The organism is Bradyrhizobium sp. P3_C3 (assembly GCF_056402655.1).
This window is the reverse complement of record NZ_JBFUGY010000049.1, coordinates 1-54,663: the sequence shown is the minus strand read 5'-3', so window position 1 is coordinate 54,663 and position 54,663 is coordinate 1. Positions and strand designations below refer to the sequence as shown.

Here is a 54,663-nt window from a genome sequence, read left to right as displayed (position 1 = left end):
GTGTTCTTCGACGTCTGACGATCCGGCGGTCGTCCCGCAGGATCATTCCACCTGGTCGCCTCGATTGATCGATCCGCGCGTGGTGGCTTGCGGTGGTTGCGGGCGCATCTCGCGCGATCCCGGCCGCTCGGCCGGGGCGCGCCCCACTCTTGGCTTCAGCTCCGTCAAATCGATGAAGACGTCGGCCTGCCGGCGCAGTTCGTCGGCCACCATGGGAGGCTGGCTCGCAAGCGTGGAGACGACCGTCACGCGGACGCCGCGGCGTTGCACGGCTTCCACCAGTGAACGAAAATCCCCATCGCCCGAGAACAGCACGATCTGATTGACGTGCTCGGCGAGTTCCATGGCGTTCACGGCGAGTTCCACATCCATGCTGCCCCTCATCTTGCGGCGGCCGGTCGTGGCGTCAACGAACTCCTTGGCGAGCTTGGTGACGACGGTGTACCCGTTATAGTCGAGCCAATCGATCAATGGGCGGATTGACGAGTATTCCTGATCCTCGCTCACGGTCGTGTAGTAGAAGGCTCGCAGCAGCGTACCTCGGCCGTGAAATTCGCCGAGCAGGCGCCTGTAGTCGATATCGAAACCGAGCGCCTTGGTGGCGGCATAGAGATTGGGGCCATCGATGAAGACCGCAATCTTCTCAAGCGAAGACATTATGCACTAATCCCCAGTTCCGCATTGAAGCCGGCAGGTTCAGCCGCCAGGGCTGTGTGCCGGCCGGAAAACACCGAAGTCGCCGATGGCCCGCGGAAAAAGGCGGCGCAGACGGCCGGAGGGGGGGCCGTCCCGCGCCAGTTAAGGGAGGTTGCTGCTATCAGCGCCAGGATTCCGAATGCAGTCACGTTAAGGCGTGCGCATGCCACGCTCAACTGTACGGAGGTAAACGGCGCGTATCCAAAGGGTTGGATGCTCTATACGAAGGTAAGTGGCGCGCTGGTTCGGATCTCGACAGCCCGGCGCGATCACGAATGGCCTCAAGCTTCGCCGCCATGGAGCTGGGCGCGAAAGGCGCGCGGCGACAGGCCCGTGGCTGCGGCATAGACGCGGCTGAAATAGGCGGGATCCTCGAAGCCGAGCGCGTAGGCGATCGTCGAGACCGGCAAATTGGTGTAGACGAGGTTGCGACGCGCCTCGCGGATCAGCCGGTTGAGGATCAGGTGCGAGGCGGTGTCGCCGGTCGCCGCCCGCGTCAGCCGGTTGAGATGGGTCGGCGTGATCGACAGCGCGCCTGCATAGTCCGCAACGCTCCAGCGTTCCAGATGATGCTGTTCCAACAGCGCCTCGAAGCGGCGGAACAGCCCGCTTTCCGCCGCGCCGTTGCCGCCGCTCTCGCTGGTGAGCGCGCGGGCCACCAGCCCGATCATGGCCGCCGACAGTGCACGCAGCACGTGCGCGCGGCCGAAATCGCGCGCGGCGTGCTCGGCGAAGATCTGCTTCATGGTGGTGCGGATCTGCGGCGTGCCGCGCACCACGGCCGATCGGGACAGGGCGCCGCGCAGTCCTTCCGAGGCAAGCAGTGCCTCGTCCAGAATTTCCGCGGCGATGGTCAGCACCCAGCCCTGGGTATCGGGCTCGAAGCGGAAGCCGTGGACATGGCCGACCGGCACGTTGACGACCTGCATCGGCCGGAGCGGCATCACGCGCCCGTCGAGTGTCGCCTCGCCGCCGCCGCGCTCGATCAGCAGCACCTGGTGCAGCCGGGCATGGCGGTGCACGGCCAGCGTCCAGTCGTGCAGCACCGAGCGCGACGCGATCGTCTCGCAATGCACGACGTCGGGCAGATCGCCGGACTCGCCGAAGAGGTTGTAGACCCGGATTGCCGGGGCTGAGGCTGCGGTTCTCATGTTCGAATAGTACAAGACAAAGACGAAACCCTCCATCGGTTTGCGGCGCCGCATCTGCAAAAAACGCAGCGACGGGAGGACGTAAAAATGAAAGTTCAGGTCTGCATCATCGGCGGTGGGCCGTCCGGGCTGCTGTTGTCCCAGCTTCTGCACCTGAAGGGCATCGATACGGTCGTGCTGGAGAAATACAGCCGCGACCACGTGCTCGCCCGCATCCGTGCCGGCGTGCTCGAGCACGGCTTCGCCAGGTTGATGCGCGAGGCGCAGTGCGGCGAGCGGATGGACCGCGAGGGCGAGATCCACAACGGTTTCGAGATCGCCCATGACGGCGTGCTCTCCCATATCGACCTGCACAAGCATTCCGGCGGCAACTCGGTGCTGGTCTACGGCCAGACCGAACTGACGCGCGACCTCTACGAGGCGCGCGATCGCCTCGGCGGCAAGGTCGTGCACAACGCCGAGGACGTGACGCCACACGATCTGACGTCGGACCGGCCCTACGTGACCTATCGATCAAACGACGAGATTGTCCGCATCGATTGCGATTACGTCGTTGGCGCCGACGGCTTTCACGGCGTCAGCCGCAGGTCCATCCCGAAGGACGTGCTGCGCGAATACGAGAAGGTCTATCCATTCGGCTGGCTCGGCGTGCTGTCGCGCACGAAACCGGTGTCGCCCGAGCTGATCTATGTGAAGCATGAACGCGGCTTTGCGCTCTGCTCGCTGCGCTCACAAGTGCTGAGCCGCTACTACGTCCAGGTGCCGTTGACCGACAAGGTGGAGGACTGGAGCGACGATGCATTCTGGACGGAGCTGAAGCGCCGTCTGCCGGACGAGGTCGCCGGCCGCCTGATCACCGGGCCCTCGATCGAGAAGAGCATCGCGCCCCTGCGCAGCTTCGTCGCCGAGCCGATGAGCTACGGCCGCCTGTTCCTCGCCGGCGATGCCGCCCACATCGTGCCGCCGACCGGCGCGCGCGGGCTCAACAGCGCGGCGTCCGACATCTACTATCTCTACCACGCCATGCTTGCGCATTATCAGCACGGCGACGATTCCGGCCTTGCGGGCTATTCCGCCAAGGCGCTTGCGCGGATATGGAAAGCGCAGCGTTTTTCGTGGTGGATGACGATGCTGCTGCATCGTTTTCCCGACCGTTCCGAATATGAGGACCGGCTTCAGCAGACGGAGCTCGAGTACCTGCTCTCGTCCGAGACGGCGCAACGGTTGCTCGCGGAGAACTACGTGGGGCTGCCGTTTTAGCGACGGTTTGTGACCGCTCAGCTGACGTTGCCGCTCCAAAGGGGACCTCTCCTCGCGGCACGAGGCGGGTTCGCCCGTCAGGCCGGTTCCCTTTCAATAAGTGGTGACGGACGCCGAAATGCTCTGTTGCCTTGTGCGATCGTTCCTACCTCCTCAAACGAACAGGAGGGCGCAGATGACGAACACAGCGCTTGTGGTCGGCGCCAGCGGTATTGTCGGCAGCAATCTCGCCCGCCATCTCAGCGATCGCGGCTGGCAGGTGCTCGGGCTCGCAAGGCGCCCACCAAGCGGCCTCGATGGTGTTCGTCCCATCGCGGCCGATCTGCAGGATCCGGCCTCGCTTCGCGACATCCTGGCGAGCCTTCGTCCCACTCACGTGTTTCTCGCCACATGGCTACGTCAGCCGACCGAGGCGGAAAATATCCGCGTTAACGCTGCGATGGTGCGCAACGTGCTGGGGGCACTTTCCGGCGCAGATACGCTTTCTCATGTCGCGCTGGTCACCGGGCTAAAGCATTACCTGGGACCGTTCGAGTCCTACGGTAAAGGCAGGCTGCCCGCGACGCCATTCCGAGAGGAGCAACCGCGGCTCGATGTCGAAAACTTCTACTACGCTCAGGAGGACGAACTATTCGATGCGGCCAGGCGCGGTGGTTTCAGCTGGAGCATTCACCGCCCGCACACGATCATCGGTTATGCGATAGGCAACGTCATGAACATGGGAACGACGCTTGCCGTCTACGCGACGATCTGTCGAGAAACGGGGCGGCCATTTCTCTTTCCAGGCTCGGCGATGCAATGGACCGGCTTGACGGATATGACGGATGCCAGATTGCTGGCGCGGCACCTGGAATGGGCCGCGACGACGACGGTCGCGCGAGACCAGGCATTCAACGTCGTAAATGGCGATGTCTTCCGATGGAGCTGGATGTGGGCGCGACTGGCCGGCCGGTTCGGGTTGCAGCCTGCGCCCTTTCCAGAGGAAATTTCGCCGCTTGAGCGTCAGCTTGCCGATTCAGGTCGTATATGGGCTGATATCGCGCTCAAGTATGATCTCGTCGAAAGAGACCTCTCCGTCCTTTCGTCGGCATGGCACACTGATGCCGACTTGGGCCGACCTATCGAAGTCGTCACCGATATGAGCAAGAGCCGTAAGCTCGGTTTCCTTGAATATCAGGCGACGGACGACAGTTTTTTCGATCTCTTCAGCAGGTTGCGTGCCGCGAACGTCATTCCTTGAGCCTTCTGACGAAGAGTAAACAACCGCTACTTTCCTTCCAGCGTATTGACTGGCGTCCACTCTGGCGATGGTGGATTTGCGGCGAGGGCTTTTGCGCGCTTGGCGAACAGCGCCGACGCCGGGTCGATCTTCGCGACGCCATCGAACGCCTCGGCCGCCTTCGCAAACTCCCTCGCCCGCCAGGAGGCGAGCCCCTCCGCATACGCCGCGGCCATCTTTGTTTGCGCCGCGCTCTCTGCGCCCTTGTCCGCCAGCGGCTCGAACACCTGGATCGCCTCGCCGCGGCCGAGCACCCTGATCGCATCGAGCTCACGCCAGGCGAAAGTGTCGCCGGTCTGCGCCATCGTCGTTTCCGAGGCCATGATGGCGGTGCCGTAATATTTGTTGGCGCCCTCGAGGCGCGAGGCGACGTTCACGGTGTCGCTCATCACGGTGTAGTTGAAGCGGCGGCGCGAGCCGATATTGCCGACCACGGCCTCGCCGCTGTTGAGCCCGATGCGGTGCGACAGGCCGTGGCTTGCGAAGGCGGGATTGCTGGCGTTCAATTCCGCGAGCTTCTCGTGGCACTTCAGCGCGGCGTGAACCGCGTTGCGCGCGTGGGCGGGATCGTCGGCCGGCGCGCCGAACATCGCGACGATGGAATCGCCGATATATTTGTCGACATAGCCGCCATGGCTCTCGATGATGTCGGTCATGGCCGAGAGATATTCGTTCATCAGGGTCACCAGCTCGCCCGGCGTCATCGTCTCGGCGATCGAGGAGAAGCCGCTGAGGTCGGAGAAGAACATGGTGACGTTGCGCATCTCGCCGCCGAGCGCCGGCATCTTGCCGGAGGCAACCATGGTGTTGATCACTTCGGGCGCGAGATAGAAGGCAAAGCTCTGGCGCAGGAAGCGCTCGTCGCGATCGGCCAGCACGAAGCGGTAGCCGATCATCATCGCGAGCGCGGCGAGACTTGCGAGCGCGGGCTCGGTCAGCGGCAGCGCCACGGCTTGGACGAATGCCCCAACAGTCACGGCAGTGTAAGCGGCGGTAAGGACGAACCAGACAATCAGTGCGCCGCTCGGTGCGAGCATGCAGGCTGCGCAGGCGATGACCGCTGCAAATATAGCGGTGAGAACGGTTCGCAGCGGAAAGCCGAGTTCAGTCACGGCATCGCGCTCGATCAGGTTTCGCACCACGGTGGCGTGCACGAAGACGCCGGCGATGTCGCTGCGGGCCTTCTGTGCGGTGCTTGCCGGGGCGGGCAGGGCACAGCGCGCGGCCGGCGCCCCGTCATATCCGCCCGCAAGGCGCATCGAGGTGAGCTTGCGATCCTCGAAGTTCAGGGCGGTGCCGAGCAGCACGACCTTACCGTCGAAGGCGTGGCGGAAGAAATCGCGGTCGCCTTTTTCGACGCAGGCGCGCAGATCGGCGAAGGAATAGGTCGGAACGTCGCGGCCCATTCCGCGGAAGTTGAGCGTCAGCGTGTTCGGCACCGCGCTCGGGACCGAATAGCCGGACAGCTCGGTCGCACCGGACGGCGCAATCGCGGGCTTTCCGCCGAGCGCGCGCGCGGCGAGCTCGACTGCCATCGCGGGGGCCGGCTTGCCGTCGATGGAGAAGCTGAGTGGCATGCGCCGGATGACATCGTCCGCGTCGGTATGGACATTGAGCGCGCGGATGTTGGTACGCACCGCCAATTGTTGCGCACGATACGGCCTCTCCGGATGGTCGTTGCTGAGGATCTCGCCGAGCACGAGCTTGTCGCCGTCGGAGAGTTGCCGCAACGCTATCAGGTAGTCCCGGTCAAACCCTCTCATGCGCGCGCCGAGCGGCGCCTCGCCGAAGGGGATTTCCGACTGCTCGATCGAGCTTGGAAAGATGACGTCGAAGCCGATCACCTTGGCGCCGCCGTCGGTGATGCCAGTGAGCACGCGGCCGATCTCGCGTGTCCAGGTCTGCGTCGGCGATCCCTTGAAGGGTGGGGTGTCGTAGGTCTCGCCGTCGATGGCCACGACGACGACCGGCGAATCGGCGGGATCGCGGCGATCGCCGACAAGCTCCCAGCGCAGCGCCGTGAGGATATCGAGCGAGAGACCTTGCAGCGTCTGAAGCGGCGGGGACGTGAAGACCGCGCCCGCAACCAGCGCAATCAGGATCGCCGCAACGATGTCCCGTCCCCCGAGCCGCCGCATCGCCCCGTCGCAGACCGCCTATTCGAGCCGCAGCAGGCGACCGACGATCGGCGTCGGCGATGACGTGGCGCTGGCATCGACCTGGAAGGCGTAGCGCTTGGCGCCGAGGATGGCGAGATAGCTGCCGCCCGGGGTCAGCGTCTTTCCGGCCTTGGCAAAGTCGTAGAACTTGCCGCCGACCATGATCTCGCTCTTGAGCGGCACGCTGATCGTGGGCTCCTTGCCGTCGGTGCGTTCGATGACCAGCGTGCTGCCGCTCTTGGCCTGTATCAGCGGGGCGACGCCATAGAGCGTCGGCAGCTTGGCCGGCGGCGCTCCCTTCGCGTCCGATCGCATGGTACGGAAGGTCGTTGCGGCGCTCTGGTTCGCCTCGCGCTCGGACAGTTTTGCTGCATTGGTATCGCAGGGCACTTTCTCGCGCTTAACCTCGCCGAGCTGCACGGTGCTCTGCTCGGCGCCGACCAGGACGACGCCTTCGCTGATGGTCTCGCGCTGGCAGGATTTGAGGTAGCTGAGCGTGATGCTGGCCTTGGGCCCGAGCTTGATGATCTTGCCGGGCGCGACATAGTCCATGAACGCGATGCCATCGACCTTGCCTTGGACGTCCTCGACGATCGCGGCAGGGGTCTCCGCCAAAGCGGGGGCCGCAAGACAGAACGCGCCGACACCAGCGCTGATCAGGCTTCTCATGGGAATTCTCATCCAATTCGACCGATAAATCGCCGGTCCCCGTTCTGGTCCGATGCTTAGCAGCGGCGCGTCCAGACAAATGTGACCGGAATCACTCTTGGTTGTTGGTGCACTCTAGCAGGAACAGGTTCAAACCTGCGACCGGAGAAAAGCGAAGCCGCGGCAAGCTATTTGCCGGATGGATCATGTCAGGCGGCCGGGACGGGCTCAGGCAACCGGTCCTCGACCGCAGGGCTCTCTGCCGCACACTCTATAATGGGCGCGAGAGGGGCTTCGGTCTTCTGATACGGCGTCGCCTGCTGACCGGCGGCGATTTACACGACCTCGTCCCAGCGCGACAGGAAGGCCTCGACGCAGGCCGGGTCGAACTGCCGGCCCTGGTTCTCGACCAGATAGTCGCGCGCCACGTCGAGCGGCATCGGCTCTTTATATGGCCGGCGCGTCGTCAGGGCGTCGAAGACGTCGGCGACCGCGACGACACGCGCGGCGACCGGGATCTCGTCTGCCTGAAGGCCGTTCGGATAGCCCGCGCCGTCCCAGCGCTCGTGATGGCCTGCGGCAATTTGCGCACCGAGCTGGATCAGCTCGCAGCTGGAGTCCGCCAGGATCTTTTCGCCGATCGTCGCATGGGTGCGGATCACCGCCATCTCATCGTCGGTGAGCCTGCCGGGCTTGAGGAGGATATGGTCGGGGATGGCGACCTTGCCGACGTCGTGCAGGGGCGCGGCCAGATAGATGTCGCGGCAGAGCCGGGGCGGCAGCCCGAGCTGCTCGGCGATGATGCGGCTGTAGCGGGCGACCCGCAACGTGTGCTCGCCGGTGTCGTTGTCGCGGTATTCGACCGCGAGCGCGAGCCGCAGGATGATCTCCTCCTCGCGCTCGCCGAGCTTCTGGGTCGCGGCCGCGACCGCGCTCGCCAGATCGGCGGCACGGTCGTTCTGCTTGCGCACGGCTGCACCAAGGCGCACCAAATTGCGCAGCCGCACCGTCATCTCGACGCTCTGTGGCTGTTTCGGTAAGAAATCGGTTGCACCAACCTGCAGCGCTTCCATCTTGACGTCATCGGTCTGTCGCGACGTGATCATCGCGATCGGGATGTCGGCGCAGCCGGGCAGGGCGCGGAAGGCGCGGATGAAGCTGATGCCGTCCATATGCGGCATCTCGTAGTCGACCAGCACGAGGTCGAAGACGCGCTCGCGTGCGCAAGCCAGCGCCTCGACGGGATCGAGGAAAGTCGTGGCCTCGACCAGGCCTTCGGCTTCGATATGACGTTTCAGGAAATTGAGGACAGAGCGGCTGTCATCAACGAGAAGCGCTTGGGTCAGCATCGGCGGCCGGTCTCGTTCGGATGCGAGGCGTGACCTCCACGAATAGTCTTTGCGATTTAACGCGGAGCAAACGCCCGGGCTGCGGCGAACTGACTCAAGACTGCGCACAGCGCATGCGAATTGAGCGAGCCATGCACGCCTGCATGCATGCGCGAAGTTCTTCGGTTTGTGACCCGTAGTTGTACGGTGATGCCCATTAGGGGTTTGCACACTCTCCCAAGCGAATAGTCGTCGCGCGAGATTCGCGTCATGCGTGCAGCGAATCCCGAGGAAATCTGGGGGACGAATGCCGTCTGATGTCACTGAGCCGAAGTGGTCCCTACGGCTGCCTGCAGATTGCAGCATCGCTGCGATCCGCAGCGTATATGACCTGATCCGCGAAGCTTTCGGCCGGCAGGACCGGCTCGAGATCGATTGTTCGAGCGTCGACAAGGCCGACGTAACCTCGATCCAGCTTCTGCTGTCGACCGCCAAGACGGGCGAGGCCCAAGGCCGCCCGGTGGTGCTCACATCATTCTCCCAGTCTCTGCGCAACACCCTTCGCCGCGCCGGCTTCGCCAGCGATGCGATGATCGAACAGCACTTCCCGCAAAAGAAAGATGGCACCTGATGGCCACGATTCTCACGGTCGACGATTCCCCCAGCATCCGTCAGATGATCAAGGTCGTGCTCGAGCCGGCCGGTCACAACGTGATCGAGGCCGGCGACGGCGCACAAGGGCTCGCCAAGGCGCAGGCCGGCAAGCTCGACCTCGTCATCACCGACCTCAATATGCCCGTCATGAACGGGCTGGAGCTGATCCGGGCGCTGCGCAAGCTGCCGAGCGCGGTCGGTATGCCCATCGTGTTCCTGACCACCGAATCCAACGATACGGTGAAGCAGGAAGCCAAGAGCGCCGGCGCCACCGGCTGGATTACCAAGCCGTTCAAGCCGGAGCAGCTGCTCGCCGTGGTCGGCAAGCTGGTGCGTGCATGAACGCGATGGACCCGACAGAGGTCTTTCGCCAGGAAGCCAGCGAGCTGTTCGAGGTCCTGGAAGGGGCTCTGCTCGATCTCGGCCTGCGTCCCGACGCCCGCGAGCTGGTCGATTCCGCCTTCCGCGCCCTGCATACCATCAAGGGCTCGGGCGCCATGTTCGGCTTCGACAAGGTCGCCTCCTTTACCCACGAATTCGAGACCGCGTTCGACCGCGTCCGCAAGGGCGAGATCAAGCCGACGCAGGAGCTGATCTCGGTCGCGCTTGCGGCCAAGGACTATATCCGCGCGCTGATCGAGGATCCGCAGTCGACCGACGACATCATCGGCGAGGCCATCCTCGACGACCTCAAGCGCTTCGTGTTTCCCGACCAGTCTGCCGCTCTCGTCGCCGAAATCGCCGAAGCGCCGCCGCTGGCCCCCGGTGAGAGCAAGCAGGCCGGCTGGCACCTGTATCTGGAATTCGAATCCCACGTCCTGCGCAACGGCTCGAACCCGCTCGATCTGCTGGAAGACCTTTGCAAGCTCGGCCCGTGCTTCGTCGTGCCTGTGACCGACGGCATCCCGTTCCTCGACGAGATGGAGCCGGAAGACTGCTATCTGAAGTGGGACGTCAAGCTGCACGCCGCCTGCGACAAGGACGCGATCGACGACGTCTTCATGTTCGTCCAGGACGAGATGAAGCTGACGCTCTCGCCGCTTGAGCAGGTCGAAGCGCCCGCGCCGCTGCCGTTGTTCCAGCTTCTCGACGAGGAGCCGGCTCCGGCTCCTGTGGCCGAAATGGCCGTGCCGGCGGTCGAGGTCGCTGCCGCGCCCGTCGCCGCACAGCCCGCCGCCAAGGCAGAGCCGAAGCCGGAAGCCAAGCTTGAATCGAAGTCTGAACCGAAACCCGAGGCCAAGCGTGACGATCGCGGCATCGCCACCGTCCGCGTCCAGGCCGAGCGTCTCGACGAGTTGATGGACCGGGTCGGCGAACTCGTCATCGCCCAGGCGCGGCTGACGCAGCTCGCCTCGTCCGGCTCGGATCTCTCGATCAAGATGATCGCCGAGGAAATCGAGCGCCTCGCCTCCTCCTTGCGCGACACCACGATGGGCGCGCGCATGGTACCGATCGGCTCGCTGTTCGGCCGCTTCCGCCGCCTGGTGCATGATTTGTCGCGCGACCTGTCGAAGCCGGTCGAATTCGTCACCACGGGCGAGGACACCGAGCTCGACAAGACCATGATCGAGTGCCTGGCCGATCCGCTGGTTCACCTGATTCGCAACGCCATCGACCATGGCATCGAAGACACCGCGACCCGCTCCGCCAACGGCAAGACGGAGCAAGGCCGGATCGAGCTCGCGGCCGTTCATTCCGGTGCGCAGGTGCTCGTCACCGTGAAGGACAATGGCGGCGGCCTCAACACCGCGCGCATCCGCGCGAAAGCGGAAGAGCAGGGGCTGATCGCCTCCGGCGCCGTGCTGACCGATCACGAGATCCACCAGTTCCTGTTCCACCCGGGCTTCTCGACCGCGCAGACCATCTCGGCGCTGTCGGGCCGCGGCGTCGGCATGGACGTGGTCAAGCGCACCATCGAGAACATGCGCGGCACGATCGACCTGTCGACCCGGCCGGGCCAGGGCACCACGGTGACGCTGCGTCTGCCGCTGACGCTTGCAATCATCGAGGGTCTTTTGATCCGCGTCGGCGAGGGCCGCTACATCATTCCGTTGTCGGCGGTGGAGGAATGCGTCGAGCTGACGGCCGAGGACGAACGCTCCCGCGGTCGCAATTTCCTCAACGTGCGCGGCAACCTCGTGCCGTTCCTGCGCTTGCGCGAGATCATGACCGCATCGGGCGCGCCCGACCGGCATCAGAAGACGATCATCATCTCGACCGGCGAGACCCGCGTCGGCCTGGTCGCCGACCAGATCATCGGCAACCACCAGACCGTGATCAAATCGTTGTCCAAGCTGCACTCCGACGTCACGATCTTCTCCGGCGCGACCATTCTGGGCGACGGTACGGCAGCGCTGATCCTCGATGTCGCACAGCTCGTGGCGATGGCGCAGTCGAAGGTCGAGAAGCAGCACATCAGCGAGGCGGCGTGATGAACGAGGCGGGCGAACATCAGGTCGACGCGATGCAGGTCGTGATGATCGGCCTCAGCGAGGAGAAGTTTGCGCTCGATGCCGGCCTCGTGCGCGAGATCATCGATCCCGTGCCGGTGACCAAGGTGGCGGGCGCGCGGGCCTTCGTTCCGAGCGTCATCAACGTGCGCGGCAACGTCATTCCGCTCGCCGACCTGCGCATTCGCTTCGGCATGCCGCAGCTCGACGACTCCGCCGACACCCGCATCGTCGTCATCGAGATCGAGCTCGACGGCGAGCCGGTGCTGGTCGGCGTCACCGCCGACAAGGTCTATGAGGTCACGGAGATATCGCAGACCGACGTGCAGCAGACGCCGCGCGTCGGCATGCACTGGAAGCCGGAATTCATCCGTTTCATCGCCAAGTGGCGAGAAGAGTTTGTCATCGTTCCCAACATGGAACGCATCCTGAATTGAAATGAGGTCTCGGGGCGAGACTGGGGTAGGGGCTGGAAATGAGATTCACGGTCAAGGCAAAGCTTGCCATCGCGTTCGGTGTGGTCCTGTTGCTGTCGATGGCGGCGGGCGGCCTCGCTTATGTGAAACTGAGCGAGATGATCGACACCGCCGACAGTCTGGTGTCGCGTGCCAACCGGATGGACCGTGCGGCGGAGATCGAGAAGGGTATCCTGCTTCAGGTTCGCGCCGAGAAGAACCTCATTCTCGCGCCTGAAGGCGAGGCGGATCGTTTTATCGCCGAAATCGCCAAGCAGCGCGAGACGCTCTCGAAGTTGAAGGAAGAGATCCAGGCCGCGGCTTCCCCCGAAGGCAAGAAACTCATGGAGAATTTCGGCGTCGCGTATGCGCGGATGAACGCCGTTCAGGACGACGCCCTCAAGACCGCCCGGACCGACAAGGCGAAAGCCGCCGAGCGCTCCATGACCGAGGTCCGCAAGGCGGTCGCCGAGGCCATGGAAGCCGCCAACGTCTACGTCACCAACGTCAAGAAGAACATGGCCGCTCAGGCGGCCCAGGCTCACGAGGACGGCAACCGGGCCCAGCTCCTGCTGATCTCGGCCGTGCTGGCTTCGCTTGTCATCGGCCTGATCGCCGCGATCTGGATTTCCTTGAGCATCTCCCGCGGTCTCGGCCGCGCCGTCGGGCTCGCCGGCGCGGTTGCCGATGGCGATCTCAGCCAGTCGATCAAGGTCACAAGCAACGACGAAATCGGCGATCTCGTTACCTCGCTGAACTCCATGGTCGAGAAGCTCAAGCAGATCGTCGCCGAAGCACTCACCGCGGCGCAGAACGTCTCGGCCGGCAGCCAGGAGCTTTCGGCCAGTGCCGAGCAGCTGTCGCAGGGCGCGACCGAACAGGCTTCGTCGGCCGAAGAAGCCTCGTCCTCGATGGAAGAGATGGCCTCGAACGTGAAGCAGAATGCCGACAACGCCAACCAGACCGAGAAGATCGCCGCGCAGTCGGCCAAGGACGCGGAAGCCAGCGGCGTCGCCGTCGGGCGCGCCGTCAACGCGATGCAGACCATCGCCGAGAAGATCACGATCGTGCAGGAGATCGCGCGCCAGACCGACCTGCTTGCCCTCAACGCCGCGGTCGAGGCCGCGCGCGCCGGTGAGCATGGCAAGGGCTTTGCCGTGGTCGCGTCCGAAGTGCGCAAGCTCGCCGAACGAAGCCAGGCGGCCGCGGCCGACATCGGCACGCTGTCGACGGAAACCGTGAAGGTCGCGCGGGAAGCCGGCGACATGCTGTCCAAGCTCGTGCCCGACATCAAGAAGACCGCCGAGCTGGTCCAGGAGATCACGGCGGCCTGCCGCGAGCAGGACGTTGGCTCGGCCCAGATCAACCAGGCGATCCAGCAGCTCGACAAGGTCGGCCAGCAGAACGCCAGCGCCTCCGAGCAGGTGTCCTCGACCTCAGAGGAGCTCGCCTCGCAGGCCGAGCAGCTTCAGTCCACCATCTCGTTCTTCCGCATCGAGCATGCCGGTCGCGGCGAGGCTGCTGCGCCCGCGCCGATCGACCGTGCGGTCACCCAGCTCCGCGCCAAGGCCGCGCACATGGCGGCAGCGGACCGCGGCGTCAAGAAGCCCGCGCCCGCCCGCAAGCCGGCGCGCGCGATGAAGGTCGCCAATGGCGGCGGCTTCGCCTTTGACATGCAGGACGGCGAAGACGACCGCGACGCCGAGTTTCAGCGCTGATCGCAACTTGAAAACAATCTGACTCTGGACCGTACCATGGCCGCAACCTCGCAATATCTGACGCTCGGGCTCGCCGGCGAGACGTTCGGCATCAGCATCCGCAATGTCCGGGAAATTCTCGACATGCGGCCGATCTCACGGCTGCCGCATGCGCCGAATTTCCTGCTCGGCATGATCGACGTGCGCGGCAGCGGCTATCCCATCGTCGACCTCCGCAACAAGCTCGGCCTGCCGGCCGTGGAAGCGACTGAAGCGACCCGCATCATCATCCTCGACGTGCCGATGAAGGATCGCCTGGTCGGCGTCGGCTTCGTGGCCGATTGCGTGTTCGAGGTCACCGATATCGACGAGCAGGCGATCGAGCCCATCCCCGAGGTCGGCGGCAAATGGCAGTCCGACTATGCCGCCGGGATCGGCCGCAAGGGCGAGAAATTCGTCGTCATCTTCGATCTCGCCAAGCTGATGGCGAACGACGAGATCCCGGAAGGGCGCGATACCTCTCGCGCCGCCTGAATTTGCAAGCGTGAAGCGTGGTCAAGCGTAAGCACCCCAATTCGAACCAACGAGACTGACATGAGATTCACCGTCAAAGCCAAGCTTGCCAGCGCCTTCGGCGTCGTCATCCTGCTGTCCATGATCGCCGGTGCGGTCGGCTATATGAAGCTGGCGGACATGGTCAGCACCACCGAGCTTCTGGTCAGCCGTGCGGGCCGGATGGAAAAGGCCGCGGAGCTGAAGGAAGGCATCCTGTTCCTTGTGCGCGCGGAGAAGAACGCGATTCTCGCAGCGTCCGATGCAGAGCACGAGCAGTTCCAGGCCGACCTCATCAAGAACCGCGATGCGATCACCAAGTCGAAGGACGAGATCTACGCGGCTGCCAGCGAAAGCGGCAAGAAGCTGATGGAGGTCTTCAACGTCGCTTTCGCCAAGCTCAACGCCTATCAGGACGAGACGGTCCGGCTCGCGAAGACCGACAAGCCAAAGGCCCTGGACCGCTCCATGCATGATGGCCGCAAGGTCGTTGCGGACGCGATCGAAGCGGCCGACGTCTACATCAAGAATGTCAAGAAGAACATGGCTGAGCAGGCCGAGCAGTCCAAGCAAGACGGTGCGCGCGCCGAGATGCTGCTTATGAGCCTGGTCATTGCCTCGCTCCTGATCGCCGCGGTCGCGGCGACCTGGATTGCGCTGAACATCAGCCGTGCGCTGGCGCAGGCGGTGGGTCTCGCTGATGCGGTGGCGATCGGCGATCTCAGCCACAAGATCGAGTCCACCAGCAACGACGAGATCGGCGATCTCATCAAGTCGCTGAACGCGATGACGGTGAACCTGAATGCGACGGCGGCGCTTGCGAACCAGATCGCGCAAGGCGACCTCATGGTCGAGGCCAAGCCGCTGTCGGACAAGGATACGCTCGGTCTCGCCCTCGAGCGCATGGTGGAGAAGCTCCGGCAGATCGTGTCGGAAGCCCTGACCGCCGCGCAGAACGTCTCCGCCGGCAGCCAGGAACTGTCCGCCAGCGCCGAGCAGCTCTCGCAGGGCGCGACCGAGCAGGCCTCGTCCGCCGAGGAAGCCTCCTCCTCGATGGAGGAGATGGCCTCGAACGTGAAGCAGAACGCGGACAACGCCAACCAGACCGAGAAGATCGCCGCGCAGTCCGCCAAGGACGCCGAGGCTAGCGGTGCCGCGGTCGGCCGCGCCGTCAACGCGATGCAGACCATTGCCGAGAAGATCACGATCGTGCAGGAGATCGCGCGCCAGACCGATCTGCTCGCGCTCAATGCGGCGGTCGAGGCCGCGCGCGCCGGTGAGCACGGCAAGGGCTTTGCCGTGGTTGCGTCCGAAGTGCGCAAGCTCGCCGAACGCAGCCAGGCGGCCGCCGCCGAGATCGGCACGCTCTCGACTGAAACCGTCAAGGTCGCGCAGGAGGCCGGCAATATGCTCTCCAGGCTCGTCCCTGATATCAAGAGGACGGCTGAGCTCGTCGAGGAAATCACCGCCGCCTGCCGCGAGCAGGACGTCGGCTCGGCCCAGATCAACCAGGCGATCCAGCAGCTCGACAAGGTCGGCCAGCAGAACGCCAGCGCGTCCGAACAGGTCTCCTCGACCTCGGAGGAGCTCGCCTCGCAGGCCGAGCAGCTTCAGTCGACGATCGCTTATTTCCGCATCGAGCAGGGACGCAGCCAGGCCGCCGCGCCGATCGACCGGGCGGTTACCCAGCTCCGCGCCAAGGCGGCGACAATGGCGGCCGTCGAGCGGCCGGCCAAGAAGCCGCAGGTGAGGCCGGCGCGCGCGATGAAGGCGGCCGGTGGCGGCGGCTTCGCCTTCGACATGAACGACGGCGAGGACGATCGGGACGCCGATTTCCAGCGCTGAGACCCGTCAAGAGGTCGGCCCATCCTTCGCCGGTGGGCCGATCCGCCGTCAGTGATCGTGTAAACGCGTGGGATTCAAGATGGCCCGTTCGGCCCGACATTCAGTGCAGGCGGCCATCGCGGATCGGGGCATTCAGCCATGATGCCCGCCGTGCAGGATACGGTCGTCCATCTGTCCGACCGGCACTTCCGGACCATCGCCGAGCTGATCGAGGGTCAGGTCGGCATCAAGCTGCCGCAGGGCAAGCGGCTGATGCTGGAGGGGCGGCTGCACAAGCGCGTGCGCGCGCTGAACTTCTCCGACCTCAACGAGTATGTCGACAACCTGTTCGAGGCCGACCATTTCGACACCGAGCTGACCCATCTCATCGATGTGGTGACGACGAACAAGACCGACTTCTTCCGGGAGCCCCAGCACTTCACCTTCATGAGGGACGTCGCGATCCCGGCCCTGCTCAAGTCGCACGGGCGGAAGAACGCGAACCTGAAGATCTGGAGCTCGGCGAGCTCCACCGGCATGGAAGCCTACACCACCGCCATGGTGCTGGACGACATGACGCGGAACGGCTCGCGGTTTCAGTACCGCATCCTCGGGACCGACATCTCGACCGCGGTGCTGCGCCTTGCCAAGTCCGCGATCTACACCCGCGACGTGCTCGCCCCGGTGCCGGAGCCCTTCGTGAAGCGTTATTTCCTGTCGTCGCGGGACAAGTTGCGCGGCGAGGTGCGGGTGGTGCCGGAATTGCGGCGCATGACGCATTTCATGAGGATGAACCTCATGGATAAGTCCTACCCCGTCGACCGGGACGTCGACATCATCTTCTGCCGCAACGTCCTGATCTATTTCGAGCGCGAGACCCAGCGCAAGGTGATCGAGCAATTGTGCAGCCATTTGCGGCCCGGCGGCTATCTTCTGGTCGGTCATTCGGAATCGATGATTCACAGTGCAGTGCCGGGTCTGAAGCAAGTTCAGCCAACCATTTTCAAGGTCTAGCCGGAGCGCAACCAGAATGCCGAGGGAGAAAGTTCGCGTACTGATCGTGGACGATTCGGCGTCGGTGCGCCAAATCCTGCAAACGATCCTCAACGACGACCCTGAGATCGAGGTGATGGGGACGGCCTCCGATCCGTTCGCCGCGGCGCGTCGTCTCCAGAACGAAATCCCCGATGTCATGATCCTCGATTTGGAAATGCCGCGCATGGACGGCATGACCTTCCTGCGCAAGATCATGGCGCAGCGCCCGATCCCGGTGATCATCTGCTCCTCGCTCACCGAGGAAGGTTCCAACGTGATGTTCGAGGCGTTCGAGGCGGGCGCGGTCGACATCGTGCCGAAGCCGAAGATCGACACCCGGCAGGCGCTGCTCGAATGCTCGACGCGGCTGCGCGAGGCCGTCAAATCGGCAGCGCGCGCCCGGGTGCGCCCGCGGGCGGAGCGCCGTACGATCGAGAGGAAGCTGACCGCCGACGCCATCATCCCGCCGCCGGTGCAGGGCAAGGTCCGGCCGACCACTGAGCGCATCGTGTGCATCGGCGCATCGACCGGCGGCACCGAAGCGCTCAACGACGTCCTCGAGATGCTGCCGCCGCACTGTCCTCCCATCGTCATCGTCCAGCACATGCCGGCAGGGTTCACCGCGGCCTTCGCCAGGCGTCTCGACAGCGTCTGCCAGGTCCGCGTCAAGGAAGCCGAGGACGGCGAGCCGGTGCTGCCGGGCTGCGCCTATATCGCGCCGGGCGCCCGTCACATGCTGCTCCAGCGCATCGGCCTGCGTTACCAGATCGCGATCAAGGACGGCCCGCCGGTGTCGCGGCATCGCCCCTCGGTCGACGTGCTGTTTCGCTCCGCGGCCCAGCATGCCGGCGCCAACGCGCTCGGCGTGATCATGACGGGCATGGGCGACGACGGCGCGCGCGGCATGCTGGAGATGCGCAAGCTCGGCGCCTCGACGCGCGCGCAGGACGAGGAGAGCTGCGTGGTGTTCGGCATGCCCAAGGAAGCCATCGCGCATGGCGGTGTCGAGAAGGTCGTCTCGCTGCATCATATCCCGCGCGAGATCATGCTCTGGTATCAGGCCGGACACGTTGCGGTGGCAGGTTGATTGCGATGTCCGCCATTCCGGCCAATACGCTCACCGAGGCGATCGTCGCGATCGAGGACGTCTCGTCGCGGATCGAGGACGTCTTCGCGCGCGTCGGTCACGAGCTCGGTCGCGGTCACCTGATCTTCAAGGAGCTGAACCAGGGTCTCGCGACGCTCTCGGAGGAACTCTCCGGTGCCGAGATCGAGGGCGCCGCCACCGCGCTACAGGAGATCGCCGCACGGCTCAGCGAGCTGGCAGAGGCGCTGCCGGCCGAGAGCGCCCTGCTTGCGACCATCGGCACCAGCACGGCGGAGGCGTCCGCGCTGCTCAAGCCGCTGTTCAAGCACATCCAGATGATCACCATCATCGCGCGTAGCGCGCGGATCGAGGCGGCTTCGCTCGATGGCGACCGCGAGGGCTTTCTCGCCTTCACGCAGGAAGCCTACGATCTCGGCAAGGCGGTACAAGGTTCGATCGAGGGCTGCGCGCGGGACCAGCAGCGCCTGTCGGAGGCCGTTGCGACTGCCGCCGGTCGCCAGAAGGAGTTCGAGAGCCGTTATCGGAATCAATTGGTGTCGGAGAGCGCCGAGCTCGGCGCAGCCTATTCCGGATTGCGCGGCCAACGCCGCGACAGCAGCCAGCTCGCCGACCTCGCGAGCACCAGCACCAGGAAAATTGCCGAGGCGGTTGGCGGCGCGATCATTTCCTTGCAGGCCGGCGACAGCACGCGCCAGCGCCTCGAACATGTCTGTCATGGCCTCGGCCAGGTGTCGGAAGCTGCGCCGGGCCTCGTTCCCGAACGGGGTGCGAGCGAGGACGGCGCGCGCACGATCTGCCAGTTGCAGGCGGCCCTGCTCAGGGACGCCCAGCGTGAATTTGGCGGCGACATCGGCCAGATCGTTCGCGCGCTCACGGCCATCCTGCACGATGCGGGCAATGTCGTCGGCCATGGCCGCACGCTGTTCGGCGGCGAGGATGGCGGCCCGTCATCGTTCCTGGCGCGCATCAAGCAGGCACTGGCACATGCCTCGACCCTGATCGCCACCTGCGAAAGCGCCGGCCGCTCGGTCGACGAGGCGCTCGCCATCGTCGAGGACACGCTGGCAAAGTTTCGCCAGGCCATCGCCGGGCTCGCCGAGGCGACCGTCGACATCACCCTGATCGGAAAGAATGCCGGCCTGAAGGCAAGCCATCTGGGCAGCCGCGGCAGCGCGTTCGTCGTGATCGCCAACGAGCTCAAGGCGACCGCCGACCAGGTTTCGGCGGGCGCGGGGCGCTTGCGGCCTGTGCTCGACGGCATCGAGCGCTCTGCGAACGAGCTAAAGGAGCTCCGCGTCCGGGGCGATCCCACGCAGCTCGCCAAGTTCGAGCCGCAGATCCTCCAGGCGCTGCGCGAGGTCGAGGTCGGTAACGAACGGCTCGGCAAGCTGATGGGCCGGCTCGTCGATGAAGGCGCGGAATTCGAAGGCCTGATGAATTCGGCGCAAGGTCTGATGAGCTCACTGGGCGAGAGCTCCGCGGCCTTGCCTGCGGTTGCCGCGCGCCTCGAGACCGCGAGCGCGGGCGCGCAGGGGCCGCAACCGGAGGCGCAGGATCAGGCGATGCTCGACGATCTCTTCGCGCGCTACACGATGGAGCGCGAGCGGGACGTTCACCGCGAATTCCTGCAAACGCTTGGCCTTGCGTCGAGCGCCGCCACGCGTCGCGTCGAAGCGGTCGAGACCGCGGATGACGGCATCGAGTTGTTCTGACGTTCGCCGCCGGCGTCGCGCGTCGGCGCCAATTCGACGGATTGGGTTTTCGGGGCATTAACCTTGCCCGAAGGGCTGGCGGTTAAGTCATTGTCGCGCCCCAGAGTTGGTCGCAAATACAGGGCGATCTTCACCTCGGAAAATTCCCCATGCTGAGAGACGGTAAATACGCTGCCTGGTTCAGAACCCCACGAGGTCAGGGCACCGGCATCGTGGATCTGGCCGAGGGCCGGATCTCGGGCCGCGACAGCTTCTTTACTTATGGTGGTTCCTACCGCGTCGATGAGCGGCACTTCTCGGCCGTCCTGACCGTGAACCGGCACGCTGACGGCCCGCTGAGCGTGTTTGGGCCTGATGAGGTCGAGGTCAAACTCTCGGGTGTGTGCAACGGCCTGGTGGCGAGCTGTTCGGGAACGGCCAAGGAAGCACCCGACGTGAAGTTCGAGGCGACGCTGATCTACAGCCAGGAAGATGCGCCGGCAGCCGACGCCAAATGCGCGGTCGTAAAGCTCAACGCCGACAAGCTGCCCAAGGGCCTCGACAGCCGTTCTCGGCCGCGTCACCCGTTCACGCCGCAACCTCTTAAATCAGAGTCAAATCCACAATGATCCAAGCGATCGCCGCGAGCAGCAGATCCGTGCCGACGACGATCAACGCAATAATGAGCCAATCAGGATCCTTGCGGCGCAAGCGAGCGATCCGTTGGTGCGCCAACGCCGCCACGGAAGAGAAAGCTGAAGGGCGCCAAACGGCTACCCCAGAGGTGGCGCTGTTACTTAGCGGAGGGGATATCAAGCAAATCTCTGTCAAGGATGACGAATTGAAATCGACGGCTGGTAAATATGACCAGCATAAAGTTACCGTCGCTACATGCAAGAGGGTGGCAGAGAGTGGTTTTGACGCCGACGGAAGCCGCTAAACACATTCGGCCCGATCGAAGTTGCGGAAACCCCCACCCCGGGCGCGCTACGTCCGCTTTAAATGGCGAAATTGACGTCCAGAATGAATTTTGAAGAGGGTGCTTGCGCCAGCAGGATGCGCCCGCCCCGCAGCGTCGCCCTCCCTTGTCCCGGCCAACTCCTTGCATTTTAGTTTTGCATTGACGCTGTTTTCGCGAAAATCATGGGCAACGGCATCGCAGCAACCGTGCCTTTAGACGTAAAAACTAGGTTGAGGTCCGTGTAAAGGGCGGACAGGAACATGCCTCAGATCTGGATGACGTACGACGAACTTGCGACGCTCAGCGGCTGCAGCGCTGCCGAAGCAAGATTACGGGCGATCCATTTGTCGCTCGACCGTCGCAAGAGCCGCAACGGCGCAACTCGCGTCAAGCTCGATCTTGCGCTAACGGCTAAATTCTTTGCATCCATCCGTGAGGCGGATTTTGATCTGGATAGCGCCATTGAGGCACTCCAAGCAACGCATCGGCAGATGGCTGAACTCCTCACCCCTAACGAGTTCCGTGCTGGGCACAGGTCGGCCTAATTGTCGCGCAGCTGGGCCAGCAAAAGGTGCGCCCCAAGCCTCCCGCGAAAGTTGTCCCGTACCAGGCATAAATTTGTAACCCGGAATTCCAGCCGAGTTCTGCTTCAAGTCGGATCGAGCCGTGGAGCTTGTAGAGGATGCCCATGAAAAAGCTAGATATCGGGGCTGCACAACGCCGTGGCGACGGCGGTCTTGGGTGTGCCGGTTATCGGTTTGATCGGAACGGCCGGTGCGGAAGTCGTCAAGCTGCAGGCTGACCTTAAGGGAGCAATGACGCGCCTCCGAACAGCTCGTCCGGATCGGGAACGGCAGATGCGACCAGATGAAAGTTCTGTCCTATGCCGGCCCAACGGGTCCGGCAGTCGGCGCATTTTCATGGGCCGAGCGAACCGCGCAAGAACGCCGGCATCGTCTTGCTATTCAAATCAGCGCAAAAACCCAATCCAGAGCACCGCGATCTTCACGGACACTCAGGCCGCGGATCTTTTGGCCGGTGCACGCCGCGGCTAATCCGGGTGGTGAACTGCGGGGGCGCAAATGGTGAAGTAGGGAGCGAACGCTCGCTGGCGCCATTATTGTTGACGACCGATGCCCATCTCGCGCTGGAGTTGGGGTGTCAGGCCCATTGCCCCTTCAGTTCGGCCTTGGCCAGTTCCGAGATTTCTCGTTGCCGGTGCGGGATTGGAAAGTGGCGAGGGAGGAGGGATAGGCGAGGTCGTTGAATTTGTTGCACTGCCGGCATATCCGCTGCGAATGCCGTTTGAGTACGTCGCTTGGGCGTGAGCGGACAGCGACGTGCCGAGGAGCGTGGCCCCGGCCAAGAGCATTGCGAAATGATGCATTTCAGTTTTCGATCCGGTTAAGTTGCCTACACTGCCACTGTGATCCCAAAGCTGCGCGTTGCCAACTGCAACTTGACGCCAAGTTCGCATCAGCGTGTGTGGGCGGCTAGGAGGGCGGTCTAGGCAAAAAAGCGAGGATCGTTTGAGCAAGGAGCACCCCAACGGTACCGCCCGCTACTTTTTGGAGCACGTCTATCGATGAGGGATCGCGATCAGGCGTCAGTCCTTGGAGAACTTCCAAGCCGACCGCGACGGCCACCACAAGCGCACAGGTCAAGCCAAAACGTCCAGGTAAAAGGAACGACAAAAGGAGGCCTAACAGTCCATATGCGCTGAAGCGCTCGATGACGACAACCCAGTAGGCTTCGTGATGGCCCACAAGAACAGGCCTTCCCGCCAACCGCGCGAGCGTGGCGTAGACGATAAGCGCAAAGCAAATCCCAGCGGCGGCGATAAGGTGGTTACGACGCATGCTGGCAGAGTATAACAATCGGAATCTAATCGGCCGAAAAAGCGCTGGTATCGTTAAAGGATCTGCCATGCCGGTCCGCTTCAGGCTATGCGATGGCATCCTTATGGCCCTATCGGCAGCAAAAGATTGAGCTAGAAGACAGCGGAAATCAATATTTCTTGGCTGGATCGCAGCGGCCACTTGGAAGGCCTTCACGGCATCAACCGCTACGACGTTCTCCGGACGCAAACCGCCGCATCGGGGAGACGTTACGTTGGTCAGGACGCATCAGAAACTGTGGGGGCGGCGAGGACCGCGAAGGTCGGACGTAGGGTTCCCATTTGAGATATTCGGTGCGTCGCGCCCGCGAGATGGCCGAACGGGTAGCATAGCCAGCCGCAAAAGAGGTCGCTGCGATTACAACCAAGAGCACCAAACCGAGCATTTAACGGAGACCTCATGAACGACACAGGGCTACCGTGCGCAGTCAGTTCAACCCGGATAAGGCAATTTCGCGGAAACCCTATGACTGCGATCAAATGAATTTGCGTAGGATAGGGGGAACCAAGTTTGCAGCGGGCCCATGTTTGTAGGTTGACCGAAGGCGCCGCTTCCTGACGCGAATTGCCTAAGTCGACGGCGTCGTCGTCGCGAAAGGACCTCTCGGGTGAAGTAACCCGACGCAAATTCAGCACCGAAGATCGCTAGTATGAAAACAAGGCCAACATGGCGCCAGCGAAGCATTTTGCGTGCCACCTTTCAGTTTCTAGCCGATCCTACGTGCCCAGCCCGTACCTAGAATCTGAATAAAGGACACAGCACAACTCAAAGTAATTCCTGTACCTCACGATTGCGGGCCAGTCGATATGAGGCCGTTGACCAGTATAGGTTCTTAGTTCGCCGCTGCCCCTCAATATCGCGACAGCAATTCTTTCCACGGCTGGGCGAAATCGCCGAAGTGAACCATGACGACCTCGCAGCGAACGTCACGAGAGCAGCAGATCGGCTGTTCGGGGATCGCTTCGCTGTTGTGGAAGTAATGCAGCTAGTCCGCCGTGCGTTTCGCTTTCTGTTAGGGTTTCACACTGCTGTCTGGCGCTTTCACGGGAGTATCCCACGGGCGCTTTCCATTGACGTCCCGGTCCCACGGCCGCACGGTTGATCCGCTTTTTTGCTCTGCCGCGTCCCTAGCGCGCGCGGCCTTGATTTGGTCGCGAAATGATATTTCGGGCATTGCAGCAGGCGGCACAGCCGGCTGTGCAGCAACCGGAGCCGCAAAAAGGGCAATCAGGAGATATGCTTTCATCCCGTCCGATAGCACGTCTGGGGACGCCGGTCCGATTTACTTTGTCCGCAACAACCCCGGGGTTGGCAGAGTCCTGGCTAGCGTCTAAGCGACCGCCGGATCAGCGAAATTCTAGGTAAGTTTGGTGCTCCGCCGCTTTTACCCACATATTAGTCGCCACCTTGAACTCAGAGTGCGGCATCCACAGAGGCTCTGGCGCGTACGTGCTGTCGAGCAGGGCCGAATGAAGCAAACAGTGGCATGAACACGGGTCCTCCCGCGGAGGCGCCGGCGCGCCGAGCAGCGTCGAACCAAGACAGTCAAGGTCAGGCCGGAGTAGCAGGCAGGTCATCCGCGACTGAGGCGAACTCCGCTGACGTCGTTTCGCACGCTACGCCCGTCAGCTTTTGAGTGTCCTATCAGCCTCGACCGAGACGCCCAATCGTTGCACATGTGGCGGTCAAGTGGACTGTGAAGACACAAGTTCTACTCGGACGTGGCGAGCTTTGCCACGATTTCACCTTTGAGTGATTCGCTAACTCTAAGCTTGATCGGCAACTACAGCTCTACGCAAGCGTCAGGCGTAACGTTGATTGTCCAAATCGCAGTGGCTCGGGGTGACGCGTTCGGCGCCCAGTACGCACAAAGCCCCTCGCGGGAACAATTGGGGAATTGGCCGAGAGGATGGCCGACACCGATGCGCAGCCCTTATTTATTGACGGATTTCGTATCGGTCGCATCGAGGATCGCCCCGCCTTACCATGGCGATCTCCTGGAAGTTGTTTTTCGGGTCACAGCGCAATAGCCCGTACTCCGACAAGTACGGGTATGGTACCCGCCAACAGAGGTTCCTGCCGGCCGGAACCTCGTGTGAATACCCATCTATCGTGTAGTGGCAGACCTCTCTGAGGCCAGATTCTGACTTTCTGCCCGTGTCTTGAACTGTCCCCTGTGCATGAGCCTGGACCAGCGAAACCAATGCGAAGAATGAGATGGAAAAGATGCGCATTTTTGTCTCCTCTTGGTTTCAATTCCTTTCAAATCCTAGATTGAGGTCGGCCCCGATCTGTTCCGGACCGCGTGCCACCCTGACCGCGGCGACCGCAAAAGTTCCCCGTAGCGCTCGTAAGGGAAGCCTTCGCGTGAAGCGCATCTGTATCATAGGTCACGCGATGGTGCCCGTCTGCGGCAGTTACGAGATGCGCTTCACGAGAATATTTCTGCTTTGGTGATGTGCCTAGCCGCTGAATGTGCCCCGAGGTGGTCGAAAGCACCAGGCCGAGGGACAGGCAAGACCACACGGGGACGGGGGCAGAGCAAGATAGGCTAGACAGGTCGCCACGGCGCCCGGCGACGGGTCTAGTGCCAAGCACGCAGAAGTCCGTTATGGATGAAATCGGCGAGGACTTGCACAATATCCGCCGAAGGCGAAGAAATGAGGGAGCTTGCCGGGCTGGCGCAGACGCGGGAGCCGGGACATCGGGCTCAGCCCGATGACTGTATCGCGGCCGGACGTGTGACCTGCAGCATCAAATGTTTGAACGGTCGCTATAACACTAGGCAAAGCCAGCCGGCTGGGCTCTGACTAGACACCTACCCCCTAAGAGGTATTCCATCTCCCTCAAAAGAGCGTCCTCTCCGCCTTTGCACCGCCGGTTTTTTTTGTCCTTATGCACATTGGCAGGCAGAGTGTGCCTCACTGCGATCTCTTGGGGCCGCGCGGACGACTGTTTCTTCTTCCACGCTTCTCCCACGTGCACGATAGAATGTCCGTCTTCGATGATGTAAGGCTGGACCTCCGCCAGGAAACCCGACGACTCGGATGGGCCAAGCCCTCATCAACCTCTCTTTCCTGCCATTCTCCAAAAGTGTCACGTCCCAACCCGATGTGATCCAAGACAGACGCTCCGTGAGAACACGGAGGACCGCAATTGCCAAGAATTGATGCAGGCAAGTTTTTACGTGTCGTGAAGACCCGGTCCGATGCTCACTCTCCACGGTCGGCGATCGCGGTCCATAGCCGAGGCTGACCCGGCACCTGAATTCGAATCCAGCGATAGGGCACACGCGCCCACGGCTTGATCGCCGGCGTCAGATTGTCGAGCACCAGATCGCCACTTCGGGTCCGCACGACGAGAATGAGGTGATGCTTTCCCCAACGGGTCACGACCTCGCTCAGCAGCAGCGCGCTTGAGGGCAAGCCTCGATCGAGTAGTTTGTGGCGCTTGGTCACTGCGTAATCATTGCAATCCCCACGATCCGGATTGATCAACCAGTCTTCGACACCCGAGCTCAATTCCGCGCCGTCCGGACTAATGCTACGGTTGACCGTTTGATTGATCTCTTTGAGAATGGCCCAGCGTTCGCCAGTCAGGCGAACCAGGCCCCCGCGAAAGAGTGGCTGCGTGCGACATTCGCCCGCGTAGCGTAGGCAGAACATCGTGTAGGCCATCGGCGGAAGCGTCGGCATTGCGAACCGCATGTGCCGTAATGTTGGCGACGGGGGCCCCGTCGGCGTCTCCAGCGGCGCTGCATTGACGGCCTCAGGCCAAGCGATTATCCCCGCAATCGCCAGCACAGCAGTTGTAAAAAAGGGCGCATATCATGTTTCCCTATGTGTCGGGGGACGGTAGGTGCAACGATGAGAGTTCCCGTGCTCCTCACTTCAAACTCGCTCGAGTTGCGCGTCGTGCCTGCAACCTCACAGCAATTTGAGATTGCATACGTTAGCGTAACACCTCTCGGGGAAATCGGTTCCGGAGGAAATCGCAGACTTTCCCCTAACGGTGCGCCAAGTCCCGATACATGTGCAGTTTGTGCCAGTGACTGAACCCTAAAGTGAGGCCGCAGCGTTCTTTGCACCGGTCGGCCCGTCGTGTGGCTGTCCGGATTGCTAGCTTCAATGGTGGCCTTCGGAGCTTATAGCTGGAAGAATTGGGGGCAATTTTCGATCCCAACTAGCCCATTGAATTTGTGTTCGGGATGGTCGTCGGGTTGACTCCGTGCGAGGGAAATCACTCCCGAAATGGTTCAGTGCTTATCGCAGAATCGCTTGCAGGGCCGTTTTTAAGCAGCGCAGTATCCTATAGGGGGTCTGGAGCTCCCGGGCTGCTTGCTATCAGCGTCGGCGGTCTCTCTCTCTCGAACAAGGTGTGCGGTCGCGTCGGATTTGGTCGGTAATTCCCCGAGGTCTTCATCATCGGAAGACCCCTCGCATAACCCAGAACGAGAGCCGCCCACAGCTGACTGTCCCGCGCCACTCAATCTTCGCTGATCCTAAGAAGTGCACACCCTCAAAGCTGTTCTTCGGGTAGGCGTTGAATAGCTCACCAACGGCTCCTAAGTTTACTTCGAGTGCCTTGGAATCAGGAGACGTCGATGCGAAGGTTTGCCATTGTCGCAGCTGTCCTAGTCGTGCCGGCGCTCGCAGCCGCGCAAAACCAGGGCGAGAAAAAAGCGGATCAGAAGCCGGACAACTGCTTTTACACCGTCGGAAATCAGGCAATTCAAGTGCCGCTCGGCGCGAGTGTTTGCCGCAGACAACCGGCACCGTACGACGACAAGTATTCGTTGCTTCGCTGCACTCCCCCGCTCGATGAGATCGACTCGGACATTAAGCGTGGGGACGCTCGCTGCGATCGCTACGAAGAGCGTCAGTAGGAAACGTGCGCTTCCGTAGGAACGCTCTCCGTCCAAGGCTATTTCTCTTGCTCAAGTATATGAGGGCCAGCATGCTCAAGAAGTTGAACCTGCCGATCTTCGAGGGGCGCTGGCACTCTGCGATCTCGCGATTTATTCATCCAGCTCGGGATTAATAACCGCAGTCGAATGCAACCTCCTTCCCGACGTCGTGTCAGTAAATGCCGAACGCCTGGTGGTGAATGCCTACAAAATCGTTGAACGCCGGCGGGACAAGTTTGACAGCCGCGTGTCGTGAGACGGTTCCAAACTTTGACGCAGCGCCTACACGCGGTTGGTAGGGCACACCTATCGGCGCGAGTACGGACGGCGCTCAATTCATGACGGTGCACCTGGATCCTGCGGCCAACAGACCGGTGACCCACAGCCCAGCGCCACGAAAGGGATGTCGAGGATGAGCCAAAGAAGGTCGATGACGAAGTGCATCATTGACGCGGCACCGACGCACAGAACCGTCGGCCGTTCCACTTCAATTGGATTCGTGACCGCGTCTGTCAGCCTTGCTTGGTGGCCTTCGATTTGAGCGACAGGCCAAGGCGCAGCGCCATGCGTTTGATCGCGTGGGGCGACCGGCCGAGCTGCTTTGCCGCCTCTTCCAGCGAAGTAGAAGTCCTGGCCAGCTCCATCAACCTACGGTCTTCCTTGAATGACCAGGGCTTGCGCGCCATATCCGAAATGATCCTCTCGCAGATACAAGACAAAGCCGCCAAACGGACCCATGTCGCTCGACGGCTTTGCTTGGGTGGGGCCGGGCTTGGGGGAGCCCGGTGCGGAGATGGATAGGCGATCGGTGAGAGTTCGCAACAAGCAACGCGGATTAAGCTAACTGCTCAACCTTACCGGGATGAAATCGGTGCGTGGCGCTCCGTATAACCACGGAAATTTCGTCGCACGAGGCCGATTCGTGTGTGCCGGTAGCCGCGATCGAGAATGTTGCCACCATGTCCGGCTGTCGCAGAACCAGCGGACTGCCTTCGCGAGCCCACTCTCAAAAGTCTCGCGCGGCCGCCATCCGAGTTCGCGTTCGATTTTGCCGGGGTCCATGGTATAGCGAAGGTCGTGGCCGTGCCGATCGGCCACGAAGTCGATGAGGCCGCGGTGTAGAACTGCGGGCCGGGCAAGAATTTGTCCACTGCCGCACTTGAGCACGAGCGTCAGCGCTTCCGTGTGGTCGGCGACATGGTGCCAGTCGCGGACATTGCTGTCGTCGCTATAGACCGGCAGCGGCTGCCAGTCCGTGCTGATTATGTGTGGGTGATAGGACCCGTAATTGTTCGAGCAGTTGGTCACCATGGTGGGAAGCTCGTAGGTCTCCCGCCAGGCGCGAACGAGATGATCGGGCGAGGCCTTGCTTGCCGAATAGGGCGAGTTCGGCGCATGGCCAGTCTGCTCGCTGAAGAGGCCGCTGGTGCCGAGCGAGACGAACACCTCATCGGTCGAGGCGTGAAAAAAGCGGAAGCTGGCGCGCCTCTCCGGCGTCAGCCGCCACCAGCGGGCGTCAAGCTCGAAAATTGCTCCGGCGTGTTGACGGGGTGCCGAAGATCGTGGCTCCGTGCCCACGCGCGGCGGCCTGGTCCAGCATCTCCGGCAGGCGGTTGCCGTAGAAGATGTTGTCCCACAGCACTAGGGCGACGGGGTCCTTGCAGAACTGGCGCGGTCGACGATGAAGGCATCCGCCAGTCCACGCGGGCTGTCCTGATGGGGATAGGAGAAGCACAGGCCGATCTCAGAGCCGTCGCTGAAATAGCAGCTGTCTTGCTGCGTCGTGATGATGAGGGGACAGGCAAAGAGCTGCTTCGGCACCACGGCGGTCATCGGATAGAACCCCATCCCGGCCAAAGATAGTGCCCTTATGTGACCTCAAAGCCCAAGCGAATGTCTGCCACGTGATAATGCATAAGTCAGTGCATGCCAGCTAGCTCTGGCAGCCGGTAGACATGGCCATCATGACAGACTTTACTGCACTTGGCCTGTTCGGACGATCGTAATGACGTGAACGAAGGCCGATTCCATCGCAATCGTCACGCTGGTCTTGGCGGCCCAAACATGGCCGGGCCCGGCCCGCGCCGGCGGCGAAATGTCGACGGCAGACGACATGGCTCTTTCTCCCGACAGTCTGATTCCTCGCGAGGAATGGAAACGCAGGGTCGGCGATGCACGTAAGCGCGCCGAGCAGGTGCCGCGGGACTGGCGGCTCAACCGACCCGCGGCGCATGGTCGAGCCAGATCCGCCGGAGAGGATAGCCACCAGCGCGTGCTAAGCGACGACACGTTGCAGCCAGGGGGATATCGTCTCGACAGACAAGGGGTCTTGGCGCTTCGGTCCGGCACCGACGGACAGAATGCGGACTTCGTGCCGATAGTTCCGCGCGCTAGCTGGCTGGCGCGAAATTTATTTCTCCGTTGCACCCACCTTTAAAATTCATACCGACTGATACAAATTGAGCCGTCGCGCGTAAAATTGTCACTTGCAACAATCTTAGTCGAGAATTGATCCAACTATGACGCGTGCGTGCAGCGGCATCGCGTCGGCGAATTTTCTCTCGATGTTCGCTCTTCGCTCATCTCGTGATGACACTCGTCACGAGATCGTCGAATTCGTTCGGATATCATCGCACAAACGAACAGTGCGAATACGCAGATGCTTCAAAAGGCCCGGGCGGCATTGCCTTTCAGTAAAATTCGAGAACGAGCGTTCGAAGGCGCGTTCCTCAGCGTGGCGTTGATCGCTATGGCGGGCTGGATCTATTTCATCACCCTGTTGCTGGTGAGATTGGTCCTATGGTTTCTCAGTTGAACGAACGCGTATGACCGATCCTCAAGCAGATTGCTGCCCAAGATTTCTCACGCCTGACAACCAAATCAGCAGTAGTCATCATCATGTCGACACAACTGCACGATGAGAATGATGAGTCTGGGAGAAGCGTTCCGCAAATGAAAAGATTTTCCGATGACACCAGTCTTGATCGTGATCTTGATCTTCTTCGCCGGCTTCGGTGTTGGCTACGCCGCGCGTGCGTGGCGATCGCGAAAGCGCAAGCACATGCGCCAACTCTACGCACCCTATGGTTCCTCCACATCCCGGCCGGCCACTCGGCGCGCATTTTGACGATATGCAATCGGAGCGAGATTTAATTATTGACGGGCCGAGAGAGTGGCTGGCGGAACACATCTGGTATGACCGAGGTAACCATGTTCGGTTAGGTTAAATCGCGGCCGCCGTTGTCTGCCGGGTTGGTGGCTGGCTAGGTTTGCGCCCGGATTTTGTAGGCCATTGATTGCCACCTTGCGCTGTTGAGTTGGGATTTGAGTTGATGATCTGGCTCGTTGCGTTGGTCATACCGGTTGCGGGTGGACCGCTGTTCGTCTGGGTCTATGGCCGTCGCCTTGGCTCGTTAAGCGGGCCGTGGATCTCGGGAGGGGTAGCGAGCCATGACTGACCTCAGGAATAACGCTCCGCGGCGATATTTCGTTGATGCAGGCGGGCAACGCGTTTTGATAGGGTTGACTCTCGAAGAGACCTTCGAATTCGAACGGCTCGATAGCCAACCGGTCGGCAATCCGGAAAATAGCTCCGTCGTACGCGACGAAGACATCCTGTGGCCCGTTACCGGTGAGCAGCGTTGGCAAGAGCTGTACGCCAAGCACGAAGGTGCATGGAAGGCATGGATAGCTCAAAACCGCGGTGAGCGGCCCGCAGGCTTTAGCCTTTATTAACCATCTGGACCCATTTTCTGTCTGGCTCCTCAATCGGAAAATGCACGTATGTTCCAGCTGTTCCTGCGGGCCCGTACCCACAATTTTCTGAGAGACCGCATTAGGGGAGAGGCGGAGTTCCGCGCCCGGTCCCCCGAGCGCGACGCCGAAACCGATCAGTCCCGCATCGGCGCCATCATGACCGCAATCGAAGACGCTTTGCAGGCCGCCGAGCGAGAGCAATCGGGCCTGAACCGGCGGGTCGAGGACGTGCTGGCACGCGCGGCCGTAACGCTCGGCAATGGCGATGACGAATATCTGGAGCGTGAGGCCCTAGATAATCATCATCAGGACCTATTCGATAGGGAAATCCAAAATGGCCAGCGCCGCCTGAAGGAACTGGGTTCTTCCATTGCTCACTACAAGCTCCTCAAAGCGGAGGTGTTGTGCCGGTTTCCCGATTACAAGCCTGGTGTGAGGGAAAGCCGTTAAGCCTTATCGGTCATAGGACGCGACCTAGGACTCGTCGCTCCACTGCATAAAGCAGTGTCGCAGCAAAATGTAACTGCTGAGTGTAACAGTCGTGCATCCCAAAAATGCGCACGACAGCAATTGGACCGCATACATCAAAATCACCTCGTTCTACGAACGAGATTACGCGGTTCCGTTTAAATGGAACCTAACGGCGGCGCCAAGTCGGCGACCATACTAGTAGACCAAGACCCCGTGGGGGTCCAACGGGTTCATATAGCGCACATAAGTTCGTACTGGCCCGTAATAATAATGAGGCTCATCCTTCGTACGGGGATCGAACGTATAGGGATAAGCCTGTTGAAGCGACTTGTGCCGAATCTTGACTACGGTCGGACATCCGCAGCGCGGACCGCAATATGGATTTGGACCCCGGTCAATGTAAGGAACGCGCGTTGCATGCTTCACCACAGGGATCGCGTAGTCGGCAGCAGATGACGGGGTCACCAATGTGGATAAGCACCAGATGAGCGCAGCTAATCCAAATATTGATCGCATGGTAGGTCCCCCAACTGGAGTAGATCTTAGACGTTCTGCGAGGAACGAGCAATATCCCCAAAAGCCAGCTGTGGAGCCGACCCGCTCCGCGACATCTACGGCACCTGCCCGCTCCAACTAGCCGCTTAACGCTCTGAGACGTGCGGGATCGACGGTCCGAATCGCCCCCTTCAAGAACTCTTTGCCCCGGCTGGAGGCTTGCCGATAGGCCGACACTAGCGCCTGCGTCTGATCCGGTTGCCGCGTCAACATGAGACGTACATCACCCTGGGCCAAGTCCCTTAGATCTGGGCTGGCAAGGGCATCAAATTGAGTGACTGCAGCAAGTCTCAAGGGCATCAGTCGCGCGTCGCTCGGCGCAGTGAAGTAGCTCATTTTCAACGATTCGATTGCTGCAGGTCCGTCGGGGTCTTGCCCGGCCTCCAGCACCGCCAATGCTAACCACAATTCGGCATCATACGGCGCCAAGGAAAGAGCGTGCTTGAGATGCGAACGGGCAAGTTCGCTGTTTGCTCGAATCCCGTGATCGGCTCTCGCCTGCTGGATCGCCTGTAGTGCCAGAACCAGCGCCTGGTTGCCTTCAAGGTCGGAGCGCAACGGTGAGATCGTTCCGATCCATTCGACTGGTGCGTTAGAGTTGAGATTGATCTTGGTTGGATCCTTTGGGAAATCCGGCCGATTCAAAGCCGTCATTTCCGCGGCTCCTGATGCGATCCCGAAGCAGCCGACCGCTGCGGCAAGGGCTAATATTAGGGCACGAATTCTGGTTGTTGAATTCATCAAATCTCCCAAGAGAAAACGGCATGCCATGCGTCAACTAAAGAGCGAGCATACTGTCGTCCTGAAGGGCTAAAAGCGTTAGATTGCCCGTAGCATAAGCGCCAGTATCGATGTTTATTCGGTTCGGCCGTATGTCTGGCTGCTGGACGGGGGTGTGGCCGTGGACGATGTATTTTCCGAAGTTCTGATTGCTTTCGAGAAATTCTTCACGGATCCAGAGCATGTCCTGCTCTTGTTGTCTTGCCAAGGCGACGCCAGGCTTGACGCCCGCATGCACGAAAAAGAAATCGCCGCATACGAAGCGCGCGCGCAGGCTCCTCAAAAAATACAGCTGACGGACCGGAATTGCCTGCGATAATTGCCGAATGAGTTCGTCTTGTTCAGCCGGATCTGGATTGAGAGAGGGGCTAAGTCCATATGACGCCAAGGTTTGGAGCCCGCCATATCGTTTCCAGTTCTGAAGCTGCGAGGGGGCGTTCAGTACGTCCAAAAGGAAGGTCTCATGATTGCCTTTCAAAAACACCGATTCATGCTTCATGCCACGTTCGATCAGCAGTTCGATGGTTCGATTCGAGTCAGGTCCTCGGTCAATGTAGTCTCCGAGGAAAACGTGGATTGCGCGCCTCGATCCTATCGTGGTGAGATCGCGGTCGATTACGGTGAACATTTGCTGGAGAAGATCGGCGCATCCATGAATGTCGCTTATCGCATAGATGCGAATGCCCTCCGGCAGAATCGGCTTTCGCGTCCGATTTCTCGATTTCGACAATCTCATCATCTGCCGAACTTGGCGGCCTTTTCGTCTTCCGGCGTCAATCGCTCGAATAACTGCGTTGAGCGCACATAGTAAACGGAATCGCAAGAATCTGCTTGGCTTTTGAGTCCATTTGGCGGGCGAAATGCCGCAGAATTTCAAACTCTTGAGATTAGCTTCCTAGCCAATAAGCATGCGGGGAGCAACCAATGCGTAAAATCACAACTTTGGCTCTGGGGGTTATCGCCGCCGGTCTCATTTGGTTCGAGCCGGTCCATGCGGGACTTCTGGGAATGCCGATGGGGCTTCAATCCGCAATCCAGCGCATTAAGCTCGAGACCCCAACCCTTCCGCCAATGGCATATACGCAATTCTGCCTGCGGTATCGGGACGAGTGCCGCACACGGCCGATGTTTCGGGGCGGGCCGGTTCGGCTGACCGAGGATCGATGGGGGGATCTGAAGGAAGTCAACCAGATCGTTAACCGGGAGATCGCCCCCGAGAGAAATGAGCTCGGCTTGGCCGGCGAACAATGGGTGATCAACCCAGCGCGCGGCGATTGCAACGACTATGCAGTCAGCAAGCGGCATGAATTGCTGGCGCGTGGCTGGCCGGCGCGGGCCCTGCTGTTGAGCGAGGTCGTCGTCAATTCCGGCGAGCATCACCTCATTCTCGTTGTCCGTACCACGAACGGAGATTTGGTGCTCGACAATATGACCTCTCAGATCAAGCCGTGGTCGCGCGTCCCCTATCGTTGGGTGCGCATGCAGATGCCCAACTCAAAGCTTTGGACGACGATCGTAAGCAGCAGGGTCTAGGTGGCCTGAGATTGAGCTGGTTCGTCCTGTGCTTTGCGCAAGGCCTAGGCCGATCACCGCGGCTAGCATGATCTGGGCCGTCGGGTTCAACATGCTTACGTCGACAAAGCTCTCGCAAAGGGCGACAACCACGATAGCGGCCGTCGCGGACGCGAAGAACGAGTCCCGTCCGCGCCCGACGGCGCCGCACAAGGCGAATAAGAAAAGCTGAAGCGTAAACCCTGCAAGAATTGGCACGGCGACGCGTCCCCATTCGATGGCAACCAAAACTGCGGTCGAAGGGGCGGCAAGCGTGCTGCCAGCACCATAATCTTGATAAATCCGCGCGACCCGTGCGAACGTACCGACGCCACTTCCGGTCCAGGAGCTATCGGACATGGCGCGCCGCGCCACGGCGAGAGATGCCTGATCGTCGTATCTAACGAAGTCCAGGAGATCAACGAAGGGAGTGGATTGTGCCAGGGATAGCGTTGCCACGGCCGCCATTGCGATCAGGACCGCTGCCAAGATTGCCGATGGCCAGGGCCGGAAACCGAGGCGGCGGGCAGTCGCAACGAAAAGCATGGTAGCGAACCCAAGTCCGGTCAGCCCAAACAGCATTCCCTTTCCAAACGCGGCAAAGGAAGCAAGGGAAACAACGATTCCCGTGATGCCGAGAGCAATGCGCAAGAGCAGCGGAGCGCTCAAGGGGAGGACGGCGCCGGCGCGGTTTGAATATCGCTCCATTGCCATGGCAATCATTGCACTGTTTCCCAGTGCCGCAATGACGGCAGCCACGGCAAAGGAATGGCTATTTGACCTGCCGATGTCCGGGACGGCTGTCGCGAGAAACTCGATCTGATGACCGGCCAAGCTCTCAAGCGCAAGGAATGTCGCTGCGCCCGTCACTGTAAGCAGAAGGATTTCTGCCCGTTTTCGATCTCTGGCGATCACGAACGTTGAGATGATCAGTGATAACACGGTCAAATACCACGTCAGGCTGCGCAAGGTGCTTCCCGGATCGATGCTGATCCGGCTGGCCAAAAAGGGGTCATTTAGTGCGACCGCTGCGGTGGGCCAGATGGGACTGGTAAGCGATGCAATTGGAAGTGGAACGATTTGAAGGATCATCCATACGATGGGGAAAAGCACTGCCCAAGCAAATCTGCGGAGCGTCGCAGCGGCGGTGATATCCGCCGGGCTCGCCTCAGTGGCGACCGACGCCAGCATGATCGGGGCGAGCAAATACAGGGTGTGCTGGATGAAGATGTAGCTAATGAATGGTGCGGCTGGAGTTGCGGCTAACAGTGCGATCAGAAGGGAAAAGGCGATCGACAATTGAAGACTTCAAAATGGTTAGGGAGGAGCGCGAGCGGGCGACGATTCGCAAGTCGATTTAATATCGCATGCGGAGACAGCGCCGCCAAACGCCTTTTGCCGGCACCTTGAGCCAGTCGGTTGCGTCTACGGACGCACCGGCAGGCCATTTACCGTCCGGAGTGGTCGGCCGACATTCGTCTGTAGAGTGCGGCTACGGATGTCTTGCGAGAAAACGTTTGTTTCCGCGAATAACGGGCGAGCAACGTGGTCTGCGCCAACAGGCCGAAAGCATAGCCGGTTTGCGGGGCGAATCCCATCAGAAACCCATATCCGCACGCAGCAGCTATTCCTGCACCAAACGATAGCTGGATCAGGAACGTGACAATGACCGCGATCAGGCTGAAAGGCACAAGAATCCACACGCGAAAACGCCAAGCGAGGACCGCACCAGCGAGAAATAGGAATATGGCAACTGGGGTCATTGTGTGTCTCCAGCGCCACCATTCCACCTACTTTCCTAAGGAACCCTCAACACGTTCCCGAACAAGTCGCCTTTCCTCATCGTGCAGGACAGCTCTCGGTTAGCAATTGGTAAGCAACAGTAAGTCCGCCGATCGGGACCGTTCCGCGGATCGAAGTAGACTTTCCCTCAATTTCGATAGAGAGCTCGTTAGCCTGTTGCCAATCACGGGTTGCGAACTCCGCGGCGTTGCGAGGCAACAACAGAGCTTGGCCAGCCTGCACGACGGGTGCATTAAACACCGCAATTCGGCCATTCCCAGATGTCAGGGTGACCTTCGGCTCGCCGCGCGGCATCCGCTCTAGGATGATGAGAAGGACTTCGATGCCTTGCCGGCCGCATTGGAGGCTGAGGCCCGCGAGCCCAATGTCGGACCTCTTCACATCAGCAACGTGCATAATAGAGACCGCGTCCGGTCCGCCTGACGGGTTGCTGGTCTTGACCAGCTGCCACCCTCCACTAAGCAGGATGATGTTGCTGCCGTTGCCCACCTCTTTAGACACTTCGGTATCGCATTCTCGCTGCCGATCGACTCCGACCCCGGTAACGCATCCCCGCGTCCCGGAGTTGGTCTGCTCTGATCGCGCGTTCGGAATTGAAAGCAGCGCGATGATGGCGAGGGCGCAATGGAGGCTCTTCATCGAAACTCGGACTGACATTTTAAACCGTGACTTGACTCCCTGCTCACTTTTTTGGCACTAGCAGGCGCCCTTTTCAAATTTGAATTAATGCATCGCATTATTTTATTGCAATGCAATATTACCGATGATCTGCTGGTGGGTGCAAAGTTCAATTAAGCATTGGCATTGTCAAGGAGGCGATCTTGTTCCCTCAGAGCTCAATCTCGACCCGTCCGACAGACGGTCACCGCGCGCCGGACGCGCCGGCGTTATCGGGGGATACAATCGATAGTGCTCGGTTGGTTGAAGATCTGCGGGACCGCCGGATCGGCATTAAAATCCCTTATTCCGCTCTTGCACATCTGGTCGCGTCGTTTGACGCCGCAGTGATCCTGTTTGCGAGCGTGGTTGGGACTGGACTGTACCAAATTCTTGCCAAGAGCAGCCTTGATCACCTTGAGCCAGTGCTCGGGGTTGGCCCCGTTGCAGCATTGCTCTATGTGCTGATTGGCTACTCGACCGGGTTGTATGATCTTCGTGCCGCGCTTGCGAAGAAGCGAAGGGATTCGGGCCGGATCTTCGCGCAATGGACCCTAGTTATTCTCTTGCTTACCTCGTTGGCTTTCTTGATGAAGAGCGGTGCCGTATACTCTCGCGGCTCTGTCATCTTCGTAAGTCTGCTTGCGCCCTTTCTACTGATGGGTTGTCGGCGGTTTGCCAAACGCATCGTGGCCGGTGTGGTTGCTGACGGGCAGGTAAAGGGCCAGCGCGCCGTCTTGCTGGGCACTGGCGAGGAATTGGCCGCGCTTGGTTTCGAAGAATTGCTAGGAAAATATGGCTTTACGGAAGTCGAGCGCGTGGCGTTCCCGGCTGGAGGAGGAGGCGGCTTTGCGATGAGCGCGGGCGAGGCCACAACGCTAGAGCACGCGATCGCGGTCGCACGCATTCGAGGGGCCGAAGCAATCGTTTTGGCATTTCCTTGGAGCGATACCCGCAAGGTCGAACTCGTTCGCGATGGGCTTAGGATCTCGCCGCTTCCGGTTCGATTGCTGCCGGACCGCCGAATCCGCTCGCTGGCGGGCAATCCCTCGTTCAGATTGCAGAATTCACTTTCGGTGGAAATTCAGCGGGGACCGCTGTCGCGGGCGGAGCAGGCATCCAAGCGCCTGCTCGATATCGTCGGAGCCATCATCGGGCTGGTCGTGTTCGCTCCCTTGATGATTCTGAGTGCGATCGTCATCAAGTTGGACTCACCTGGACCGGTGTTCTTTCGGCAGAAGCGCAACGGCTTCAACGCTAAGGAGTTTTCCATCTTCAAGTTCAGGACGATGACCGTCATGGAGGATGGTGCCACGGTAGTCCAGGCCAAGCGGTTTGATCCGCGGGTCACTAAGTTTGGACGGCTCCTCCGTCGAAGCAGCATCGACGAGGTTCCCCAACTCGTTAACGTTCTGATGGGGGACATGTCGCTGGTCGGGCCAAGGCCGCATGCGCTGGCGCATGATAACCACTATGGCAAATTGCTGTCGGATTATGCGTTCCGGCACCACGTCAAACCGGGCATTACCGGCTGGGCCCAAGTCAAGGGCTATCGAGGCGAGACCGCCCTCGTGGAGCAAATGAAGGGACGGATCGATTGCGACCTCTGGTACATTAATAACTGGAGCCTCGCGCTTGACCTTAAGGTCCTCATGCTCACCTGTTTGGAACTTACAAACCGCCGGAATGTGTATTGAGCCTGTCTGTCTGGGGCACCGTGCGCCCTGTAACTGCAATGCAACATCTTCAGGTTATCGTCGTTGCGACCGGCGTTTTGGGTCCGCTGTTCGTTGACTCGTTTGGGGAATTCGCTGAGTTTGCGGACTGATAAATTGGGGACTTGGGTGGTGTTGAAGCGGGGCTTCGTCCTGGTGGGCATACTTTCGGCTGTTCTGCTCAGTTCGGCGGGGTGTTCGATCATGCCGATGTCGGGTCCTGAGGACCACGTCATCAAGAGCGAGCAGACGGTCAATGGCCCGGAATATGGGCTGGTGAAGCTAACCCCCACGGTCGTCGATATCGTCAGGGAGTACGGTCCTGGTGCCATTGCTGGATCCTTCCCGGACAATCGCCCGCCGCCATCCATTAAATTCGGCATTGGCGACGTCGTAGCAGTATCCATTTTCGAAGCGGCCGCGGGCGGCCTGTTCATCCCGGCCGAGGCTGGCGTTCGCCCGGGTAACTTTGTTTCGCTGCCAAACCAAAATGTCGATTCGGCCGGATTCATCACCGTTCCGTATGCGGGTGCGATCAAGGCGAATGGCCGTACGCCAAGTGAAATTCAGCAGGATATCGTCAAGGCGATTGGGAATCGTGCGATCGAGCCGCAGGTGGTGGTGTCGCTGATCACCCAAAATACGTCGCTCATCAGCGTCCTCGGTGAGGTCAATGCGCCGACACGTCTCACCGCAAACGCGGCCGGCGAGCGTATACTGGACGTCATCTCGCGGGCCGGCGGCCCGAAGGGACAGGGCTGGGAAACCTGGGTGACGCTTGAGCGTCACGGAAAGCGCGCCACGGTTCCCTTTGGGGCCTTGGTTTACACCCCTATGAACAATATTTGGGTGCATCCCGGCGATACGATTTATGTCTATCGCGAGCCGCAGATCTTCTTGGCCTTTGGTGCGTCGGGCGCGCAGGGGCAGTTCCCGTTCGACATGTGGAAAATCAACATGGCGCAGGCCATGGCCAAGGCCGGAGGCCTGCTGGACGCCCAAGCCGAGCCCAGCGGTGTCTACGTTTACCGACGGGAGCCGCGGGAACTCGCGGAGCGGCTGGGTGTGGATTGTTCCAAGTTCGTCGGTCCCACGGTGCCGATCGTCTACAACGCGGATTTCAGGGATCCGGCTGCCTACTTCCTTGCGACCAAATTTGACATGCGGGACAAGGACGTGCTGTTCGCGGCCAATGCGGCAACGGTTGATACTGCCAAATTCCTGCAGTTCGTTCGTGTCGTGATCGCGACTGCCAACGACACGATTGTCACAGCGAACAACGCGCAGATCCTCAAGATCACTTCGAGACAATAGTGTAGTGAATCGTCCGTGAACAATCTTTGGGTTTGAGGCGGTTTGAGATTGCAGGGATTGGGAGGTTAAGGCCATCAGCCCCTGCGATTTTAGTTTCCTTGTGCTGCGGACCGTGATTCTGTGACGCATCCGAGGGGATGATGCGGCGAAGAAACACAACAATCGAGTGACCTTGTTCCCGGGCGCGGCTGGACCAGATCATCAACATGAAGCACGAACTTTTTCTGCTCGCCGGCAAGATCGATTGGGACTGGATCGACCGCGAGATCGCTCCGCTCTACAGCGATAAGGGCCGGCCCGGGATAGGCGGATAGGTGACGCGCGGCCGCCAAATGATCCGCAGGACTGGTGTCGTTCCAAAAGTTATCCCACGTCTCGTAGGTGCCGAGCGGACTCAACCTTGCGGATCAACTCTGTGGTCACAACGGCGCGCGCGTAACAACGCGGACCTCGTCCCCAAGGCAACCCTAGTCTAACGTGCTTTGGGTGACGCCCGGACCGCGGTCTTGCTCAATGCTTGCTCGGTATCCCAGCCGCCGGCTCCAGCCGACGAATGTCTAAGCGCGTAATGATCACATGAGTATGCGAGTCTCCATCGAAGCTTGCGAAATAGAATCGCCCTTCAGGATCCCATGCATCGTATCCCGTATGCGCGTTAAGGGAGGGGTCCAGGCCGGCAAAATTACAGAGGGTTTTGGTGGTTGCTGTGCGCAGGTCAAACGCAAACAGAGCGCCTGCCTTGCCATCGGATTGAAAACTTGTGCCGATATAAGCCGTGTTTCCACTAGGCGCGACATTGAACAACCAAACAAGGCTAGTTTTGAAGGTCGAGCTGCCCAAAATACGACCAGGACGGACCATCATCGTTGAACCTGTAAGTGTGACCCTTGTCGTCTGAGAAGAAGCAGTGCTTTCCCGCGTCGATACACTGACCAACCTCAAGAGCCTGCGGGATTTTCAGCGGCCAATCCTTGCGCTCGCCGAATCCCGTTTCGGGATCGTAGTAGAAGACGTGCGCGAAAACTGAGGGGCTGTCCGGGGTGCTTGCTGCCGGTTATCTACGCACATGACCCGACCGGAATAGACAAAATGCTGGTCATAAATACCTGGCCTGCCCAAGCGGGTTGTTCGGCCGCTGGACACGTCGTAGCGGAAGATCTCGCCGGTGGGTACGCCTGCGGCATAAATCACGTTTCGCCGAGGATCAGAGGCAAGCGTTACAACGTTGCAGGCAAGCTCTTGCGATTGGCATTTGCCATCAACGTCTTCCCTACGCGGTGGAGGCTTGTAGGGAATAAATCAGCTTTCTAAGGCAATCTGATGTTGACCGTTAAACGCGCGTAGTTTCCTGCTGGGCAATGTCATTCGATCCAGATGCAGGACGCAAACGGGGGCGCCTTAACGCCAAGGTCGAAATTCTAGTTCACAGCAGGGATCGCGACGGTTAAGCCTTCAGACGCAAAGCGCGTTCCAATTGCAAACGAGAACCTATTCGCACGGTGGAAAGACCTGCAACACTTCGTCGAAATTTGACATCAGCGGCACTAGAAGAAGTGGCTGAGTCTTATTGGCGCCCGAGACAGGATCGTTTCGAACGCCGCTAGTATCGCCAGGGCCTGAACTCGCGGGGCTCCACGCCAGGAATATCGGCGAACAGCCCTTCACCCCTCAGTGCGCGGTCCAATTGAAGGCGAAAATCTAGTCTCACTGTTGCAAGGCCGGCCAAGAGTACATCGTGGTGTCTCCATCCGGCTCCTTTTAACACCTTCACCGCGTCCCGGATCAGGCCCGTTCGGACCATGGCTACAAATTCCTTGCGGGCGCTCTCCTGCAGGTCAGCTGGAAGGACGTCATAGATGGCCAAGACATATGGGCTGCGCAAAGCGATCCAACCCTCATACGGTGCGAGGCGATACGACATCCGCAATTCGTCAAGATGCTCGCTGACCTGGCCGCCCTGATTGATCGCACTCCAATACTCGATGAACCATAAGAGCCCATCGGTCGGGACGCAGCTTAGGGCTTTTCTTACAGACGAGCGAAGCGAGCTTAGGCGCTCATTTGCAAGGCGCGCATCAAGGGAGTTTACCGCCATCTCATAGAGACGCAGGCGGATGATCGCCGCCGCCCTGATTTCGCGAGGGTTACAGGCTGCCCGATTCTCGGCTCTAGCCAATGCAGTTTCGGCAATTGGATTACGCCCAAATGCGGTCCCGGAGAGAACCGCGCTTGCAATGTTGTCCAACTGCACGTCCTGAGTTGGACTAAAAAAAAACAGCACGGCCCAGCCTGCTGAAAAGAGGGCGATGAGTACGAGGATCGATCTGCCAACGGCATTGGCCATTCGCAGCCGGTTAGTCCACGTACCCGTATCGCGAGTAATATTGGTTGCGGTAATAGCCTCCGCTGTGCGTATCGTAACGGCTCATGGCGGCGACGTTCACCTTATTGAGAACCGCGCCCAGGAGGCGCTCACGAACTATTGGCGTTTCTTGGATGACACGCTCGACGACATCGACCTTCGATTTCGCCCATTCAATAACCAAAATGTACGAGTCGGCTAACGTACCTGTCGCGCGCACGTCAATAACCGGCGCCAACGGACTGAGGTCCAAGATGATGCGGTCATATTGCTCGCGCAAATCCTGAAAGAACTTTTGCATTTGCATGGAGGCTAGCAGGTCGCTCGAGTTCGAGAAACGTGAGGCTACCACGCACGGCAGGAAATGCAGATTGGTCTGCGGATCGACCCAGAGCGCGTCCTTTAAGTTTATCGTCCCGAATACGACCTCGATAAGACCAACGTCTGCCGAACGACCAAGACGATGGGTCAGACTTGGATTACGAATGTCGCCATCAATGAGAAGGGTGCGCAGTCCGCTCTGCGCCGTGGTTTGAGCCAAAGCCTCGCTCACTGTCGATTTCCCTTCGTTGGGAAGAGCCGAAGTGATCGCGACGACCTTATGAGGTGAGCCATAGTTGCTCAGATCGGTCGCCAATTTGATCGAACGAAATGCTTCTGCGAACCGCGAAAATGGCGAATTGATCGCGAAGCGCCCAACGCTGTCGTCAATCGCAAGCTGCCGGCCGCCGGGGCCGGTCACGTGAGTCGATCCCGCCTCCATGACCCGGCTTGGCTGGCCGGCGGCAACAGTCGGACGAGAGCCCGGCCGCGAAGTCGGCATCCAATCGCGCGGGAACGGCAACCATTCCTTGAGGCGGCTCAGCGAGCCCTTTGCGGTCTGGTCTGCTTCGAAACTGACGATCGGGACAGAGGCGAGACAGTTGGTCTGGAGTAGCCTTTCGACCTGATGGACGGTCCGGAAGACGCGGTCGAGCATTTCAAGGAAGATCGCCACCAGACCCGCAAGAATGCCGCCACCGACGATACCCGCTAAGAGAACCAAGGCCGTCTTGGGGGAGGTCTTCGGTGTAGATAGCGCAGAGGCCTGAGTGATGACCCTTGCCTCCGTTATCGGGAAAGATTGCTGCTGCACCGAGACCATGTAGAGCTGCAGGAAATTATCGGACAAGGCGCGGGCGCTTTGCGCGTTGCTTTCCAAATCCCTCAACACGATCTGGGCCTGGCTCGTATCATTTGATACGGCAATCGTATCGTTGAGGCTCTTTTGGCTCGCTTCCTCGCGAGCGTTGGCAATCGCAAGATCGCTCTTGTAGGCCTCCGCCGTCCGGCGAAGCTCATCCAGGATGGAACGCCGGATCTCGCGCATCTGGTTGCGCAGGTTCACAACCGCCAAATGCGTTGGGCCATATCGATTGGACCAGTCTGATGCCTTAGCAGCGTAATCAAGATAGGTTCCGCGCAGCTTGGTAATGACCGGATTGGCCATTGAATCATTGACGGTCGCCAAATCATTCAAAATGACCTGAGGGTCGCTCTCGTCAGCATTCAGAATTGCAGTGATCCGTTGCAGCTTGGCCTCCGCCTCCGCCCGCTTTCCGCGGGCCTCGGTTAGACCGCTGTTGATCTCGGCGAGTTGCTGCTCAGTCAGCAGGCGACCGCCGGCGTCCACGATATTGTTCTTGGCCTTGTAATCGGCCACCGCGCGTTCGGCGGAGGAGGCCTGGGCGCGAAGCTCCTTCAGGCGATCCTGGAGCCATACTGCGGCACGGCGCGAGGCTTGGTATTTCGATTCAAGGGTGTCGGTAATGTAATTCTCTGCGACCGCGTTTGCGATTTGTGCTGCCAGATCAGGCGATAGCGATTGGTATGATATTTCGATGACGTAACTTTGGGCGACGCGCTTGATAGTCAGCCCGCTCACAATGCGTCCAATCGCCGTTCGCATGAGCCCGTCATCGGAAGGCTTCTCTTCCGGAAAAAAGCTTGCGAGGAGCTGGGTCACTTGGCTTAAGAAACCCGCGTCCTCGCGCATAAATACCGTCGAATCCAAGAGCCGCAAGTCCTTGATGACCGCCGAGGCAATGGTCTCGGATTTCAGAACTTCGACTTGGCTATCGACCATGGCCGTGTCGATCGGATTGTCTCCCGCTGCTCCGACTTGCGTCTGCAGACCCTGCATCTTACGGCTGTCCATCAGAAGGACGGCGGTGCCGGTGTAGCGCTTGGGCGCGGTCAATAGGTAAACGCCCGCCATGCCAAGGCAGAGCAGTACCGTGATGATCATCACCGGGTATTGCCGACTGATCAGGCCAAGGGCTACAGAAAGGGTGTGCTCATACGACGCCGAATCGTTGCCTTGGATTTGCGTCGAGGCATGAGAATTTGAAGGTCGTGTTTGAAGCATCCGGCCCGTCTACCCTGAGTGATGTTCGTCGCGGCTACTCAAAGTCAAGCGACCGTATCCGAACGCCGGAAAATTCGGATAGATCGTTGAAGGAAGGCCCAAAGCCCTCAGCACGAACCTGAGACGGTACAGACGATCGTCGTGGTCGTTCCGCCCGCTGAGCCCGCACCGCCTGCGCTTGAACTGAAATAATTTGTCGGATTGTTGGACACGCTGTTGGCGACAAAAGTTTGAAAGGACGAGCCGGTACCCGATGTTCCGCCCGTCGCTGACGTTTGGCCGCCGACGCCGCCCGAGGAGCCGGTCGTGGCGCCCGAGAGAGCCACGCTTCGGGTTGGATCGTTTCCGGTGAGGGCCGCGTATTGCGCGTTGGCATCAGCCGATCCGGTGGCACCAAGGTCGCTTTGGATTTCAAGGGAAAACGTCAGATCGGTCGTCTTGCAGACGTTGGCTGCCTTTCCGAGGCCCGTCCCGATAGCCTTCTGGAGGGCAGAGGCCGAAGCCCCCTTGTTGGTCAGATCCTTCAAAATCGCCAACACCGCAGGAAGCGCCTGAGGATAGGACGCCACGAAGGTTTGTACATCGGCGGCCACGTCATCCGGGCTACGAGGTCCATTTGACCCTTCGAGCAACGAGGACGGATTGGTGGTAAAAGCAGCTGCCTTTTGTGCGGTATCAGGATCGTTCACGCAAGCGGCGAACGCGCCTTCGGGCAGGGATAACGCAACCGCACAAAACATGGCTGAAAAGATCAGCTTTGACGACACCCACCGTCCCGCAATGCTCATAATTCCAACCTCTTCAAACCCGCCTAATCCAGTGTTTTTAAAGGAAAATTAGGCAAATGTACAGCGGCTCATGACTTATTGGAAGGATAGGTTAACAACTTTGCTCTATTCGAAAATGATTGAGCCATGCCCATGCCCAAAATGGGGCAGACCGCCAGAGCAAAGCCCGAAACTTGCAGCGGAAAATCAACTTGCGAATGAAGGATCGCCAATAAGCCAATCCAAAAGGCCGCGGTCGGCAGGATCGCGTCACGATTACGCCCCAACATTCCTCGGAACAGCACGACTAAGGAAGCAATCCAACCGATCCCTAAGATCAAGGCAAAGGGAACGCCCATTTCAGCGGCCACTTCGAGCGTCGAATTATGGGCCTGCTCCCATACTCCATAGGACGGAATATCGCCGCTTCGATATTCGGGAAAGACCCAACGAAAGGTCCCCAGGCCAGAACCGAGCCAGGGAAAGTCTCGGATCATTTCCATTGTCGATACGTACGCCTGCCAGCGTCCCGAATCGAAGAATCCTTGCACCCCGAATTTCTGGTTGACCATGGGTGCAAGGATCGAAATAGCGCCGACAATCAAAAACATTGCCGCAATCGGAAAAGCCCAGACGAGTCTCCGCTTCCTTAGTCCTCGGCGAAAATATGTTCCAATCGCCCCGGCCAGACAAAACAGCGATAGGACGGATCCTGCGCGCGATCCTGTCAGCATCGTCGTGGAAAGCATTGCAAAGCACGCCAGCAGATAAAGGGTTCTTGGTGGCGAGAAGGTGTGCAGGCGAGACCTGATCACCTCGCGCCACGGAAGCGGCGGTCCGGAGGACCGATCGCTGCTCATCTTAGAAAAGACCAGAACCCACCCAATGGTTGCGGCCCCGAAATAGCAAGCGGCAACATTCGGATTGATGAAGGTTGCAGTGACCGAGCCTAAATAGTTGTACTTCCGGTGCCAAAGCAAATAGTCCGGCCAGAAGATGTGGGCAATCAGTCCATAGCTGGCGTAGGCCAAGGTCGATCCCAAAAATGACACCAGCAAAAGGCGGGCGGCGCGCCGGTCGCGGCCAACAAGATACCCGCACAGCATAGACAGGAGGCAGGCGATCTGTGATCCGGCCGAGAAGAAGGGCTGATTGAGGGTTACGGAAATCGAGCCGTTCAATTGCTCACCCAGGATTGTGGAAGTCTGCTCCCAGATTGGGGCCATCGGTCGCTGCGACAGCGGTGACGTGAGACACAATTGTTCGCTGACGACGAATGCCCAAGACAAAGAGATCGCCGCAAATCCGCAGAGGAAAGCAAGGTCTCGCGAGCTAATCGCCTGCGGGACGGTCAGCAAAAGCACGGTAGAAAGCAACAATACCCAGACCGCAACAATCCGCATATCCATCGACGCGAAAGGAAGCGGCGCCAGGGCAACCAGGACGCAGAGCCCTGACGTCGCCAACATGGCAGGATAGCTGGGTTTCTTTTCGTTGCCGACTGTAGGAACATCAGCTCTGTTCTGGATCGAAGATCGTTGGTCGCGATCAAGAAGACCCATCAATCAAAGTCCTTCAGAGCCGACCCGCGTCTCCATTCGATGAGCGAGCTTTCCAAATCGTAAGAAAACTTGAAGCCGCTTGTGACGAGTCGTTTAGGCAGAATGTTCGTCGAGAACCATAGCTTCCTTACGCGGTCCCGATTGATGCCCGTCTTGAGGCCAGCCGACTGCAAGGCTTCAAAGGGAAGTACGGCGAGATTCATGAACCAGATTGGAATGGTCAGCCGCGGCTTTTTGTAGCCAGCGATCCGAGAGAACGCAGCGCAGATTTCGCTGATTGTGTATCTGTGCTCAAACGAGAAATTATAGATGCAGACACCGTCGTTCTGGCTCGACATGAAGATCATGGATGAGACAAGATCTTTCACGTAGCCGCACGATTTGATCGTGTCTGTCCGCCCCGGATAGACGAAGGCATTCCGTTCCATCATCCGCGAGAGCCTGGTGAAATTTCCCCGCTCGTGAAGCCCGTAGATGACGGCAGGGCGAACGATCGTCAGCTTCCGATCCAAGGCTTCGGACTGCCAGAGCTGATGGATTTTCTCGGCCGCGAGCTTTGAGCGCCCGTAAGCGCTCACGGGCGCGGGCGTGGCCTCTTCATCGAGCGCTGCTTCGCTTGGTCCGTAGATCGAGATGGAGCTTGTGAAGACTATGTTGCTGCAGCCTATTGCGTTGGCGAATCTGCAGACGTTCACCGCCCCTAGGACGTTCGTATAATAGTAATCACCGTCCGGGTGCCCAGGCGTAACGTGGATCGCAGCCAGGTTGAAAATGTCGGTGGGGCTCCCGTCCGATATGCCGGAATCGATGGTCTCCCGCACATCGTGGTGCAGGTATTCGACGCCGGCTACATTGGCCCTGGGCTGTCCGATGTCGATCGACACGACGCGCTTATACCTTTGCGATGCCACGAGGCATGTTGCCAGATGGGTTCCAATGAAGCCTGCGCCGCCAAAAATGATAGCTTGAGTAGCGTTAGACATCTGATCAGGGCTCATCGCGACTTAGATTATTCGCCTCGCTACGATAGGCCTCTCTCAGAACGTCGTAGTTGACGGCGCGAGTCAGATCGACCGGTTCTTGTAGGAGACGTCGCTGCAAAAGCTGCGCATGGAGCACGCGAATGCGCCTCGCGTCCAGCTCACCAAACCTTGTCCCATAGGGGCGCAAGAAACCACGCTGCGCATCCATGAGTCGAGTGATCAGCGGCCGCGAAAGCGACGTATCGCTAGAGTTGGCGATGATGGGAATTGTTCGGTCGTAGTCGGCGTATGCAGCACTCCAACCCGCGGCGGTCGCGAGAACGAACTTCTCGAGACTGCGCCGCTTGCCGAGAGTGCGCTCTTGAACAAAGTAGACCGGTCCTGCGGCGTGCACGCCGTAGGAGGCGGGACTTAGCGTCTTGTACTCTATGTTCCTCCGCGCCAACTCCTGACCTTCAATGTCGAGGCGGCCAAGAAGCACGTCTATCTTCCGGTCCAGCAGATCCTGCAAGGGGTCCTCACTTTCGATTGGGAGGAGCTTGCTTTGCGCCAGGGAGTTCTTCGCAACAAACTCGTAGAGAACGACAGAAAGCTCGGGTCCCCTCTGGTACCCTATTCGCTTTCCCTCCAGATCCGAGGGCCGCAACAGCGTGATGTCGGGCAGGGTAAAAAACTCGATTGGACTTGCCGCATAGCATCCTGCGAAGGCGACAATTGCGAGTCCTTCCGATCGCGCTTTAAGGAACGCCGCGGCCGATGCGACTCCTATGGTATTTTCGTCCGCCGCAACAGCAGCTATCGCATCACCATCCCCTGAGCCGGCTACCATGCGCACGTCAAGGCCTGCCCGCGCGAACAGAGCGTCGGACGCGGCCAGAATCGTTCCAGCCGACGCGGGCGATATGGCGCGGTTGAGTTTGAGCGTGTATTGAGCCGCGGCCGGAAGGTTAGCCCCTTCGCTTGGGGTGGATGTCAACCAAACGAAAAGGAACGTGCCTAATACGCAGGCGAGATTAAACCCGGCAACAACGCGCGGCGTGAAACGAGCCGTATAGGCTCTGTGTCGAACTCTCTTCATCAGTATGTTCGTGCTCGGAACCGAGCCAGTGGATATTTCAGGCGACGCGCTAAACATGCAGGGGAGCGCAAACATAGCGGCCGCAGGAATTTTAGTATAACTCACGGTATTCATACCTAAAGGAAGCCGAGCCCGACCCTACTCCCAACGCTCTCTGTAATCTCTGGTATCCTCCCAAAGGTACAACAATGCAATCGCTGCTCCCAGCATAGCAGACTTGGACTTTGATCGACTGGCCGCAAATGTTGTTGATGATGACGATCTGATCAATGATCTTGGGATTGATAATCTGCGCGCGCGTCATGGGGTTCACCGCGATGCAGGCTCGCCCATCCGGTGTTTTGTGCGGGGCCGCGTACGTTCCAGTCATTCCCTGGAAGACATTTTTTGGTTGTGTAGAGACTCCAACGCCACCAGAGATGGGCGCAGTCGTTCGCCCAAATTGAGCGTGAGTGGATCTTACGGGAAACGTCAGCGCGATGAGCAGCAACCCGAACCTAACTGCTTGCAGTGAAATTTTGCGAACGGTGTTGCTTGTCATCGACTGTCCATCTGTTGGCCGTTCACCGTTCGAGGCGCGAACCAGTATGCAATATTTCGATGAGACCGAAACCCGAAACATGGTGAAATGAAACGTCCTGGCCACCGAATAAAATGGCTGGCGTTGGGGGGCTAACCGTTAGGATCTCCATGCCGGCGGCCGAAAGAGCGGCCAGTGCCGCGTCAGCGTCGGAGCACGTATAGCATAAGTGGTAGATCATGCTGCCCGTCTTCTTGATTAGCATATCGATTGGGGACGGACCATCACCCGGCCAAATCACCTCAATATCAGGCATCGTCAAGTGATGATACATGGCAAGGTTGACCCGCTGGAGGGGATCAAACGCCGAATTCCCTGCTGTATAGCCAAGCGACGCCAGATAGCGAAATGCGTCATCCGGAGAGGCGACAGCCAGGCCGAAGTGATGAAAGGCAAGGTTAGTCAAGGCTGGAGCAATCTCGCGGGATTCCGACACTTCGAGCTCAGATCTTCTTCTGAATGAGCTCAACAAACTCGCCGACGTTCTTCAGTCCGCCGATCTCGGATGCGGAAAACTTGACGCCAAACGACTTCGAGACCGCTAGAACGAGACGAATGTGAGACAGGCTATCCCAGCCGTCAACGTCATCGGCCATGGTCTCCGGCGTCAAGGCGAGGTTGTCCTCATCGAACACGTCGCGGAAGACCGATGTAAGCTTAGCGTAGATTTGAGCTTGATCCATAGTGGATATCCTTGACATCGACGTTTGCGCATCGACCGTTGGTGACTATTCAATGATCGGACGATGCTGCCGTAGCCCGTTCGGGAGCTCGCGATGAAACCTTTGGCTTGTTAGTCTTCTCCTGACAGGCAAAAGAACTCAAGACGCCAGCCAATCTTTCCGACCAGATGTCGGCCAAGTGTCGCTTTGCATGCACCTCGTCAGAGTAATCCAAATCTGCGTCAAGATCGCCCATCGATACTGAGACGAAGTTTGATCGTTCCTTGAACTGCCCGGACAATTCCTGAAGCTTTTGTTCGTAGCCGAGCTGATACGGACTTGCGTCGCGGTGCCACGACGGGATCGGAAGATCGACGAGTACGACCCGCTCTCCCGAATCAAGTAACGACGCAACCGTACTCCTCAGCAGGTCGAACTGCGTCTCGGAAATCCCGCTCTTGAACCCCATGCTTTCCTGCCAATACTCCAGGGCCTTTTTCTTGTCCTGTTCCGACATCACCGCAGCCTCACGTTCAACCTCGGTCCGTTGTGCGGACCGGCGCCCGGTCAGGAGCAGATTAACGCCCGTTCTGGCTTCGCGTGCAGCCTTCTCGACAAGGAGAAGCGGGCGAATCGCCATGACGCCGGCATCCAACCACTTGGAAGGTAGGACCGCGACGGGGCCATTGGCGGTCCGGCGGTAGAAGCCGTATCGGTACTTCTCAATATCGAGGTCGGATTCTCCGCGATTCCGATCGGGATCAGCAAATCTGATGTCGGAATCCGCAAACATCCCATACCAGACGCCAATGACGAACGTATTCGGCGCAGCACTGGGACTGCTCTGCGTCTCGCGCACCAGATCGATGACCTGAGCAACCTCCGATATGTTTGCGCCGCCCATCGCGAGATTGTTGACCTTGGCGCACGCCAGTTTCGGTTGGATGAGCTTCTGAATGAAGCCGACGGCCGTGTTGGAGGCTCCTACGATAAGCACCTTGTTGTCCGGAGTGTCGAGCACGCTGCGCCCAAGGAACACGTACTTCGGCACGGTCATGAACAGTGTACGCTCTGCCACCTGAAAGTCGCGAGGCCCTCCGTGCGAAGGGTCTGGGAACACCAGGAAGGATAGGCCGCCAATCAGAACATAGAGAAACGCGAATGATGCAAAGGTCAGCGCGGTCTGTCGAAGGATATATCTCAACTTAGAACGCCTTGTAGACGAAGTCGGGAGACTTATGGAGCAACGCGGTGACCGCAACGATGACCATCATCTGGCTCGCCAGCGTCAGGTTTCGGCCGACAAGGCTGTCGCGCGCGGTTGCCAGAAAGGCTGGCGCGGTCAGGCGGGGAGCAACCCGATCAGCCAGCCACCAGAACAGTCCAAACGCAAGCGCAATCCCGGCAAACGCAGCCGACATCCCGGCAGGGCCAAGCCGGCCAATCAAGCGCGTGAAATCGGACAATTCAGGCGTCCACAGGCATGTCAAGGCCAACACGAAATAGCTGATTGTGACGCCGCGCGCGAAATAGACGTAGCCCAAAGTCTCGGTCATCGTCCTGTAGCGCTTCTTTCCAAGGCGTTCCGCGCAGGCGACCTGCCACAGCTTGTTGATGCTGGCGCCAGCACCCATTAGCAATCCGTAGACGACGAACACGGCCGTGGTCCCGTGCCAAATGCCCATCACGAGAAACGTGACGAAAAAAGCGAAAACGCCAAGATAGGCCGTGAGCGCGGGCGCAGGAAAGCAAGACATCAGCAGCATGACGAGCGGATTAAATAGATAGAACTTAAACCACTGTGAGAGCGTCATGTGCCAACGTTGCCAAAACTCCAGGAAGCTGCGGGCAGAGAAAGGTTTGTCGAAGTTCTCCGGCAAGGCCTGACCGAGTAGCGCTCCGCTGCCGAGAACTATGTCCATGTATCCGGAGAAATTATAGTACAGATACACGGTGTAGAGCGAAGCGGCGGCAGCATAGAGCATGCACAGCTTCGCGAACGACGGGTCCCCAGCCTGAAGCAGTTGCGGCTTCAGGAACGAGAACGCGTACTCTGCCACAGCGGCGATGATCACAAATTTCGCGTAGCCTGCAACCACTCTGGAAAAGGCCCGGAATACGGTGTCTGCGTCGAGCTTGACAACGGCGATCCCATCTGCGGCGCGAAAGTCCTGATAGCGCTGGATCGGACCGGACACAAAGCACAGAAAATTGCACGTGTAGCGGAAGAATGCGGTCGGCCCGATTCGCTCTTCGAGGTCCCCCGAATGGACATCGACCATTATGTGCAGGATTCGGAACAGGATATAGGACAGCCCGATCGTCAAGTATGGAAAGGGGAGACGACCGAGATCATCGAAGAAGGAAAACCGCTTCAGGAAGACATAGCAGGCCAGAACGCCAAGGACCGCGAGACCCAGCGCAAGCGAAGACTTCCAGACGGAAAGAATCCAGACGCACGCATAGCCCAAAAGCAGAAAAGCAAGCAGGGGCAGGATCTGGATGTAGTCGGTGAGGTAACTGCCGATGAAGATTGCATTGCCGAATCCGAGCACCAGCCTGCGATACCGAACGGACTCGCTGATGTGATAGGCGAGAATGACTCCGGCCAGGAAAGCGAAAAACAGAGGAGATGTGAGGCTCATCGACGGTCAGCTCGGGCGCAAAGGCTTGCGGGAAAAAGGTTGGCTTAAGCAGGCTGCAGCTGCAGTTGTTCACGCTCCACAGTCATCGGCAGGTCGCCGAGTTCTGCATCGGTTTTCAGCTCCCATCGGCTGCTGCCGTCGGAAGCGGTTTCTACCCGCGTAAATCCAAGCTTTCCATAATGTTCGGCGACCATCTCGTTTCGCTCGGTTGGAAGGTAGAGGCCTTCCAGGGTCGAGATGCCTGCAGCGCGTGCACGGAACAAGATCTCAGCGAGCGCCGCCTGTTCGACGCACCGTCCCAGCACTCGGCAGCTCATTAACCAGGTGTCGATCGTCCAGGTGCCCGGGCGGGACGGGCGGCATATGACGACACAAATGATCCCGTTGTCGCCGAACTTATCAAGCAACCGGGCGTGCAGGGTCATTGCATCACCGTCGTGCTCGAATTGTTCGATCTGGGGCTCGGTATAACGGCGAGTGGTCAGATTGAACTGGTTGCTCTTGTTGATCAGCTGTGTAACGCGCGACCTCGTCGTGCGATCGAAGGAGCCGAACACGATGCGCATCTCCAGCGACCGCAGATAGGACTGAAGGTCCGAAGTCTGTCCCTGCAAATTCAAACGGCGGGCGTTTGCCTGATACATTTCGGCCCGCGCGCGATCTTCATCGGAAAAGGCGATCGCCTCAAAATAGCCTGCCGCCGCCAGAGTACGCGCGTAGCCCGCGGGATCGCTGTCGAGTTCGGGAACCGCCACTTCAGGGATTTCGCGCCGGATCAGGCCGCGTTCGACCGGATTGTCGTCGAGGAAAACGAAGGAATCCAGACCAAGCGCCAATTCCTTTGCGATCGCACGTATGTTGGTTGCCTTGTCATCCCAGTTCGCTTGGAACACGGCGATGTGATCCTCCTTCAGGAGCATATCCGGATGCTCCTTGAAGGGACGCCGTGCGATCGCATCCGTATTTTTCGAACTTACGGCCAGAACGACGCCACGTGCACGCAAGGCGAGGGCAAGCTGCTGGACCGACAAGAACGCTTCGCCTGTGGCGTCGCCTTGCGCGATCTGAATTCCTTCAAGTCCATCGTCACCGATGATGCCACCCCAAACCGTGTTGTCGAGGTCGAGCACGAGGCATCGGCGACTCTTGCCGCGCATCGCTCCAATGATCCGGCAGACGTGATCCGCGTAGAGCGGAACGTAATCATCGGAAAATGGCAGTGTCGCCAAATTCCATTGTGCGGGGGAATGCCAGTCTGCAAGG

At 59.9% G+C, this 54,663-nt stretch carries 48 protein-coding genes and 3 pseudogenes; 23 read left to right on the top strand and 28 right to left on the bottom strand.

Features of this window, described 5'->3' with window-relative positions:
• Positions 1 to 42: 42 nt before the first annotated feature.
• Both AC1DW2_RS37115 and AC1DW2_RS37110 read right to left on the bottom strand, forming a co-directional pair.
• Complete coding sequence (locus AC1DW2_RS37115; RefSeq protein WP_166350011.1) at positions 43 to 657, bottom strand: LabA-like NYN domain-containing protein; 615 nt, start codon at positions 655 to 657, stop codon at positions 43 to 45.
• A gap of 320 nt (positions 658 to 977) precedes the next feature.
• Positions 978 to 1,883, bottom strand: coding sequence for a helix-turn-helix domain-containing protein (locus tag AC1DW2_RS37110; RefSeq protein ID WP_477008451.1), 906 nt, complete (start codon positions 1,881 to 1,883; stop codon positions 978 to 980).
• Between the two features lie 51 nt (positions 1,884 to 1,934).
• Between AC1DW2_RS37110 and pobA the strand changes: the two genes are divergently transcribed.
• Positions 1,935 to 3,107, top strand: a complete 1,173-nt coding sequence (pobA, locus tag AC1DW2_RS37105; protein ID WP_071916282.1) for a 4-hydroxybenzoate 3-monooxygenase — start codon at positions 1,935 to 1,937, stop codon at positions 3,105 to 3,107.
• 175 nt (positions 3,108 to 3,282) lie between these two features.
• Positions 3,283 to 4,347 carry an SDR family oxidoreductase gene (locus tag AC1DW2_RS37100; protein WP_477008447.1) on the top strand — a complete coding sequence of 355 codons (1,065 nt, stop codon included), beginning with the start codon at positions 3,283 to 3,285 and terminating at the stop codon, positions 4,345 to 4,347.
• Positions 4,348 to 4,373: 26 nt separating this feature from the next.
• Here AC1DW2_RS37100 and AC1DW2_RS37095 read toward each other — a convergent pair whose 3' ends face one another.
• The 3 genes and pseudogenes from AC1DW2_RS37095 to AC1DW2_RS37085 all read right to left on the bottom strand — a co-directional run bounded on the left by AC1DW2_RS37095 (position 4,374) and on the right by AC1DW2_RS37085 (position 8,542).
• The gene (locus AC1DW2_RS37095; RefSeq protein ID WP_477008446.1) at positions 4,374 to 6,524 is read right to left on the bottom strand and encodes a CHASE2 domain-containing protein; all 2,151 of its coding nucleotides are present in this window, start codon (positions 6,522 to 6,524) and stop codon (positions 4,374 to 4,376) included.
• A gap of 18 nt (positions 6,525 to 6,542) precedes the next feature.
• Positions 6,543 to 7,214: a hypothetical protein gene (locus tag AC1DW2_RS37090; protein WP_166103654.1), complete on the bottom strand. Its 672-nt coding sequence runs from the start codon at positions 7,212 to 7,214 to the stop codon at positions 6,543 to 6,545.
• Between the two features lie 188 nt (positions 7,215 to 7,402).
• Positions 7,403 to 8,542, bottom strand: a pseudogene (locus tag AC1DW2_RS37085) (response regulator).
• Positions 8,543 to 8,828: 286 nt separating this feature from the next.
• Between AC1DW2_RS37085 and AC1DW2_RS37080 the strand changes: the two are divergent.
• The 13 genes from AC1DW2_RS37080 (at position 8,829) to AC1DW2_RS37020 (ending at position 21,493) form a co-directional block, all read left to right on the top strand.
• Positions 8,829 to 9,152, top strand: a complete 324-nt coding sequence (locus tag AC1DW2_RS37080; protein ID WP_477008445.1) for an STAS domain-containing protein — start codon at positions 8,829 to 8,831, stop codon at positions 9,150 to 9,152.
• Positions 9,152 to 9,517, top strand: a complete 366-nt coding sequence (locus AC1DW2_RS37075) for a response regulator (RefSeq protein WP_008142319.1) — start codon at positions 9,152 to 9,154, stop codon at positions 9,515 to 9,517. The genes AC1DW2_RS37080 and AC1DW2_RS37075 overlap by 1 nt, the downstream gene beginning before the upstream one ends.
• Entirely contained in the window at positions 9,514 to 11,607 is a 2,094-nt protein-coding gene (locus AC1DW2_RS37070; RefSeq protein WP_477008444.1) for a chemotaxis protein CheA, read from the top strand. Before AC1DW2_RS37075 ends, AC1DW2_RS37070 begins: the two co-directional genes overlap by 4 nt.
• Positions 11,607 to 12,062, top strand: coding sequence for a chemotaxis protein CheW (locus tag AC1DW2_RS37065; RefSeq protein WP_477008443.1), 456 nt, complete (start codon positions 11,607 to 11,609; stop codon positions 12,060 to 12,062). The genes AC1DW2_RS37070 and AC1DW2_RS37065 overlap by 1 nt, the downstream gene beginning before the upstream one ends.
• A gap of 38 nt (positions 12,063 to 12,100) precedes the next feature.
• Positions 12,101 to 13,798 carry a methyl-accepting chemotaxis protein gene (locus tag AC1DW2_RS37060; protein WP_166103647.1) on the top strand — a complete coding sequence of 566 codons (1,698 nt, stop codon included), beginning with the start codon at positions 12,101 to 12,103 and terminating at the stop codon, positions 13,796 to 13,798.
• 36 nt (positions 13,799 to 13,834) lie between these two features.
• Positions 13,835 to 14,311, top strand: coding sequence for a chemotaxis protein CheW (locus AC1DW2_RS37055; RefSeq protein ID WP_477008442.1), 477 nt, complete (start codon positions 13,835 to 13,837; stop codon positions 14,309 to 14,311).
• Positions 14,312 to 14,371: 60 nt separating this feature from the next.
• Positions 14,372 to 16,174, top strand: a complete 1,803-nt coding sequence (locus AC1DW2_RS37050) for a methyl-accepting chemotaxis protein (protein WP_477008441.1) — start codon at positions 14,372 to 14,374, stop codon at positions 16,172 to 16,174.
• A 138-nt stretch (positions 16,175 to 16,312) separates the two neighbouring features.
• Complete coding sequence (locus tag AC1DW2_RS37045; RefSeq protein ID WP_071916273.1) at positions 16,313 to 17,167, top strand: CheR family methyltransferase; 855 nt, start codon at positions 16,313 to 16,315, stop codon at positions 17,165 to 17,167.
• Positions 17,168 to 17,183: 16 nt separating this feature from the next.
• Positions 17,184 to 18,275 (top strand): protein-glutamate methylesterase/protein-glutamine glutaminase, encoded by a 1,092-nt coding sequence (locus AC1DW2_RS37040; RefSeq protein WP_477008440.1) that lies wholly within the window; start codon positions 17,184 to 17,186, stop codon positions 18,273 to 18,275.
• A gap of 5 nt (positions 18,276 to 18,280) precedes the next feature.
• A complete protein-coding gene (locus AC1DW2_RS37035; RefSeq protein WP_477008439.1) occupies positions 18,281 to 20,008 on the top strand; it encodes a chemotaxis protein in 1,728 nt (575 codons plus the stop codon).
• 149 nt (positions 20,009 to 20,157) lie between these two features.
• Positions 20,158 to 20,616, top strand: coding sequence for a hypothetical protein (locus tag AC1DW2_RS37030; RefSeq protein WP_477008438.1), 459 nt, complete (start codon positions 20,158 to 20,160; stop codon positions 20,614 to 20,616).
• Entirely contained in the window at positions 20,613 to 20,927 is a 315-nt protein-coding gene (locus AC1DW2_RS37025; protein ID WP_477008437.1) for a hypothetical protein, read from the top strand. Before AC1DW2_RS37030 ends, AC1DW2_RS37025 begins: the two co-directional genes overlap by 4 nt.
• Positions 20,928 to 21,208: 281 nt before the next feature.
• A complete protein-coding gene (locus AC1DW2_RS37020) occupies positions 21,209 to 21,493 on the top strand; it encodes a hypothetical protein (protein WP_477008436.1) in 285 nt (94 codons plus the stop codon).
• Between the two features lie 948 nt (positions 21,494 to 22,441).
• Here the strand turns inward: AC1DW2_RS37020 and AC1DW2_RS37015 are convergent.
• On the bottom strand, positions 22,442 to 22,807 hold the full coding sequence (locus AC1DW2_RS37015) for a VanZ family protein (RefSeq protein WP_477008450.1): 366 nt from the start codon (positions 22,805 to 22,807) through the stop codon (positions 22,442 to 22,444).
• 3,251 nt (positions 22,808 to 26,058) lie between these two features.
• The gene (locus AC1DW2_RS37010) at positions 26,059 to 26,541 is read right to left on the bottom strand and encodes a transglutaminase-like cysteine peptidase (protein WP_477008435.1); all 483 of its coding nucleotides are present in this window, start codon (positions 26,539 to 26,541) and stop codon (positions 26,059 to 26,061) included.
• 908 nt (positions 26,542 to 27,449) lie between these two features.
• Between AC1DW2_RS37010 and AC1DW2_RS37005 the strand changes: the two genes are divergently transcribed.
• Entirely contained in the window at positions 27,450 to 27,731 is a 282-nt protein-coding gene (locus AC1DW2_RS37005; RefSeq protein ID WP_354098627.1) for a hypothetical protein, read from the top strand.
• Between the two features lie 533 nt (positions 27,732 to 28,264).
• On the opposite strand, the gene AC1DW2_RS37000 is transcribed toward AC1DW2_RS37005, so the two are convergent.
• From AC1DW2_RS37000 to AC1DW2_RS36985, 4 genes and pseudogenes are all read right to left on the bottom strand, one after another.
• The gene (locus AC1DW2_RS37000) at positions 28,265 to 28,438 is read right to left on the bottom strand and encodes a hypothetical protein (protein WP_354098628.1); all 174 of its coding nucleotides are present in this window, start codon (positions 28,436 to 28,438) and stop codon (positions 28,265 to 28,267) included.
• A gap of 168 nt (positions 28,439 to 28,606) precedes the next feature.
• A pseudogene (locus AC1DW2_RS36995) lies at positions 28,607 to 29,261 on the bottom strand (dTDP-glucose 4,6-dehydratase); the annotation flags it as partial.
• 132 nt (positions 29,262 to 29,393) lie between these two features.
• Positions 29,394 to 29,585, bottom strand: coding sequence for a hypothetical protein (locus tag AC1DW2_RS36990; protein ID WP_477008434.1), 192 nt, complete (start codon positions 29,583 to 29,585; stop codon positions 29,394 to 29,396).
• A 141-nt stretch (positions 29,586 to 29,726) separates the two neighbouring features.
• Positions 29,727 to 29,867: a hypothetical protein gene (locus tag AC1DW2_RS36985; protein ID WP_477008433.1), complete on the bottom strand. Its 141-nt coding sequence runs from the start codon at positions 29,865 to 29,867 to the stop codon at positions 29,727 to 29,729.
• 544 nt (positions 29,868 to 30,411) lie between these two features.
• Here AC1DW2_RS36985 and AC1DW2_RS36980 point away from each other — a divergent pair.
• The 3 genes from AC1DW2_RS36980 (at position 30,412) to AC1DW2_RS36970 (ending at position 31,958) form a co-directional block, all read left to right on the top strand.
• Positions 30,412 to 30,567: a hypothetical protein gene (locus AC1DW2_RS36980; protein ID WP_354098631.1), complete on the top strand. Its 156-nt coding sequence runs from the start codon at positions 30,412 to 30,414 to the stop codon at positions 30,565 to 30,567.
• A gap of 635 nt (positions 30,568 to 31,202) precedes the next feature.
• Positions 31,203 to 31,487, top strand: coding sequence for a hypothetical protein (locus AC1DW2_RS36975; RefSeq protein WP_477008432.1), 285 nt, complete (start codon positions 31,203 to 31,205; stop codon positions 31,485 to 31,487).
• A 48-nt stretch (positions 31,488 to 31,535) separates the two neighbouring features.
• Positions 31,536 to 31,958 (top strand): hypothetical protein, encoded by a 423-nt coding sequence (locus AC1DW2_RS36970; RefSeq protein WP_477008431.1) that lies wholly within the window; start codon positions 31,536 to 31,538, stop codon positions 31,956 to 31,958.
• A gap of 654 nt (positions 31,959 to 32,612) precedes the next feature.
• Here the strand turns inward: AC1DW2_RS36970 and AC1DW2_RS36965 are convergent.
• Positions 32,613 to 33,275: a hypothetical protein gene (locus AC1DW2_RS36965; RefSeq protein ID WP_477008430.1), complete on the bottom strand. Its 663-nt coding sequence runs from the start codon at positions 33,273 to 33,275 to the stop codon at positions 32,613 to 32,615.
• A gap of 37 nt (positions 33,276 to 33,312) precedes the next feature.
• Complete coding sequence (locus AC1DW2_RS36960) at positions 33,313 to 34,050, bottom strand: metallophosphoesterase family protein (protein WP_477008449.1); 738 nt, start codon at positions 34,048 to 34,050, stop codon at positions 33,313 to 33,315.
• Between the two features lie 188 nt (positions 34,051 to 34,238).
• On the opposite strand from AC1DW2_RS36960, the gene AC1DW2_RS36955 reads away from it, so the two are divergent.
• On the top strand, positions 34,239 to 34,847 hold the full coding sequence (locus AC1DW2_RS36955; RefSeq protein ID WP_477008429.1) for a transglutaminase-like cysteine peptidase: 609 nt from the start codon (positions 34,239 to 34,241) through the stop codon (positions 34,845 to 34,847).
• Here AC1DW2_RS36955 and AC1DW2_RS36950 read toward each other — a convergent pair.
• The 3 genes from AC1DW2_RS36950 to AC1DW2_RS36940 form a co-directional block, all read right to left on the bottom strand.
• Positions 34,809 to 36,164, bottom strand: a complete 1,356-nt coding sequence (locus AC1DW2_RS36950) for a hypothetical protein (RefSeq protein WP_477008428.1) — start codon at positions 36,162 to 36,164, stop codon at positions 34,809 to 34,811. The genes AC1DW2_RS36955 and AC1DW2_RS36950 overlap by 39 nt on opposite strands.
• 149 nt (positions 36,165 to 36,313) lie before the next feature.
• On the bottom strand, positions 36,314 to 36,628 hold the full coding sequence (locus AC1DW2_RS36945; RefSeq protein ID WP_354098637.1) for a hypothetical protein: 315 nt from the start codon (positions 36,626 to 36,628) through the stop codon (positions 36,314 to 36,316).
• A 76-nt stretch (positions 36,629 to 36,704) separates the two neighbouring features.
• Positions 36,705 to 37,307, bottom strand: a complete 603-nt coding sequence (locus tag AC1DW2_RS36940) for a hypothetical protein (protein ID WP_477008427.1) — start codon at positions 37,305 to 37,307, stop codon at positions 36,705 to 36,707.
• Positions 37,308 to 37,585: 278 nt separating this feature from the next.
• Here AC1DW2_RS36940 and AC1DW2_RS36935 point away from each other — a divergent pair, with 278 nt between their 5' ends.
• From AC1DW2_RS36935 to AC1DW2_RS36925, 3 genes and pseudogenes are all read left to right on the top strand, one after another.
• Positions 37,586 to 39,022, top strand: a complete 1,437-nt coding sequence (locus AC1DW2_RS36935; protein ID WP_477008426.1) for an undecaprenyl-phosphate glucose phosphotransferase — start codon at positions 37,586 to 37,588, stop codon at positions 39,020 to 39,022.
• Between the two features lie 150 nt (positions 39,023 to 39,172).
• Complete coding sequence (locus AC1DW2_RS36930) at positions 39,173 to 40,354, top strand: polysaccharide biosynthesis/export family protein (protein ID WP_477008425.1); 1,182 nt, start codon at positions 39,173 to 39,175, stop codon at positions 40,352 to 40,354.
• A 188-nt stretch (positions 40,355 to 40,542) separates the two neighbouring features.
• Positions 40,543 to 40,659: pseudogene (locus AC1DW2_RS36925) on the top strand (transposase); the annotation flags it as partial.
• 205 nt (positions 40,660 to 40,864) lie between these two features.
• Here the strand turns inward: AC1DW2_RS36925 and AC1DW2_RS36920 are convergent.
• The 12 genes from AC1DW2_RS36920 to AC1DW2_RS36865 all read right to left on the bottom strand — a co-directional run.
• A complete protein-coding gene (locus AC1DW2_RS36920) occupies positions 40,865 to 41,218 on the bottom strand; it encodes a hypothetical protein (protein ID WP_477008424.1) in 354 nt (117 codons plus the stop codon).
• 736 nt (positions 41,219 to 41,954) lie between these two features.
• Positions 41,955 to 42,698 (bottom strand): hypothetical protein, encoded by a 744-nt coding sequence (locus AC1DW2_RS36915; protein WP_477008423.1) that lies wholly within the window; start codon positions 42,696 to 42,698, stop codon positions 41,955 to 41,957.
• Between the two features lie 10 nt (positions 42,699 to 42,708).
• Complete coding sequence (locus AC1DW2_RS36910) at positions 42,709 to 45,003, bottom strand: polysaccharide biosynthesis tyrosine autokinase (RefSeq protein ID WP_477008448.1); 2,295 nt, start codon at positions 45,001 to 45,003, stop codon at positions 42,709 to 42,711.
• A gap of 227 nt (positions 45,004 to 45,230) precedes the next feature.
• Positions 45,231 to 45,911, bottom strand: a complete 681-nt coding sequence (locus AC1DW2_RS36905; protein ID WP_477008422.1) for a hypothetical protein — start codon at positions 45,909 to 45,911, stop codon at positions 45,231 to 45,233.
• Positions 45,912 to 45,979: 68 nt separating this feature from the next.
• Positions 45,980 to 47,452 carry an O-antigen ligase family protein gene (locus AC1DW2_RS36900; RefSeq protein WP_477008421.1) on the bottom strand — a complete coding sequence of 491 codons (1,473 nt, stop codon included), beginning with the start codon at positions 47,450 to 47,452 and terminating at the stop codon, positions 45,980 to 45,982.
• The gene (locus tag AC1DW2_RS36895; protein WP_477008420.1) at positions 47,452 to 48,435 is read right to left on the bottom strand and encodes an NAD-dependent epimerase/dehydratase family protein; all 984 of its coding nucleotides are present in this window, start codon (positions 48,433 to 48,435) and stop codon (positions 47,452 to 47,454) included. The genes AC1DW2_RS36900 and AC1DW2_RS36895 overlap by 1 nt, the downstream gene beginning before the upstream one ends.
• 4 nt (positions 48,436 to 48,439) lie before the next feature.
• The gene (locus AC1DW2_RS36890; protein WP_477008419.1) at positions 48,440 to 49,513 is read right to left on the bottom strand and encodes an ABC transporter substrate-binding protein; all 1,074 of its coding nucleotides are present in this window, start codon (positions 49,511 to 49,513) and stop codon (positions 48,440 to 48,442) included.
• Between the two features lie 563 nt (positions 49,514 to 50,076).
• Positions 50,077 to 50,562: a VOC family protein gene (locus tag AC1DW2_RS36885; protein WP_477008418.1), complete on the bottom strand. Its 486-nt coding sequence runs from the start codon at positions 50,560 to 50,562 to the stop codon at positions 50,077 to 50,079.
• A complete protein-coding gene (locus tag AC1DW2_RS36880; RefSeq protein ID WP_477008417.1) occupies positions 50,537 to 50,776 on the bottom strand; it encodes an acyl carrier protein in 240 nt (79 codons plus the stop codon). Before AC1DW2_RS36880 ends, AC1DW2_RS36885 begins: the two co-directional genes overlap by 26 nt.
• Before the next feature lie 49 nt (positions 50,777 to 50,825).
• Positions 50,826 to 51,959: a hypothetical protein gene (locus tag AC1DW2_RS36875; RefSeq protein WP_477008416.1), complete on the bottom strand. Its 1,134-nt coding sequence runs from the start codon at positions 51,957 to 51,959 to the stop codon at positions 50,826 to 50,828.
• Position 51,960: 1 nt separating this feature from the next.
• Positions 51,961 to 53,400 carry an MBOAT family O-acyltransferase gene (locus AC1DW2_RS36870; RefSeq protein ID WP_477008415.1) on the bottom strand — a complete coding sequence of 480 codons (1,440 nt, stop codon included), beginning with the start codon at positions 53,398 to 53,400 and terminating at the stop codon, positions 51,961 to 51,963.
• A 44-nt stretch (positions 53,401 to 53,444) separates the two neighbouring features.
• Positions 53,445 to 54,663 (bottom strand): HAD-IIIC family phosphatase (locus AC1DW2_RS36865; protein WP_477008414.1); only part of this gene is annotated, 1,219 nt, incomplete at its 5' end.

Excerpts from the sequence above, each read along its gene's own strand:
- AC1DW2_RS37115 (WP_166350011.1), bottom strand. The coding sequence starts at position 657 with ATGTCTTCGCTTGAGAAGATTGCGGTCTTCATCGATGGCCCCAATCTC.
- AC1DW2_RS37110 (WP_477008451.1), bottom strand. The coding sequence starts at position 1,883 with ATGGAGGGTTTCGTCTTTGTCTTGTACTATTCGAACATGAGAACCGCA.
- pobA (WP_071916282.1), top strand. The coding sequence starts at position 1,935 with ATGAAAGTTCAGGTCTGCATCATCGGCGGTGGGCCGTCCGGGCTGCTG.
- AC1DW2_RS37100 (WP_477008447.1), top strand. The coding sequence starts at position 3,283 with ATGACGAACACAGCGCTTGTGGTCGGCGCCAGCGGTATTGTCGGCAGC.
- AC1DW2_RS37095 (WP_477008446.1), bottom strand. The coding sequence starts at position 6,524 with ATGCGGCGGCTCGGGGGACGGGACATCGTTGCGGCGATCCTGATTGCG.
- AC1DW2_RS37090 (WP_166103654.1), bottom strand. The coding sequence starts at position 7,214 with ATGAGAAGCCTGATCAGCGCTGGTGTCGGCGCGTTCTGTCTTGCGGCC.
- AC1DW2_RS37080 (WP_477008445.1), top strand. The coding sequence starts at position 8,829 with ATGCCGTCTGATGTCACTGAGCCGAAGTGGTCCCTACGGCTGCCTGCA.
- AC1DW2_RS37075 (WP_008142319.1), top strand. The coding sequence starts at position 9,152 with ATGGCCACGATTCTCACGGTCGACGATTCCCCCAGCATCCGTCAGATG.
- AC1DW2_RS37070 (WP_477008444.1), top strand. The coding sequence starts at position 9,514 with ATGAACGCGATGGACCCGACAGAGGTCTTTCGCCAGGAAGCCAGCGAG.
- AC1DW2_RS37065 (WP_477008443.1), top strand. The coding sequence starts at position 11,607 with ATGAACGAGGCGGGCGAACATCAGGTCGACGCGATGCAGGTCGTGATG.
- AC1DW2_RS37060 (WP_166103647.1), top strand. The coding sequence starts at position 12,101 with ATGAGATTCACGGTCAAGGCAAAGCTTGCCATCGCGTTCGGTGTGGTC.
- AC1DW2_RS37055 (WP_477008442.1), top strand. The coding sequence starts at position 13,835 with ATGGCCGCAACCTCGCAATATCTGACGCTCGGGCTCGCCGGCGAGACG.
- AC1DW2_RS37050 (WP_477008441.1), top strand. The coding sequence starts at position 14,372 with ATGAGATTCACCGTCAAAGCCAAGCTTGCCAGCGCCTTCGGCGTCGTC.
- AC1DW2_RS37045 (WP_071916273.1), top strand. The coding sequence starts at position 16,313 with ATGATGCCCGCCGTGCAGGATACGGTCGTCCATCTGTCCGACCGGCAC.
- AC1DW2_RS37040 (WP_477008440.1), top strand. The coding sequence starts at position 17,184 with ATGCCGAGGGAGAAAGTTCGCGTACTGATCGTGGACGATTCGGCGTCG.
- AC1DW2_RS37035 (WP_477008439.1), top strand. The coding sequence starts at position 18,281 with ATGTCCGCCATTCCGGCCAATACGCTCACCGAGGCGATCGTCGCGATC.
- AC1DW2_RS37030 (WP_477008438.1), top strand. The coding sequence starts at position 20,158 with ATGCTGAGAGACGGTAAATACGCTGCCTGGTTCAGAACCCCACGAGGT.
- AC1DW2_RS37025 (WP_477008437.1), top strand. The coding sequence starts at position 20,613 with ATGATCCAAGCGATCGCCGCGAGCAGCAGATCCGTGCCGACGACGATC.
- AC1DW2_RS37020 (WP_477008436.1), top strand. The coding sequence starts at position 21,209 with ATGCCTCAGATCTGGATGACGTACGACGAACTTGCGACGCTCAGCGGC.
- AC1DW2_RS37015 (WP_477008450.1), bottom strand. The coding sequence starts at position 22,807 with ATGCGTCGTAACCACCTTATCGCCGCCGCTGGGATTTGCTTTGCGCTT.
- AC1DW2_RS37010 (WP_477008435.1), bottom strand. The coding sequence starts at position 26,541 with ATGCCGACGCTTCCGCCGATGGCCTACACGATGTTCTGCCTACGCTAC.
- AC1DW2_RS37005 (WP_354098627.1), top strand. The coding sequence starts at position 27,450 with ATGCGAAGGTTTGCCATTGTCGCAGCTGTCCTAGTCGTGCCGGCGCTC.
- AC1DW2_RS37000 (WP_354098628.1), bottom strand. The coding sequence starts at position 28,438 with ATGGCGCGCAAGCCCTGGTCATTCAAGGAAGACCGTAGGTTGATGGAG.
- AC1DW2_RS36990 (WP_477008434.1), bottom strand. The coding sequence starts at position 29,585 with ATGACCGCCGTGGTGCCGAAGCAGCTCTTTGCCTGTCCCCTCATCATC.
- AC1DW2_RS36985 (WP_477008433.1), bottom strand. The coding sequence starts at position 29,867 with ATGTCGTCTGCCGTCGACATTTCGCCGCCGGCGCGGGCCGGGCCCGGC.
- AC1DW2_RS36980 (WP_354098631.1), top strand. The coding sequence starts at position 30,412 with ATGCTTCAAAAGGCCCGGGCGGCATTGCCTTTCAGTAAAATTCGAGAA.
- AC1DW2_RS36975 (WP_477008432.1), top strand. The coding sequence starts at position 31,203 with ATGACTGACCTCAGGAATAACGCTCCGCGGCGATATTTCGTTGATGCA.
- AC1DW2_RS36970 (WP_477008431.1), top strand. The coding sequence starts at position 31,536 with ATGTTCCAGCTGTTCCTGCGGGCCCGTACCCACAATTTTCTGAGAGAC.
- AC1DW2_RS36965 (WP_477008430.1), bottom strand. The coding sequence starts at position 33,275 with ATGAATTCAACAACCAGAATTCGTGCCCTAATATTAGCCCTTGCCGCA.
- AC1DW2_RS36960 (WP_477008449.1), bottom strand. The coding sequence starts at position 34,050 with ATGAGATTGTCGAAATCGAGAAATCGGACGCGAAAGCCGATTCTGCCG.
- AC1DW2_RS36955 (WP_477008429.1), top strand. The coding sequence starts at position 34,239 with ATGCGTAAAATCACAACTTTGGCTCTGGGGGTTATCGCCGCCGGTCTC.
- AC1DW2_RS36945 (WP_354098637.1), bottom strand. The coding sequence starts at position 36,628 with ATGACCCCAGTTGCCATATTCCTATTTCTCGCTGGTGCGGTCCTCGCT.
- AC1DW2_RS36940 (WP_477008427.1), bottom strand. The coding sequence starts at position 37,307 with ATGAAGAGCCTCCATTGCGCCCTCGCCATCATCGCGCTGCTTTCAATT.
- AC1DW2_RS36920 (WP_477008424.1), bottom strand. The coding sequence starts at position 41,218 with ATGATGGTCCGTCCTGGTCGTATTTTGGGCAGCTCGACCTTCAAAACT.
- AC1DW2_RS36915 (WP_477008423.1), bottom strand. The coding sequence starts at position 42,698 with ATGGCCAATGCCGTTGGCAGATCGATCCTCGTACTCATCGCCCTCTTT.
- AC1DW2_RS36910 (WP_477008448.1), bottom strand. The coding sequence starts at position 45,003 with ATGATCATCACGGTACTGCTCTGCCTTGGCATGGCGGGCGTTTACCTA.
- AC1DW2_RS36905 (WP_477008422.1), bottom strand. The coding sequence starts at position 45,911 with ATGAGCATTGCGGGACGGTGGGTGTCGTCAAAGCTGATCTTTTCAGCC.
- AC1DW2_RS36900 (WP_477008421.1), bottom strand. The coding sequence starts at position 47,452 with ATGGGTCTTCTTGATCGCGACCAACGATCTTCGATCCAGAACAGAGCT.
- AC1DW2_RS36895 (WP_477008420.1), bottom strand. The coding sequence starts at position 48,435 with ATGTCTAACGCTACTCAAGCTATCATTTTTGGCGGCGCAGGCTTCATT.
- AC1DW2_RS36890 (WP_477008419.1), bottom strand. The coding sequence starts at position 49,513 with ATGAAGAGAGTTCGACACAGAGCCTATACGGCTCGTTTCACGCCGCGC.
- AC1DW2_RS36880 (WP_477008417.1), bottom strand. The coding sequence starts at position 50,776 with ATGGATCAAGCTCAAATCTACGCTAAGCTTACATCGGTCTTCCGCGAC.
- AC1DW2_RS36870 (WP_477008415.1), bottom strand. The coding sequence starts at position 53,400 with ATGAGCCTCACATCTCCTCTGTTTTTCGCTTTCCTGGCCGGAGTCATT.